The organism is Planococcus glaciei, from assembly GCF_900099655.1.
Lineage (GTDB): Bacteria > Bacillota > Bacilli > Bacillales_A > Planococcaceae > Planococcus > Planococcus glaciei.
In genome coordinates this window covers 281299-338454 of sequence record NZ_FNDC01000002.1, presented here as the reverse complement: position 1 = coordinate 338454, position 57156 = coordinate 281299, and the positions used below count along the sequence as shown (strand labels likewise).

The window sequence follows — 57156 nt, the reverse complement described above, 5'->3', positions numbered from 1 at the left end:
GAGGTCCTGATGAATCGTCAATACCTTTTTGCATTTCTTTTTATTATTTTAGAGAAAGCTTTCCGGAACATCTTCCGCAGCGGTATCTTTCGACATTCATCCGGATCTTCCGGACATAGTTTGCGTTGCAGGCGACGCATTCGTAAACGTAGCGTTTAGCCGGCTTTGCGGTTGTTGCTCGCGGTTCGATGGACGAGCAGAAGCGCGGGGCTCCGCTTTCTTTCAGCAGCGTTCTGAAATCCGCATCCCGGTGTTTATAGCCTTTTCCTTCTATATGTAAATGATAATGGCACAGTTCATGCTTGATGATTCCTTCCAACTCATTGAAACCAAATTTCTCGTATGACTTCGGATTGATTTCGATATTGTGCGATCTCAACAAGTATCTTCCGCCTGTAGTTCTTAAGCGGGCGTTGAAAATTCCTTTGTGGCGAAATGGTTTATGAAATACGGAATGGGAGATTTCTTTTATCAGTTCTGTCAGCTCGTTGTTGGTCATTGTCACTCACCTATTTCTTTTCTTAAATAAAACAGCCGCTTCTATTTTAACAAGAAGTGGCTGTCTGTGCATGGGCATTTTTTAACCCTGTTCGATTTGTTGTTTCGGCGGCAGCATCGTCAAGGCAATGCGCCCTTTGTCTTTTTCGACTTTTTCCACCCATGCCGTGACGATATCGCCAACTGCTACGACTTCCAGCGGGTGTTTCACAAATCCTTTTTTCAATTTCGAAATATGGACGAGCCCGTCCTGCTTTACGCCAATGTCCACAAAGGCACCGAAGTCCACAACATTGCGGACGGTTCCTTGCACTTCCATGCCTGGAAGCAAGTCTTCCATTTTCAAAATATCGCTTTTCAATAAAGGCTGAGGGAATTCGTCGCGCGGATCCCGGTTCGGTTTTTTCAGTGCATCCAGAATATCCTGCAGCGTCACTTCCCCGACGCCCCATTTTTCGCTGAGTTCGTTCAGTGGCAGCTGCCCCAATTTCTCTGCCACTTCCGGCTTGCCGACATCTTTCTTATCCGCGCCGACCAAATTCAGCAGTTTTTCTGCAACGTCATAGCTTTCCGGATGGATGCCCGTTGCGTCCAGCGGATTTTTTCCTTCCGGAATCCGCAGGAACCCGATTGCCTGTTCATAAGTTTTCGCACCAAGGCGCGGAATTTTCTTCAGCTGGGCACGCGTAGTAAAACGGCCATTTTCATCGCGCATTTTGATGACATTCTCTGCTACCGTTTTGCTCAAGCCTGCCACATACTGCAGCAAGGAAGCCGATGCTGAGTTTACGTTGACGCCTACCTGGTTAACCGCTGTCTCGACGACAAACGTCAACTGGTCTGCCAGCTTCTTCTGCGACACATCATGCTGATACTGTCCGACCCCTACCGCTTTTGGATCGATTTTCACGAGTTCCGATAACGGATCCTGCAGACGGCGCGCAATCGAAGCGGCACTCCGCTCTTCCACTTGAAGATCCGGGAACTCAGCGCGAGCGATGTCTGATGCCGAGTACACACTCGCCCCCGCTTCATTGACAATAACATAGGAAATGCCTTTATCGGTTTCCGAGATGAAATCAGCAACAAACTGTTCCGTTTCTCTCGAAGCCGTGCCATTTCCGATGGCCATGATTTCAATCGGGTATTTTGAAACGAGCTGCTTCATTGTTTTTTTCGCGCCCGCTTGATCGTTTCGCGGGGCATGCGGATAAATCACAGCCACTTCCAACAGTTTTCCGGTTTCATCGATGACGGCCAATTTGCAGCCTGTCCGGTAAGCCGGATCTACCCCGAGCACCATTTTGTTTTTCATCGGCGGCTGCAGCAGCAGATTGCGCAAGTTTTCCGAGAAGATATGGATGGCTTGCGTTTCGCCTTTTTCGCTCAGCTCGGTTCTGATTTCGCGCTCGACGGACGGCTGGATCAACCGTTTGTAGCTGTCTTCGATTGCAGCGGCCACAATTTCACCTGCAGCCGAAGATGTTTTAACCCACTTGTTTTTCATAAGCGTCAGAATTCGGTCTACCGGCGGGTTGATGGAGACTTTCAAGACGTCTTCTTTCTCGCCGCGGTTGATGGCTAAAATCCGGTGGGGAACGATTTTTTGAATTGCCTCTTCGTATTCGTAATACATTTCAAACACTTGTTTTTCATCTTCATGGTTCTTTTTGGCAGCAGTGGCAATCGTGCCGTTTTTGCGGGTCATGTACCGGACCTTTTCCCGGATGTCCGGATCATCTGCGAATGATTCCGCCAAAATGTCCTGGGCGCCTTGAACAGCTTCTTCTGCCGATTCGATTCCAGTTTCTTGATTGATAAACTCTTTTGCCTTAGCCGTTGGATTTTCTTTGTGGAATTCCATAAGCCAATCGGCAAAAGGCTGCAACCCTTTTTCTTTGGCAATCGTCGCTTTGGTGCGGCGTTTTTGTTTGTAAGGCCGGTAGAGATCTTCTACGCGCTGCAATACCGTAGCGCCCAAAATTTCCTTTTCAAGCTCGGGCGTCAGTTTTTCTTGCTCGGTGATCGACCGGATGACTTCTACTTTTCGCTGCTCCAGGTTCTGGATGTATGTATAACGGTCATCAATGGCTTTGATCTGCACTTCATCGAGCGACCCTGTCGCTTCTTTGCGGTAACGCGCGATAAACGGAACGGTATTGCCGTCTTCAATCAACGCAATAACTTGCCCTACCTGATTTGGACGCACACCGGTTTCTTTGGCGATCAACGCATGAATTTGCTGCATTTCCATAAAGACACTTCCCTTCATTTCCTCCTTATTTTAACACAGAAAAAAGAAGCCAACTTGTTTAAGCCGGCTCCCCATTTCTTCTTCTCTTAATTAGTTTCGTGTACGCAGCAAGAATATTAAATTGCTGCCGGATTAAATTTCCGGAGTGGCTTTCACCAAAGCCTGTTCTTTGGCCGCCGTTTTTGTTCTCAAAGTTTCGATCAAGCCGAACGAAATCAGGAATGCGACAAAGTAAGAAATCGGAACGACTAGCATCACTGCCGTCAAGCTATAGGCGTCTGCCAAAACTCCGGAGAATCCGATCGAGAAGGCCCCAATCAGTTCACCCACGCCCATGATCAAAGCATTGGCGGAAGCCATGACCAAAGGCGAAACGCTTTCGACCGGGATGATGCTTTGGTAAATCGTATTCATTGCCAAAATGATTCCGCCGAACAGCACCAGAATCACCAGGCTTGCGGCTGAATTCGGGAAAATGAACAAGACGAGCGGCGTAACCATCGCCATCGCCAAGTACCCCGTCATTGCCGGCTTTCTTCCGATTTTATCAGAAGAGTAAGGAATGAAAATTTGCCATACAATCGTCAGCAAACCGAACAGCGAGAAGACAATGCCCATTTGCGTGATTGACAGCTGGCTGATTTGCGTTAAATAAAGCGGCAGGAATGAATTGAATGTCCACATCGCTCCCATGCAGAACACACTGATGAGCGTACAGATCAAGATGTTTCGGTTTTTCAAGCCGCTCAAAATGCTGCTGACCGTAACGGTGTTTGCTTCTGCAGCCAACGGAGACACTTCCACTTCTTTGACGACTTTCAGCATCAACATGGCCGCAATGAAACTAGGGAGGCTGACAAATAAGAACGCATAGCGCCAGTCAAACAGTTCACCCAATTGTGTGACGACCACCGGTCCGATCGCGACGCCGATGACAGCAGCTCCTGCGTATACCAGTCCCATGTTCCGGCCGAGAGTGGTCGGGCGGGAAACGGCCGCCAGCATCGAAATCGAGATGGGAAGAATAATTCCTTCACTGGCGCCGAGCAAAGTCCGTACAATCAGCAAATAGTTGAAAGACCCTGCAAACATAGTAATCAGTGCGAGAATTGACGTGACAAGTGTAGCCCAAAACAGGATTTTCTTTTTATGGCCCAAGCGGTCTGAAAGTATGGCGAAAACCGGTGCGGAAATCGCAAAACCGATTGTTTGCCACATATTGATTTGGCCAATTTTCGTATTATTGAGCGCAATATCTTCAATAATCATCGGCATTAGCATCGATATGGCCTGTCTATCCAAATACAAAAATCCCCAAGCTACAAAAAAGAGCATAACCAATTTGGTTTCGTACTTAATGCCTTTTTTCAATAAAGCCATCTCCATCAATCCTCCTCGATAATTCGATTTGTTTTCCATCTGCCTTGGCATCTCCGTCAATCATGCATATTGGTCCAGCAATCCAAGCCACTGTGCTCTACCTATTCCTCCTTTCAGATAACACTTCTCTGTGTTTTTCAAAGCTTTTTGCAGCTACAAGATCTCTGGACTGCGTATTTTCCATTTCCGCAACCAGAGGCTCTGTGATATATAGAAGTTTATGAGAAAGCGCTTTCAATATATAGAATTAAAACCACTCTATTTTGTCAGAATTTTAAGTAAAATTAATTGGTTTTGGTTTTTGTATATAAAAGAAGGCAAAAAAAGAAGCCCACTCATTTGAGTAGGCTTCCTGCTATAAATGTTGCGTCATCGCCGGTCTGAATCGAACGCAGGATATCGTAATACAGGCGTTCAGGAATTCCAGCTTGGCGCATCATAGCTTTCGGATTTCGCAGTTCCACACCATCGGAATGGATGAGGAACAGATCGTCTTCTACATACGTGTAAAGCTGGGTCCGCAGCTTCTGCGGGCGCCCCGATAAGTAGCCCATAACAGGCAAAGGATAAATCATTTCATCGGTTCCTTTCCGGTACAGATAAAACCGGATATTCCCGACACAGCTGTACTCAAGCGTCTTTTTCTTAAAATCCACTTTAAAGATTGCTACCGCTGCCCCACGTTTTTGGACCATCAGATCATTAAACCGTTTCATCAGTTCATCAATGGTTTCATGGTGAAACTCTTCTAGTATTTTGGGAATAACCTGTGAGGATTCTCGAGCCACAGGACCATTTCCCAGACCATCGGCTATGGAGCAAATGAAATAATCATCCGTTAAAACAGTGTGGTAACTGTCGCCGGATTCATAATTCCCTTTTTTTGCTTCATTGAAAATAAAGGCATCAACAAAACTATGCTGTATTTTCTCCACTACGAAACTCCGCCGGCTGCCAAAATGGCTTCTTGTAGTTTCTTAATCGCTTTGCGCTGCAGACGGGAAACATGCATTTGGGAAATCCCCAGCTTGTCTCCAGTTTCTTTTTGGCTCAGCTGCTCTATGTAGGTATACTGGATGATCTGCTTTTCCCGTTCAGAAAGCACATTCATCGCATTCGCTACAAGCATGCGCTGATCCGCTTTTTCGTAACCATCGTCTTCTTGCCCGACAACGTCAAATAAGGTTACTGTACTGCCATCTGAATCGGCTTCCAAAGAATGATCCATTGAAAGAGCCTGGTAGCTCTTGCCCATTTCCATTGCTTCCAGTACATCGTCTTCATCAACATCTAAATACTCGGCGATTTCCCATACTTGCGGCGAGCGTTGGAGTTCGCGTGTCAGCACTTCAACCGTCGATTTGATGCGCGGCCCTAATTCCTTGATGCGGCGCGGCACATGGATCGCCCACGTTTTGTCCCGCAGGAATCGTTTAATTTCACCGATGATTGTCGGAACTGCAAAGGCTTCAAAACTTCTGCCAAAAGAAGGATCGTAGCGCCGGATGGCACCAAGAAGCCCAAGCATGCCTACTTGTGCAATATCTTCATGGTAAGATTTACCATTGGAATATTTGCGTGCAATCGATTCAACAAGCCGTTTGTAATTCATGACGAGCATTGTTTGGGCTTCTTCGTCTTCGTTTTTCTGGTAAGCCTCAATCCATTCAAGCACTTGCTCTTTGGTCGGCTGATTAGGATGAGATCGTTTCGACATCCTCTTCCACCTGCTCTCCTCCAACATACTTTGTCATGAAGACCGTAACGCCTTCCTGATGATGGACTTTCACTTCATCCATTAAGGTTTCGATTAAGTACAGGCCAAGACCTCCTTCGCGAAGAAAAGCGCCTTCTTCCTGATCGTGATAAGGGCCAACCTTCGCTTTTGTTTCTTCAAAATCAAAGCTTTGTCCATGATCGGCAACCATTATCTCAATTTTGTCTCCATAAAGGGCACAGCCAATAACAACTTCGCCTTCTTCACCTTCTGTATAAGCGTGCTGAACCGCATTTGTCACCGCTTCACTTGAAGCAATTTTCAAATCTTCAATATCGTCAAACGTAAATCCAATACGGCTTGCCAACCCTGAAATGGTCAGACGCGCAACTCCAACGTATTGTGATTTAGCGGGAACCCTCATTTCAACATAATCGAAAGGACGCATATCAATTACCACCTTTTCCAACTGATTCGATATCCATGATATCGCCCAAACCAGTTATGTCGAATAACCGTTTCAAACGGGACGAGAGGCCAGTCAGCTTCACATGCCCGCCTTTGGCATTTACTGATTTGTAGAATGCCACAAAAACGCCTAATCCAGTACTATCCATATAATCAACGTCGGAAAGATCCAACTCTGCATTTACGCCATCTTTGTTTTGGTAAGCTTCTAATTTTTCCCGAAGAACCGGCGCAGTATGCGCATCAATTTCCCCATGTATATAACCTTTTAACTTATTGTCCGTTTCTTCTAGTTCCACTTGAATATTCATCTATTTGACACCCCGTTTTTCTTTAATTCGCTTGAACTTAAAAAAGCCATCGTAAGTTTAAATACCACTTGGAAGTGGTTCTTAAACCTAGGATTAGACTTTTTTATAAATAACTAGTGTAAAGTCGTCCCGAAGCTCTGCATTCTGCATCCGTTCCAGCTCGTCGTAGACGTGTTGGACAATGGTCTGAGCCGGTTCATCTTTTTTCTGTTGGATCAACTCAAAAATAACTTCACGCTCGATAAAGCCTTCATCGGTGCGTCCTTCAGTTACGCCGTCCGTCATCATGATGACCAGATCGTTCTCTTCCAGTTGGACCGTATGTTCCTCGTAAGCCGCAGCCGGAGAAACGCCGAGAAGCAGCCCTTTCGCATACAGTTCATCAAATTCACCCGTTTTTGAACGGTACAAAATAGCCGGTTCATGCCCTGCAGACCCATAAGTCAATGCTGCAGTGCTTGCATCGTAGCGGCCGTAGAACATGGAAACAAACATAGAATCATCAATGCTTTTCTCAACCACCCGGTTGATGACGCCCAACACTTCACTTGGGCTGGCCGGGGAATTATTCAAACTGTCCATGCCAAATTTGACCATGGACATGCAAAGAGCTGCCGGCAGTCCTTTGCCGATTACGTCGGCAACGGCGATTCCGGCATGGCCTTCTTCGTCACTGATAAAGTATATGTAATCTCCGTTCATTTTGCGTGCCGGAATCGACAATAGGCCAATATCCAACCCTTTTAAGGCCGGCAACTTTGTTTTAAGCAAAGTTTCCTGGACATTCGCTGCCAAATCCATCTCCACCCGTATTTCTTCCTGGCGCTGCAGCAAGCTTTGGCGTTCCTGTAGAGCCAAGCCGTAATTAATCATCATTTCAATCAGAAAATCAAAGGAATGCCAGACAACATCCGGCAGCTCCTTGTAAATTTCCTGCATTGCCGCTTTGTGGACACTGATTACTTCTTCTGGAGAGATGTTTTCAGAAATAAGCTGGCGGCTGAAATTTTGACCCACATACAGATTTTGTTCAGACTGTCTTTGCATATACTGATTCAAAATTTCTTTGTATTGATTTTCGATTTTGTGGACCATAGTGTGCTCCCCCTATCGAAGCCATTTTGTAGCTCTAATGTCTGTCCCTTCACCTGGGATCGTCTCAATTTTAAATTCATCCATTAGCCGTTTGACACCGGGCAAACCCGCTCCCAAACCGCCTGAAGTCGAGAACCCATCTTCCATTACTCTTCGTACGTCTGGAATTCCGGGTCCCTGGTCTGCTGCGATAATCAAAATCCCTTTAACGCCATTTTCCGTTAACTGCTGGATTTCAATCCGCCCTTGACCGGCATAAAGGTATATATTTCGGGCAAGCTCGCTGATAGCTGTCGTGATGCGAGCCTGATCTACTGTGCCAAAGCCCAGCTCTTTCGCTACATTGCGCCCGAGCTGCCTTGCGGCGACAATATCCCATTCCGTCAATATTTCCACCGAAGACTGGTTGCTCATATTTAAGCCTCCAATTCCAGTTGAAGTTTATCCAAGCCATTTTCTAAATCCAGTGCTGTCATTACATCTTCAAGTCGAATTCCTAATTCGATTAAAGTGATAGCCACTGCTGGCTGGATACCGGTAATAACCACTCGCGCTCCCATTAGGCTTGACATGCTGATGACGTCTCCCAGGACTTTTGCGATAAATGAATCGATAAAATCGATTGATGTTAAGTCAATGACTACTCCACGCGCACTCGTTTCGTGCAGCTTTGTCAGTAAGTCTTCTTGAAATTGAATGGCCGTTTGATCGTCCAGTTCCCATTGGATGGATACGATAAGCGTATCCCGCAGCTTTAAAATTGGAATTCGAAAGTTCATTATTCTTCAACCTCCACGATTTGGCGATTTGTCCAAGCCAGTGCCTGCTCTACTCCACGCTGCAGCGTGCTCGTAGTTGTAAATTCGTTCAAATTGATGCCCAGCGTTACGATTGTTTGTGCAATTTCCGGACGGATGCCGACCAGCATGCATTTTGCTCCCACTAAACGCACGGCATCTGCCGCCTGGATAATGTGGTGCGCAACCATCGTGTCGACGACCGGAACACCTGTGATATCGAGAAGCACTACTTCCGCCCGGTGTTTTACAACACCTTCAAGCAAATTCTCCATAATAAGTTTCGCTCGCTCTGTGTCGATCGTTCCGACAAGCGGCATAACCGATACTTTGTCAAAGACCGGAATAAGCGACGCAGAAAGTTCCTGAAGCGCAATCTTTTGCAGACTTACTGTCCGTTCCCAAGTTTTTGAATATGTATCAATGGTGCTGTCCCGGATCGGGATGATCCAATTGTTGAACTCTTTATAGAAATCGCTGAAATTGTCTTTTGTGATCAGCCCTTTTTCTTGCATGCCTTCAAATACCACTTCCGAAAAATGATTGATCGCTTTTGTCACAAAAGTGATTGACCAGCCAAGGCGCACGACTTTTTCTGCGAAATCGTTTAACCGATTTTCATACGCCTGATGGCTTTCCAATAAATTCGAGACCATCAAATCAGCGAATTCCTTGCTCGTCTGATTCATTAAATCGGTCGGCATCACTTGGAAAGAGCGTTCATCTTTCTCGTTTTTCATCAATTCCTGCCACTTTGAAATAATCTCCGTAGAATTTTCCTGGATGTATCCAGCCATTTTCTTATTCATCGGTTTCCAGAACCCTCCCTGAACCACTATATAACGCTTGCTTCCTATTGGTTTTTATATACTCTATCCTTTATTGTATCGGAAAACTATTTTTTTCACATCTATTTTGTCAGCTGTCTTTGGAGTTTCTCGTCCAGACAATAAAAATAACACCCGAAGAATGCGTTCTTCGGGTGTTTCAGGAGTATGTATGCTTAGAACTTAACAAGGCCGACACTGATTTCAAGTGCTTCGTCCACTTTTTCCATCAACTCATCGTCAAGCTGGGTAATTTTGTCAGTCAAACGAGATTTATCAATTGTCCGCAATTGCTCAAGCAAGATGACCGAATCACGTTCAAAACCATACTTTTTCGCATTGATTTCAACGTGAGTCGGCAATTTCGCTTTTTGGATCTGCGCAGTAATCGCTGCAATGATAACAGTTGGACTGAACCGATTTCCTATATCATTTTGTATCACCAATACAGGGCGGGTCCCGCCTTGCTCAGACCCGACAACTGGTGAAAGTTCTGCAAAAAAAACGTCACCACGTTTTACAATCAAATTGTCACCCTCCGCTTACAAGTCGCACGGTCGTGTGCTCCGCTTCGTACTCGGCATGAGAACATTCACAAGCGATTGATAAATTGATTTGTGACATCTCCACGTAGCCCTTGATCATTGCTTCTCGAATATGATGTGAATCGTATACATTTTTAATTACCCGTTGCGTGGACACGTAAACATAGTCTCCGCGCTCTTGAATGAGTTCATCTGAATGAGTAGTCAACTCTGATAACAGTTGTTTTGGCAGTTTTACTACCACTTTCTTTGTCTTTGACCTCTCGTACACAGCCGACACCTCCAAAAATACCGTTCTTTCTCTGGCTCACCCTTTCATCTTAACATCGAAGTGCTGCTGTGAAAAGGTTCTTTTGGCAATCGAAGCTTTTAATGGTACATTCGAGGGATTCTTTTCGTCAATATGCACGGGATTTCATAGGGGATGGTCCCAAGCTTCTCTGCCCACTCGTCAATTCGGACCATGCCGTCTAGCTGTTTGCCGATAAGCTGCACTTTTTCCCCAACCGGCACTTGTTCGTTTAAACGGACCATGCATTGATCCATGCAGATGCGGCCGACAATCGGCATCCGTCCTCCCCGAATCAAGACATCCTGCCCTTGAAGCCCGCGCAGCATGCCATCCGCATAGCCGATTGGAAGCGTCGCAATCCATTCGTCTTTTTCACTGCGGTAAGTCGCACCGTAGCTTAAGGTTTCTCCAGCTTTCACTTTTTTCACATGGACCACTTCTGTTTCAAGGCTGAGTGCCGGAAGCAGTTTAAATGGCATCTTCTCCTCTACGTAAGGGGACGGCGCAATGCCGTACATCGAAATGCCAATGCGAACGGCGCCGTAAGCCAGCTCCGGATGCATAATGGCCGCTGCGCTGTTGGACACATGAATCAACACTTGCGGGTCATCCACTTGATCGATGACACTTTTCATCTCACGCACCTGACGTTGGAATAATTCTCCCGACTCCTCGTCGGCCGTAGCAAAATGGGTAAAAATGCCGGCAAACTCAAATGGGTGCTGGTGGATAAATTCGATGGCTGTTGGCGCTTCTTCTGTCAGAACCCCTACCCGCCGCATACCGGTATCGACTTTCAAATGAATTTTCAAAGGGGGAAGGCCGGGTTCCACAGCAACCGCTGCCATTTGGAGCCATTCCAGTGAAATAGCAGCCACCGCAATTTCTTCTTTTTGCGCTACCGGGAGGAATGATGCCGGTGTGGCGCCGAGCACCAGGATTTTTGTTTGGAAGCCGTGGTTCCGGAGGTATACCGCTTCATCCGGTGTTGCCACTGCCAGAAACTGCACGCCGCTCTCTACCGCACGATTGGCCACTTCGATTGCGCCATGCCCGTAAGCATCCGCTTTTACCACCGCAATCAATTCGGCCCCTTGGCTGCGTTCTTTGAAAGCGGCCAGGTTTTTTTCAATTGCACCTAAATCAATGACCGCTTTTGTTGGTCTGTAGTTTTCTGTCATGTCATATCCCCACTTACTTTTTAAGATTGTAAAACAACTTGCGCAGCAGCGTACTCTTTTGTATGGGTAATGGAAACAAAGCCGATTTCCTGCTGCCGGAAATAAATGCTGGGCTTGCCCTTTTCGTCTTTTTGAATTTCGATATCGGCAAATGAACACATTTCCCCAATGCCGGTGCCGTTGGCTTTGGCAAAAGCTTCTTTCGCGGCAAAACGCCCGGCGAGAAATTCCACTTTGCGCCTGTCGGACAACCCGGCATATTCGGCGAGTTCCCGTTCCGTCAAAATGCGTTCCCGGAATTTGGAAGACCTGTCGTCAAGCCGCCGAATCCGGTGGAGTTCTACAATATCCAAACCGATTCCAATAATCATAATTGTTTCTCCTTTCAATCGCAAACGCTAAGAAGGTATAATAACTTGTAATGAAATCGAGGTGACAAAATGTTTATTCGCACAGAAAGTTTCAAACAGTATCTGCGTTTGTATCCAGTTGTGTCGACTTTGATTGCGCTTAATCTGCTGGTGCATGTCCTCACTTGGGTCCCAATACTCGGAGGCCAAATTTTCAATTTTGGTGTCGGCTCCAATTATTGGATTAGCGAAGGTGAATGGTGGAGACTTTTCACGCCGATGTTCCTGCACGGCGGCATCATGCATTTGCTCTTTAATATGTTCTCATTGTTTCTATTTGGGCCTGAGCTGGAAAGGCTGACGGGCAAAGTCCGGTTTATCACCATTTATGCAGTAGCCGGATTCGCCGGAACTTTCGCCACTTACCTGCTGCAGCCACTGGACTACTTGCACGTAGGCGCAAGCGGAGCAATCTTCGGCATTTTCGGTGCTTTCGGAGCCCTTCTGTATTACGGGCGCCGGGCGCTGCCTCAACTCAGACAAATTATACTCCCGATTATCGTCATCAGTATAATCATGACTTTCCTGACGCCAAACGTCAACGCCACTGCGCATATTGCTGGGTTGATTGCCGGTTTCCTGATCGGATTAAGTTATTTCCATCCGAAACGGATTATCAGCTGGAAAAAGAAAAGGTAAGTAACGAAAAGCGGAGAGAGCCGCTTAGCTTCGACAGGCATTGGAGTCTGAAAAAAACGCCTAATCTATCATTTGCCTGCAAGCTAAAAAGTCAGCCGGAAAACAACTCCGGCTGACTTTTTTCTGTATGGGCTGCCCTTTGGCCAGACGGCTCATACCAGGCGAGAATGCGGCTGGCATCATCTTTTTCCATATGCTCGATCCGCGCCGTTGCGCCCATCATTCCGGATTTAATCGTCGATTGGATGGAAGCTAAGCCTTTCCGGCGCTGGAAATAGCTTTGGGTCACGTCAATCGCTTGCACTCTTCTCTTCAACATAAAGAAAGTATGCTTGCCGATTCCCCGGAACTGCATCGTCAGTTGCCGATTTGCTAAAGCGTAGCCGGCCGTCTTGTGCTGCCAGATGCCCAGCAGGACGATAACCGGTACAATCAGCAGAGCGAACAGGCCATACGGATAGAAATAGTAGCCGATTGCCGCAACGAACGGCACCATCCAAAGAAAATCGAGGCGATAATAAAAATGGATGCTTCGTTTGGGCGCTTTTGCCATAGCCGGTTCCCAGTCCATGTCCGGAAACAACTCCTGCAGGACCGGAAGCATCGTCGATTTTTTCGCCAACGGGAACAAGCGGATTTTTTCATCTTTATCTCCGATGGACCCACCGGCGCTTTCTACAGTTACTGTGGCATAGCCGAATAGTTCGCGCAGCGGATTTTGCGAAATCTTAATGCCTTGCACACGTTTGAATGGAACCGAGACTTTCTTTTTCTCAAGCAATCCCCTGGTCAGGTAAATATGGTCTTCATCCGTTTGGATGGTAAATTGGTAGTTTGCAAAAATGGCCAATATGACGGAAATCACCCACGCAATCAACAAGGCGACAAAAATGGTCAGCGCCACAATCAAATAGCCAAAACGGAGAAACAGCATAACTTCCTCATAAATCGCGTCATAAGGAATCAATTCGGAAAACTGAGACAGAAAAACAGCTGCGGCTGACAGCACCACTCCGATTCCGCCGGAAGTGGTCGCAAGCACCAAAAGTTCTTTCATCGTCATCCGGTACAGCGTCTTGGTTGGCTTTTTCTCTTCCACAACCGGCTCTTCCACCGCAGCCAAATCGCTTTCCACTGCCATTTCCCGCTGGACGCCGCGTTTTGCTTCTTCCATTTTCCGCTCAATCCGGTCCGCATCTTCCCGGGAAATGGCGGTCAATTCCGCTTCCGCTTGCCCAACTTTTCCGGATCCGGCTGTTTCTACTTTTACTTTCACCAAACCAAGCGGCCGGTGGAAGATGCCTTCTGTGTAATTCAGGCTTTGAATGCGGTCGAATGGAATATAGCGCTTTTTCTTGACGAACAAGCCGTATTCAATCCGCAGTTCACCATCTTCAAACCAGTACACAAAACGCTTCCATTTAATGATTCCGGCAATCAGGACAAATACCAGCACAACCGATCCGATCAGCACCGGAATCAGCCCTTGCCAGCCTTGATTGAACATTGCACTGATGCCGCCGTCCCGGAAAAGATTGACGCCGAATACGACCAGAAACGGAACGATCAGTTCTTTCAGCCCTTTGACGAAGTTGATCAGCGCCGAGACCGGATGCAATTTATAATAGGTTTCAGACATCGTCTTCCGCCACCCTTGCCAGCACAGAAATTCTCGCTCTCAATTCATCTGCTTCCGCTGTAATTAAAGCCGGAATGGTGTGTGTGGTCGCAGCTGTGGAAATCGAGATTTCGGCCAAATCGTATTTTCTCAAAATCGGCCCTTGCTCAGTATCGACGTGTTGGACTCTTACCATTGGCACGAGGGTCCGCTTCACAATAAATAAGCCGTGCTGCAATTCAATTTCCTGTTCGCGCACTTCATAGCGCCAGCGTTCCCAACGGATTTTTGGAAATAAGTAAATGAATAAGGCTCCATACACAATTATAATTGCTGCATAAACAGCATAAAGCCACTGGGGCCAATCAAAAAAGTAAGTGAGTACTCCGGCTCCAATCATCAGGACTGCGAGGATGGCCGTTTGAATCATTCCGTACAATCGCCAAACCCTTAATCCTTTTCTGGAAATCTGGTTTTTTGGTTGATGCTCCATGCGCTTCTCTCCATTCGCGTATCTTGCTTTACTATACGATGTTAACGGTAATGGGTTTCACTCTTATTGTACCTGAGAACCGCGACGCAAAAAAGGCGGATACGAAAACAGTTTCCTGTTTCGTATCCGCCTTTTATATAGAAGAGCCTTGATAGGTGCTTCCGCTTTTCTTTATGTCTAGCTGCAGCGCCCAGATTCTCGGGTCATAAGCCACTTTGTCTGTGCGGCAAAAAGCGCCGCTTCGCCAAATCGTCTTATGCCTGTCGAATCTTAACGAGCGCTTCCGCTTTTCGTCACTTACCCTTCGTGACGGCGAGTGCGTCCTGGACGGCCTGCACCGCTGCCGCTTTCGCGACGGCGTCCAGCGCCTGAACCTGAACGGCTTGAAGATGGACGGCCTGATCCAGTAGAACGGCTGCCTTTATAACCGCCGCCTCCACTGCTGCGTCCGCCTTTGCCTTTGTAGCCGCCGCCTCCGCGGGATGGCAATGGGCGTTCTTCAGAGATTGAAACCGGTACATCTTCCGGCTCTTTCGTCAATGTTTTAAGAGCTGCTGCAATCAAATCAACTGCATCGAACTTCTCAAGCATTTCTGCCGCAAATGTACGGTAGTCGCCCAAGTTGTTTTTCTCAGTCATTTCTTGCAATTGTTCCATCGCAACGCGTTTTTGGCCTAATACAGCCTCGTCAGCAGTTGGAGGGATCAAAGCTTCCATTTTTTTCTTAGTTGTGCGTTCAACGATGCTCAAGTAGCCCATTTCACGTGGTGTTACAAACGTGACTGCGACTCCTTTTTTGCCTGCACGGCCAGTACGGCCGATACGGTGAACATAGCTTTCAGGATCCTGTGGAATATCAAAGTTGTATACATGTGATACGCCTGAGATATCAAGTCCGCGAGCTGCTACGTCAGTTGCAACTAAGATATCGACTTTGCCTGCTTTGAATTGCTTCAATACAGACATACGTTTTGCTTGGCTAAGGTCGCCATGAATTCCTTCAGCTACATAGCCGCGGATATTCAAAGCTTTTGCTAATTCGTCCACCCGGCGTTTTGTGCGACCAAAAATGATTGCAAGTTCCGGTTGTTGAACGTTGATTAGACGTGAAAGGATGTCGAATTTTTCGCGTTCTACCGATTTAACGTAGAACTGCTCGATGTTTTCAACAGTCATTTCTTTTGATTTGATTTTAACGATTTCTGGCGTCTTCATGAATTTCTCTGCAATGCGGCGGATTGCATCCGGCATAGTTGCTGAGAACAACAAAGTCTGGCGATCTTCTGGAACGCTTGACATGATTGTTTGGATGTCTTCGATGAAGCCCATGTTCAACATTTCGTCCGCTTCGTCAAGGATCAATGTGTTTACATTGTCCAATTTAAGCGTACGGCGGTTGATATGATCCAAAAGACGTCCAGGTGTACCAACGATAATTTGTGGGCGGTTTTTAAGTGCACGGATTTGACGGCTAATTTCTTGGCCACCGTATACTGAAAGGATGCGCACGTTTTTATCTTGGCCCAGTCTGTAAAGTTCTTCAGAAACTTGGATAGCCAATTCGCGTGTCGGTGCGATAACTAAACCTTGGACGTTGCCATCTTTAGTGTCGATTTTTTCAATCAACGGAATACCGAAAGCAGTTGTTTTACCAGTACCAGTCTGTGCTTGCCCGATAATGTCCTTGCCTTCCATGCCAAGACGGATCGTACCTTCCTGGATTGGTGTTGCTTCTTCAAACCCCATGCGTCGTACGGACTTTAAAGTTGTTTCGCTAATATTTAACTCTGAAAATTTTACCAAATTTTTTCAATCTCCTTTTGTCTTCATCTTATTTACAAATGGTGTACATTTTAGATGAAATCGTGACAAAGTCGAGCCTTTATGAGGAAGTTTCACGTCGAAAATCATACTCTGTAGTTTTAAGTCAGAGGGGATGTGTGAACAGAAAAAGCTCGGGCGTTGCCGAGCGGTCTGATCGGCGGGTTTTTTCATGCCCAATAAGTAGAACAAACCGTTTTGCTCAAAAAAATACTCTTCACAGGGAAGAGTGTCTCAAAAATGTATCCATTGCTTTCATTAGAATAGCACGATTTCCAAGTACTTGCAATCAATACGCAAAGGTTCTAATAATCAGTTTACTCCGCGCCCTTTTTCATGAATCCGAGGACCTGCATAAACCAATCGTCGCAATCATCGCTGTAGCAGATCAAGTGCTTGCCGGAGTCGGAATGGATGATGTGCTTTTCTTGAGAACCGATGTTGTCGTAAATATGCTCAGCAGCAGACACTGGGACAATGCCGTCTTTTCTTCCTTGCACAATGATGACCGGCACTTTGATTTGCTGGTAATGCGGTTCCACCATTTTGACCACTTTCAGGAACTCCGCCGTCGACCCCGGAGGCGTGTGCGTCAATTTGTATTTGTATTGCTGGAAAAACTCATTGTCCTTCAAATTCCCTTTTACGGCATCGGCCATTGTTTCTCTCATCTCTGCCAAGAGCTGGGCCGCACTAATATACTTGGCCGCTGCGCTCAACAGCACCAGCCGTTCCACTTTATAGCGCAATGCCAGATACATGGCGATCAAGCCGCCCATCGAAAAGCCCACGATAATGACGCGGTCCGTTTCCCTTTTCAATTCCCGAAGTGCAATCTCCGCCGCCATCATCCAATGCACGGCTTTTGTCCCGCGCATGTTCAGCGTTCTGCCGTGGCCCGGAAGCGTCGGCACTTTCACTACCCAATCCGTATGCTTTTCAATAAACTCGGCAAACGGCTCGACCTCGTAAGGCCCGCCTGTATACCCGTGAATGCACAAAACCCCTGTCTTCAAGCGGCTCTCCTCCCTTCTTTCAAGATCATCCCTCTGCCTTTCGAAGCTTTATCTTCTATATGAAATCCCACTTCTTGAATATGGCAAAAGTGATTTTCCGCATAATTTAAAACAGCGGAGGCAAAGCCCCCCGCTGTTTGTTAGTTCTCGATAAAAGGTTCAACAACCCGTTCAAGTGCCATGCCGCGGGATCCTTTAACCAGAATCAATGAATCCGCTGTGATGCGCTCTTCCAAAAATTGAACGATCGGCGCATAATCACTTTCGCTCCAGACCAATTGACCTTGGTAGGTGTCTTTCATTTTTTCATAAAGCCATTTCATGCGCGGCCCGTATAAGCAAACACCGTGGATATCTTCTGAAATGGAAGCTTGAATGGCTTCGTGGTATTCCTGTTCATCGTCGCCAAGTTCCAGCATATCGCCAAGCACAAGCCATTTGTCTTCTTTCATGGTCGTTTCCCGCATAAAATTCAACGCCGCTTTCATTGAAGAAGGTGCTGCGTTGTAAGCATCGTTGATAAACGTTGCACCGTTTTTCGCAGGAATAATCTGCATGCGCATATCGGTCAAAGCCGCATTCTTCAACGACTTGCGGATGTCTTCTTCCGACAAACCAGCTTCCAGCGCAATCAAAATGGCGGACAATGTGTTCTTCACCTGGTGTTCACCGAGAACCGGAATGGCGAACGGCGCATCAATAATTCCGCTGACCTGGAAACTGCTGCCGTTTTCAGTTGCCTTAATATCGGTAACCGCCAGTTCGTTATTATTATCAAATCCGAACGATACAGCTTGAGGAAAATCTTCGACGAAAGGCTGAAGCAAAGGCTCATCGCCGTCGTAGAATAATTTTCCGTGGCTTTCCAATCCAGCCGTAATCTCAAATTTTGCTTTGGCAATGCCTTCGCGGGAACCAAGGTCCTGCATATGGGCTTCACCAATGTTCGTGATGACTGCATAATCCGGACGGGCAAGCAGGGATAAAAATTCGATCTCGCCAAAACCGCTCATGCCCATTTCCAAAACCGCAAACTTGGTATCTTCATCCAACGACAAAATCGTCAGAGGCAAGCCGATTTCGTTATTGTAATTGCCTTGTGTTTTCTGCACTTTAAAATACGGCTTTAATACACTTGCCACCAAATCTTTTGTTGAAGTCTTGCCGTTTGAACCGGTAATGCCGATGACCACAGTCGACAGTTCATCGCGATACGCTCTCGCCATTTGCTGAAGCGCTGTTTTCGGATCTTCGACAATTAAGAGCGGCACATCCTTCGGCGGGTTTGGCTCATCCTGCTGCCAAAGCGCAGCGGCAGCCCCTGCTTCAAATGCCTGCTGGACGTATTTGTGCCCATTGGTCTTTTCTCCGCGGAACGGAATGAATAAATCGCCAGGCTGAAGTGTTCGGGTGTTGATCGACACGCCTGTAATTTCAATTCCTTTAAAATTTGTTTTTATATCAAGCCATTTGGCCAGTTCTTCAATCTTCTTTTTCATCGGGTATCTCCACTCAATCCATTTTTACTTGCAATAATTGCTTATCTTCATAGCGTTCAATGGCTAAGGCAATCAGGCGTTCAATCAATTCCGGGTAAGGCAGCCCCGTGTTTTCCCATAACAGCGGGAACATGCTAAATGGCGTAAAGCCCGGCAAGGTGTTTACTTCGTTGATCAGGATCTCGTTTGAAGCCGTCACAAAGAAATCGGCGCGGACAAGGCCCGAACAATCCAGTACTTTAAATGCCTTTTTCGCTGAAGCCACAAGTTCTGCGTAAACGTCTTCGTCCAGTTCTGCAGGAATAATCATCGCTGTATTGCCGTCTTTGTATTTCGCCTGGTAATCGTAAAACGCTTTGAGCGGCTTGATTTCTCCGGCAACCGAGCATTCCGGCACATCGTTCCCAAGCACCCCGACTTCGATTTCACGAGCTACCACGCCTTGTTCAACCACAATTTTGCGGTCGAATTTCAAAGCTTCTTCTACAGCTGCAACCAGTTCCTGTTCGTTTTCCGCTTTGCTGATGCCGACGCTTGAACCTAAATTAGCAGGTTTGACAAAAACCGGCCACTTCAGTTCACTTGCCACTTTGTTAACCCAGAAATTTTGGTCATTCTGCCATTCCCGGCGAATAAAGTACACATAAGGTGTTTGGTTTAAACCGGCTATTTCAAACAGCTGCTTCATTACAACCTTGTCCATGCCGGCAGAAGATGCCAGCACCCCGTTGCCCACATACGGCAAATTCATCACTTCCAACAAGCCTTGGACCGTGCCGTCTTCTCCATTAGGTCCATGCAGCAATGGAATAATGACTTCCAGACTTTTTTCAGCTTCTTCAGGCAAGAAACCGGAAATGTCGTGTGGATGAGACGATCCTTCCGCCAATTGAAGCTGTTCAATTGTCTGGGCCGGCCCTTCCAGCATCGTCCCCTTCACCCATTCCCCTTCCTGGGTAATGTAAATCGGATATATTTCATACTTATCAAAGTTTAAAGCATTTGTAACTGCCAGCGCAGTGGAAAGCGACACTTCGTGTTCTGCCGATTTGCCTCCATATAATAAACCAATCCGTTTTTTCATTCGTTAAACCTCCGCTTATGTCCAGTTCCGAGTTCTTCGGCGCTTTTCATGTTCTTAATTTCGTTTTGCATATTGCTTAGTTTATCACGAACAGCGAAAGACGAAAAATTTTTTCCGGGCAGCAGCCCAAAAAGTTCCGATTTTCCGCTTCATATCTTAAGTTATCCAGACAAAAAAATAATACCCGTTTCCGGGTATTATCTCCATTGCTTCGTTTTTCTGTCGAAAATGATTTTGCGGGTGACTTCCTGTTTTGTGTAATCCCGGATATCTGACCAAAATTCGTCCAGAAACGAAATCTCTTCGACTGACCGAATATGCAATTCAATCGTGTTCTTTGTTTTTTCAGGATCCGCAAGTGAAATCAAAGCCCCTTCACGGAAATCGTTTTTCAACGAAGCTAAAATTTCCCTGGGCACTTCCGGCACCAGGTCTTTCGGTTTACGGCGCCAGAAATTCTGCCCGCTCGTTTCTTTGCGGATCAGCTGGATAAAGTAATTGCCGACTAGCTCATTCAATCGTTCCATGTAGCGGAAATAAATTTTAGTTGTCTGCTCTTCTTCGCTCGATAAATAAACAAACTCATTTTGTAAATCTGCGTAAAAAGGAGGGCGCACTGTTTCTTTTTTATGGCCAATATACAACAGTTCGGCCTGCTCTTGGGGAGTCAAAGAATTTAATTGCTTCTCGTTTTTAAAATCAATCCAGCAAAATTCACTTTTTTTATGAGCCAGCGCTTTTCGAAGCTGTACAAAATCTTCTTGGCCAACAAATTCCATGTAAGTATGCATATTGAATGAAGCATCTTCATATGGGTGTTTGAGCAACAGGAGATTTTTGGGCATCTTCACAGCGTCCAAAAATTGGGCAAAGGTTAAGCCGCTAAAAAGAGCAAACTGATCGGCTTCATTTAGATAAATGTATAAATGCTGTATGTAATAATCCGCGTTTAACGGTTTTTTGACCATATCCCCCACTCCAATCTCCTTTTTACATTATACGACCATTCCAATGAAATATGAAACATCCTAGCTCTATTTGCGTCATTACTTTTGGTATAGGCACATTCGCTGAGAATACGCTATAATGTAAACCGACTCTCAATCCTAAAAAAGTACAGGTGAACGCAAATGCATACTAACAAGAGCTTTTCCGATCGCATTGATTGGCCGCTCGCTTTTATATTGTTTCTCTTTTTTGCTGTTTCTTTGATTGCCATTTCTTCCGCACAAACATCGGGCCAATATTTGACGAACTTCGTGCCAAGGCAAGCTCTTTTTTATTTTATTTCCATCTGTATGATTGGTGTGCTGATGTACTTCGATCCTGAACAGTATAAAAAGATGGCTTACTACCTTTACGGGCTGGGCATCTTTCTTCTGATTGTGCTAATGGTCTCGCCCGATGGCCCTGGCCAGATTGCGGAACCTGTCAACGGCGCAAAAGCCTGGTTCCATACGCCGTTTGTCAATATCCAGCCGGCGGAATTTATGAAAACTTTCTATATTTTGGCTTTGGCAAAAATGATTTCTTCCCATCATGAAAAAAATCTGTTAAAGACGATGAAGACCGATTTGATCCTGCTCGGAAAGATTCTTTTCTGTTTGATGATTCCGCTCGGCTTTATCCTGCTTCAGCCCGATTTGGGTACCGCACTTGTCTTTATCGCCATCACGCTTGCGTTGACGGTTGTCTCGGGCATCACCTGGAAAATTATTGCTCCGAGTTTCGGCGGTGTGGCAATAATTGGCGCACTCCTTTTATGGATGACCCTTTATATGCAGGATTTTCTGTCCAGTGCATTCGGTTTGAAACCGTATATGTTCGAACGGATATACACGTGGCTCGATCCGTATTCCTACGCGGAATCAGGCGGCTATAACTTGATCGCTGCAATGAATGCCATCGGTTCAGGCGAAGTGTTCGGCAAAGGCTATCAAGGCCGGCAAGTGTATGTTCCGGAAAACCACACCGACTTTATCTTTACCGTCATTTCGGAGGATTTCGGATTTGTCGGAGCCAGCGCCGTCATCATCCTGTTCTTTATGCTGATTTACCATTTAACAAGAATCACGCTTCAGTTTAAAGATACGTTCAGCACGTACGTCTGCGCCGGCATTATTGCCATGATTACGTTCCACGTTTTCCAAAATATCGGCATGACAATTCAGCTGCTCCCGATTACCGGCATTCCTCTTCCGTTCATCAGCTACGGGGGAAGTTCTCTAATCGGGAATATGCTGGCCATCGGCATCGTGTTCAGTATGAAGTTTCATCACCGCAATTATATGTTCGGCAACGATAAAGAACTTGACTAAAAAACTCCGACGCTCGGCGTCGGAGTTTTTTTGCATTCATTATTGAATTTGCGGTGCTTGCGGCAAAGCCAGGGCTTTCAATAATTCTACACGAGATTTTGTGATGTTTACTTGGATTCCCAGTTTCGATAAATTTGAAACGATTTTGCGAACTTCAACGTCTTTCGCCATCCAGATCACCTCTTTATATTTTCATACTGTTATTGACGTTTAAAATGACAGTCAGTTTCGTATGTATGGGTTAATAGTTGACTTTTTTGTGTCTATGCATATAATACCATCTTTTCAGAACTTTAAACTTTTCATTTTGATGACAAAGTAAAAAACATGTAAATGCTTTGTGTGGAAAGGAGACGGCTTTAAATATTTTTTTGCAGCCGCTCTGTTGCCCTCCTTCGCCTGGTTCCTCACTTCTTGATTTTTACTGGATTGTTGTTCTTATTGAACAAAGGTAAAATAGAAGCAGAGCCTTTTAGAAAGCAGGAGTTTCACATGAAAAAAACCATTTTGTTGTTGATGTCTGTCCAATTTTTCGTTTATCTGGGTTTCGGCATTATTATTCCGGTTTTGCCGGAGGTTGTGGTCCAGCAGGGATATGCAGATATCCACGTAGGCGGCTTGATTACCATCTATGCCCTCGCATCGTTTTTCACCGCACCGCTTTGGGGCCGGCTGTCTGATAACGTCGGACGCAAAAAATTGATTTTAACCGGTTTAGCCGGTTTCAGCCTGAGCTTCTTTTTATTTTCCTTATTCCTCGACCATTTGGTTTTATTGTACGCATCGCGCATCATTGGCGGATTGTTCTCGGGTGCCCTTTACACAGCCGTAACCGGGTATGTTGCGGATATCACCACTTCGGAAGAGCGCAATAAATACATGGGGCTGCTTGGCATGTCCATCGGCCTTGGCTTTATATTCGGTCCGGCAATCGGCGGGCTGCTCGGTGCCGTATCCCTTTCATTGCCGTTTACTGCATCTGCCGTCCTGGTGCTCGCACTGATGGTATATGCCGGAATCGTTTTAAAAGAACCGGATCGTTCAGGGGAAGCGGTTAAACGGAAGCTGCTGCCGCAAGGTGCCGCCATGCTTTGGAACTACCGCATCCGTTACTTGTTCCTGTTCTCGTTTACGGTAACTTTCCTGCTGGCTGGATTGGAATCGACGTTCCAGCTGTTCCAAATCGACCAGATCGAAATTACGCCGCTGCAGCTCGGCTACCTCTTTATGGCCAGCGGGCTTGTTGATGCCGCCATCCAGGGAGGCGTTGTCCGCCGGGTCAAAGACGGTACAGAAACCAAATGGATCATCGGTGCCCAAATCGTGACCGCGGCAGGACTGTTTTTGCTGCCCTTCACTTCAAATCTGGTTTTCGCGGGTATTGCCCTCAGTATTTTTACGGCCGGCAACGCACTTGCCCGGACCGTACTCGTATCACTTACATCCAAAGAATCCGGCGGGAAATACGGAACCGCAGCCGGCATGACTTATTCCATGGATAATATGGGGCGCATCATCGGGCCGTTGTTTTTCACTTGGCTGTTGACGCTCCAATCCGGTTCAATTTACTATTTATCGGGTCTGTTGGCCTTGCTCAGCATCGGGTTGATCATCGCCTACAGAAGCTCCGCCAAAACATTGCAGACAAACGAAAAAGCAAGCACCTCTTCATGAGGCGCTTGCTTTTTTCTATTTCTTATACTGGTGTACCGCCATTGATGTTCAACACTTGCCCGGTTACGTAAGACGAATCATCTGACGCCAGGTACACATAGCCCGGAGCTAGTTCATCCGGCTGGCCGGCACGCCCAAGCGGTGTATTCTTGCCGAAACTCTCTACCTGTTCCGCAGGGAACGAGGCTGGAATGAGCGGCGTCCAAATTGGCCCAGGCGCCACGGCATTGACGCGGATTCCTTGTTCTGCAAGGGATCCGGACAAGGCGCGTGTGAACGATAGAATGGCCCCTTTTGTAGAAGAATAGTCGATCAATGTCGGCATTCCTTGGAAAGCCGTGATCGAAGTGGTGTTGATAATCGAACTGCCCGGTTTTAAATGGTCGAGCGCTGCTTTGGTGACGTGGAACATGCCGAATACATTTGTTCGGAACGTCCGCTCCAATTGCTCCGCCGTTATGTCTTTCAACGAATCCTGCAGATGCTGCTCGGCGGCATTGTTGACGAGAATATCCAATTTGCCGAATTCATCGATCACTTTTTGCACGGCTTCCTGGCAGAATGCTTCATCGCCGATATCGCCGGCAATCAGGAGGCAGCGCTTCCCTTCTTTTTCAACATACTTCTTTGTTTCTTCTGCATCTTCATGTTCATCCAGATAAGCAATGGCGACGTCTGCCCCTTCTTTTGCAAAAGCTACGGCAACTGCGCGTCCGATGCCGCTGTCCCCACCGGTAATCAATGCCGTTTTCCCTGGCAAACGCTGTGCTTTCCCAGCGAGATTGCCGGTAAAATCAGGCTCTGGCGTCATTTCGGATTCAAAGCCCGGTTGGCGTTCCTGTTCTTGCGGCGGCAAGTTTTCTGGTTTGTCTTTATCCATTTTGCTTCATCCTCTCTGATTTTTCATGTCTTTGGCATTTTTCCCTTTGAATCCTCACCTAAACCTGAAAACACGAAAAACAGCCGGACCCAAGGCTGGAGTCCGGCTGGCAACATGTTTTATTGTTTTTGCAGAATCACGCTGTCGGAAGAATTGCCAAGTGCAGGGTATGCTTCTTTGATCACGCTTGTCCGGATCATATATGCGGTTAAAACGATTAGGCACAGGCTGCTTCCCAAAACCACGTATTCGGCCGGAACCTTATCATACAGCAAGCCGAATAACAGATATCCAAGCGGCATCATCGCCATTGCCATCGATTCCAGGATTCCGAAGACGCGTCCGCGGTATTCCTCATCGACGTCTTTTTGCATCATGATGCCAATCGGTGTATTCACACACACATTCGACGCACCGAAAGCGAGCATCAGAATGATCAAGTAGCCGACGTTCAGGTTATAAGAAAATTCTAAGATGAGCGGCAAACCAAGGGCAGCAAGAAGCACGGACATCACCAGAATGGCTCGCTTGGAGAATAGCAGCGGAAACTTCACTTCTTTTCGGACAGAGAAGTAAATGGATCCCGCCAGCATGCCGACCGCAATCATCGCTTCGATTACACCAAAATGAGCCGACTCCACTTTTAATTGCTGAACCGCGATAAACGGCAAGCCGATCATCAATGCAGAGAAAAAGAAATTCAGCCCGATAGCGGTCGTCACAATGACCATGATCACCCGGTTGGTTCTTAAATAAGCGACGCCTTCTTTCATGCCTTGAATGACCGATGGTTTCGGCTGTTCTTCCGACTTCGCTTCAACAGTGGTAAACAATTTGAAGTTCATCGTCGCTTCCAGGGAAAGTGCAATGAAGTACGCGGCAATTTCAATGACGAGAAAAACATTCATGGAAACAAACCCGAACAAAGCACCCCCAATGACAGGTCCCCCAATCGCAGCAAGGGAAACCGCCGATTGGTTAAATCCCATCGCTTTTTGGATGCGGTCTGAATCGATTAAATTCGCGATGGATGCCGAAAACGTGATGCCGTTGAACATGGAGAAAATCGATACCAAGGCCGTTGCTGCGTAAATGGCCGGGAGCGACAATCCTGCAATCATGCTGTACCCCAGCAATCCGCCGACTGAAAGAATACCGCCGAGCTGCGATGCGATAATCAGCTTCTTCTTCGAATAATTATCAGCGGCATAACCGGCAAGCGGTGCCAAAATTGTCCGCGGCAAAATGCTGCTGATGAGATTGATGGCAAAACTCGCAGCCGATCCCGTTAAAGCTAACACGTATAAGCTAATCCCGAATGCGTAAACACTGCTGCCGAAAGTCGAAATCAATTTACTGATTGTGAATGTGTACAAATGGTAACTTGCCCGTTTAAGCTTTGCCGCTTCTGGCATTTTCCAAGCTCCCTTTGCATAAGTTTAATTTAATTAAACAAAATATAACATGCCAAAACTGGTATTGCAAGCTAAAGTTTAATATAATTAAACCACTATCCAAAAGAGGTGATGAAGTGGAAACATTGGGCGAACGCATCAAGAAATTACGCAAAGAAAAAGGCCTTACATTGCAGACCCTCGCAGGCGAAGTTCTGACAAAAGGCATGCTCAGCTTGATTGAAAACAACAAAGCCAAACCTTCCATGGAAAGCTTGGCTTATATAGCAGGACAACTCGGTGTCCATCCGAATGAATTGCTTGAGGAAGTCCCGACAACCGAACTGCGCGAACTGCTTCAGGAAGTTGAAACGCTTTATAAAGCAGATCTGTATCAGCCGGATGATTTCAATCCGATTGTCGATAAGATCGAACCGTACGCTGAAAAACTTCCTTACCGATATGAGTCAGCCCGACTTTTGGAAATTTATAGCCGCAGTCTGTACTATGCAAAACTTCCGGACTGGCAGCCTGTATTGGAACGGGCAGAAACGATGTATGAAGGACTGCACTTGGTCAATAACAGCGCGGATGTCCATATGTTCCGGGCCATGGTAACGTTTCAGCAACATGAATATGCGGAAGCTTTGAAAATGCTGCAGGACTCACGGCGCTCTTTTGAAGAACGGGATGCCGTTATTGACTCACTGAAAAAGCTCGACTTCGATTTCCTCGAAGCCATTCTGTACTTTGCCATCGGAGAAGATGCCGAAGCGCTCCGGCTTTTAAAAGAAGGCATTGATTATTCACGAGAGCACCAGATTTACTACAAGATCAACGACCTTTACCGGGTGATGAGTTTCCATGCCATTCTTACAAATGACATCGAACGTAAGGACTACTATGTCCGCAAATTGCGGTTATTCGCTGAGTTCTCGGAAGATGAAAAAATTGAAACGACTCTCGATTTACTGGAAGCACATTATTTAATTTCCTTTGCGCATGAATATGACAAAGCTGAGAAAATCATTGATAGCAAGCTGGAAAAATACAAAGATGAAGAAGGCTATGATGCATTTTATCTGGAAAAAGGAAAAGTCCTTTATCATAAAGATAACTTGGATGAAGCGTTAAAGTGGCTGCAGCAGCATAAAATTTCAGATTACCTTCACCACCCTTATGACTTGTCAATGAATTACGAAAAAGATGCATACTTGGCGTTGATTTATGAACAGCAAGGCCGACATGATTTAGCAGTGAAGCACGCGGCCATCGCCAAAGAAAATATCGAACCGATGCTGGACTTGCCTTATAAAAAGTTCATCCTGGATGTATACCGGCAGATTGCCCAATAGAAAAAACCCGCCAATTGGCGGGTTTTTATAGTTGGTGGTATTCCGTGTACACTTTATGAAATTTCATGAGCGATTCCCAATCCGCTTCAAAGTTTGGCTGGATGCAGGAAATTTGAAATAAATTACGGTTTTTCAAATAGCCGCTCTTGGCATGCAGTTCAAATCCAGACAGATGGGCATCAAGCGGAAACTGTTTGAAGTCCGCTTCTGCTTTGAACGTAAGCAGTATGGGATAGCCTTCCGCTAAAGCGGGCCAATTGCCGGTTTCCGTTTTCATCGTTTCAAAGCGCTTCTGCAACAGCGAATACCTTTCAGGATAGGCAGCCAGCGCCTGCTTGAAACTTTTCAACAGCGGATAAGACAAAGTGAACGGCACTTTGTTGCCATACAAGCCGATATCGAGATAAGCAGGCAAGTACGGATCCGGTTCAATTTTGTGGTGAGAAAAAACGATGGCTAATCCGCTTACGGTGCCAACCGCTTTTCCGCTTACTGCTGTGGCAAGCCAGACCTTCTTCAAAGAAAATGGAAGTGCACCGAATGTACTGACAGCATCCACGCATAGTTTCACTCCAAGGCCGGCACATAACTTCCCTATGGCATCCAAATCGTTCAGCATGCCGACAGATGTTTCTCCGTGCACCATCAACAGCCAGCCGTATTTTCCGCCAGCCAGTTCCCCCCTGATTTGATCCAGCGAAAAAACTTGGCCCCAGTCGGCATCCATTGCATCAAAAGAAAGCTGCCATCTGGCGGCTTGTTCTTTTAGCCGCTTGCCGAATTCCCCGTTCACGAGAATCAGCCCTTTTGTTTGTTCTTTTTTCAACTGGGCGATCATCGCTTCATTGGCAAGCGTGCCGCTTCCGGCCAGCAGATGCGGCTCCGCTTCCGCCAATAGATGCAGCCGGTTTCTTACTTCCCCGCAAAGCGCCTCGAATGCCGAAGAGCGATGGGATAAGGGGAAATCTTGAAAAGGCGACGCAAGTTCCTTGGTCAACTGGACAGGCCCAGGATGAAACAGTTTTCTTTTGGTCTGCAGCCTGGCTGCTACGGATTCTGCGTATTGCTGGCGCGTCGTCACCATTGGAATAAACACCGCTTCTCCTTTGCCCACAGGCTCCGCAAACGCTTGAAAGCCGATTTGGTCGTAGAGCCTTAATTGCCGCGTCGTTCCTGAAATGACAGCCGCATCGTATCCTTGTTCATAACAGTAATCCGACAACGCCCGGGCCAACAGGAAAAACACACGGCCATTGCGATGGGGTTTTCGTACTGCCATCAGGCGGATCTCACAGATTTTTTCAAAATGTGGAAGAAAATTTTCCACCTTCCCAATTTTCTTATCAAGTGAAAACGGACGCTCGTCGCGAAGCGCAATCATGCCGACAATGGCTGTATCCGCCAACACAATCAAATAAGTGTTTTGCTCATGGAAAGGGTCAACGCGCGTACCGGAAGAATCCGGTTCGTGCTGTGGGATTTCTTCTACGAAGGTTTCATAATTCAATTTGGCGATTTCGTCAAATTCAGATTGGGTCCGAGCAACTTTGCACCAATACAAGCGATTCCCGCCTTCCTATTTTTCCCGGAATACTTCTTCTACTTTATAAAGACTCAAATCGATGTCGATAGGTTTCCCGAGCGCCAGTTTCGCCAACTCTTTGCCGAGATAAGGGCCGGCTGTTAAGCCCGAAGAGCCGAGTCCATTGGCCATATACAAATTTTGCTGGCCAGGGACACGCCCAATCACTGGAAGTGCACTTTGGGTGGATGGCCTGAATCCGGTGCCAGCTCCCGTCACTTCTGCAGCCGCGAGCCCCGGAGCAGCGTCCAATGTTTTATCCAGAATGTGATGGATACCGCCGGCGGTAAGCTTTGTATCAAACCCCGCATCGTTTTCATGTGTTGCACCAGCCATGATGCGGCCGCCTGAAAAAGGAACAACATACAAGCCGTACGGCACCATTGCCACCGGCCAGTCAACCACGGAATCTTCTTCTGCATGCATGTGAAGAATTTGAGCTTTTTGCGGAACAATGTCCAAAGCCAATCCAAGCGGTTCAAACAATTCAGCTGCCCACGCGCCGCCTACCGAGATGATGCTGTCTGCAAAAAATTCTTCTGTTTCCGTCCGGACTCCTGTCACTTTTGAATCTTCCACCATTAGTTTGGCGTTGCCACTAACTTTTCTGGCACCAAGTTTTATAGCCGCCCGGATCAAAGCATCTCTGATCGCATGGCCTTCCACGCGCGCCGCGCCGCTGACAAACAGAGACCCATATTCATCTGAGGCAAAAGGAAACAGCTCTTTCGTTTGAAGAGGAGACAAACGGTTGATTTCCCCCATTTCCGGAGCTTCTTCCCGCCGCTCATATGCTTTCGCTTCCATTTTATCCAATTTGCTTTCCTCGTGAATGCTAACAATCCCGACTTGCTTATAGCCGGTATCTGATTCACCCAATTGTTCCAGTTCCGTTATTAACTTTGGATAATAAGCGGCTCCACTTTTTGCCAGGCCATACCATGCCTTGTTTCTGCGCTGCGATATCCAGGGGCAGACGATACCTGCCGCTGCACCGGTCGCTTGTCCGGCGTCTTCACGGTCGATCAAGGTGACAGCTGAACCTAATTTTGCCGCATGGTAAGCAGCAGAGGCACCCAGAATGCCAGAGCCGATAATGATGACTGATTTCATGTACAACACCTAGTTCCTATTTTTTTATTCCACTTTATTTCAAGTTTCTATATGCATTCATTTTACTGGAGATGCCGTCTTTACTCAAACAGCTCCCCTTTTAAGCCCCTTCGGGTGATTCGAAATCCAGTTTTGGGGTAAAGCAATATATAGAAATGAGTATGGGGAACCTAGAAGGAGGAATTTGAATGGAAAGAAGTTCATCAACTGAAAAAATCTTGCCGGTCACGTCCATCCGAGACGGCTCAGGTACGGAAGTAGTGCCTGGAGTTTATTGTTACACCATCCAAATAGCAAACGTCTTTTTTATCGGCAATCCTGAAATCAGCAACGAATGGGTACTGGTTGATGCCGGAATGCCAGGTTCGGGGCACCGCATCCTATCTAAAGCCGCTGACCTTTTCGGACCCGACCACCGGTTAAAAGCCATTATCCTGACCCACGGCCATTTTGACCATGTGGGCGGCTTGATTGATATCCTCGAAGAACACCGGGTTCCGGTCTATGCCCACCCTCTTGAATTTTCATACTTAAAAGGAGCTTCCGACTACCCGGCACCGGACCACGAAGTGGACGGCGGAACGGTAGCCAAAATGTCTTGGGAGTTCCCGTACAAAGCAATTGATATTTCCGCCCATCTCCACGAGCTGCCAGCAAACGGTTCGATTCCTGAAATGCCGGGCTGGAAATGGATTCATACACCCGGACACACCGAAGGCCATGTCTCCCTATTCCGGAATCATGGACGGGTATTGCTTGCCGGCGATGCCTTTGTCACTGTCAAACAAGATTCCCTTTACAAAGTGCTGACGCAAAAACGGGAAGTGCACGGCCCGCCGGTATATTTAACGCCTGATTGGCGTTCGGCCTGGGAATCTGTTGTTAAGATTGTCGAACTTCGGCCTTCAGTCGCAGCAACCGGACACGGAAAACCGATGCGCGGTGCAGCTCTTGCAAAAGGCTTAGTGAATTTAGCCAATAATTTCCAAGAAGTTGCTATACCCAAATACGGGAAATTTGTAGAACAGCCAAAAGCCCAGTAACAGACACTCCCCTTGAAAGCATGGCTTTCAGGGGGCTTTTTCCGGCAATTTCCTCTCAATTCTTAGAGACACGAAAAGAAATGAAAATTTAATGTTTAGATATTTCGAAAAAGGGAATACAAATAGTCCAGTCTCGTTTTCTTTAGAAACTGCACTATTAGGAATGGAGATGAGCACGATGACGAAAAAGGCGCTATTTGTTTCTGACCACGGAGATCCGCTGGCAAAATTAGGCGGCAAGCAAGCCGGTGGCCAAAATAACTACGTAAAACAATTAGCTCTTGCCCTTGAAAAAAATGGCTGGCAAATAGATGTCGTCACACATTGGTGCGACGCTTCAGCACCGCAAATAGAAAAATTCGGGACTGCCTGCCGCGTAATCCGCATTGAAGCAGGGCATAAAGGTTTCGTATCAAAAGATGAAATGTATACAATGCTTCCGGCATTTTATAAAGAAATGAAAAGCACGCTGCTGCTTTCTTCATATGATCTCGTTCACACGCATTACTGGCTGTCCGGCTTGATCGGAAAACGGTTAAAAGAAGAATTCGGGCTTCCGCTTGTCCATACTTCCCATTCATTGGGCTGGGCAAAAGCAAAAGCGACAGGAATCCGAGACGCCCGCCGCATAAAAGCCGAAAGAGCGATTTTACAGGCTGCAGATGAAGTGCTGGCAACAACCAACAATGAAAAACAGTTGATTCAACATAATGTCAACTCGCCTTCTCCTATAAAAGTCATCCCCATTGGAGTTGACCAAGCATTCAAAGTGCGTGGAATCCGTACACATCTTAGAAAAAAGGCCGGCCATGACGCCCCCCTCTTTGTTTTTGCCGGCAGATTGGAAGAAACAAAAGGCATCTTCACTTTGCTGGAAGCATTCCAATTGCTCATCCAAAAAGGTGATGAAAGTTTAAGACCACGGCTCCTGATTGCCGGCGGCGAAGAAGACGCCATTGATCCGGAAACGCGTTTGCCGCTTGATGAAAAATTGCGCAATGCCGTCAAAGGAATCGAAGAGCACGTGGAATTTTTAGGGCCGCAATCGCAAGAGCAGCTTTCACTGTTGTTTAATATTGCGACTGCAACCATTGTGCCAAGTTATTACGAATCGTTCGGCATGGTGGCGGCTGAAGCGCAAGCTTGCGGAAGCCCAGTGATCGCTTCAGATGTCGGCGGATTGAAGAATGTTGTGCAAAATGGCATCACCGGACTTTTGGTTGATCCGAAAAACGAAATAGATTTGGCTATTGCAATGGAAGTATTGTCAAAAAACACATTGTTGGTTGAACGCTTAAGCCGCCAGGCAGTGCGTATTGCTAACCGTGATTTTGACTGGACATCTATTTCAAATCGTGTCAATTCAATGTATGAGGTGATTACAAGTGCAAAAAACAAAACATATACTGGCAACCGACCTGGATGGAACACTGGTGGGTGATCCAGACGGCCTTCAGCAATTGCTGGAGTTTTACGAAGAACAGGTTTACGACGTTTCGTTGATTTACATCACCGGCCGGTACTTTGATTCCGCCTTGTCGCTGATCAAAGAAGAAAATCTTCCGGTTCCGGATATCTTGGTTACCGATGTCGGCTCAAGCATTTATATCGGCAACTCATTCGACAAAGACCTGGAATGGCAAAAACGGATCAAGGCTAATTGGATGCCGGATGAAATTCACGCCATTGCTGCGACCGTTCCCGGCCTTACCAAGCAGCCGATGTTTCTGGAAAACCGCTGTTCATACTATGTTGCAGATGAAAAGCCTGTTGAAGAGTTCAGGAACAAGCTGGCTTCGTCGGGCATACCGCATAAATTGATTTTCAGCGGCGGCAAAGACGTGGACATTGTACCTGAGGAAAGCGGCAAAGGCCGCGCCCTTCAATACCTTCTGGATAAATACAAAGTGGAAGATGCCAAACTGCTTGTTGCAGGTGATTCGGGCAATGATCTGGAAATGCTGACGCTCGGCTTCCCTTCCGTCATTGTGGGCAATGCCCAGCCTGAACTATTGGAAAGTGATGAGCATCCCCGTATTTTCCGGGCGAAAAAAGGCTTTGCCGGAGGCATACATGAGGCATGGACACACTTTCATTCCGAATAACCTTTTCCAGCCCTCGACGACGGCTGGAAAAGGTTTTTTACGTATTCCGGCCTTTGTGATTCCGAGTAAATATTTGTTTTTTTAGCTATTTGGTTTATATTTAGTAGAAAGGCAGTTTCGTGATTCAAAGCAGTGCCGCTATATCACACTATCTGTACATAGCTTATATCTTGCCTACGAACAGGAGGAATTGAGATGAGTAAAGTCGCGAATTTGCAAAAAGAGTCCATGGTCATGTTGAAAGAAACGAGCCGGACTTTTTTCATCCCAATCAATTTTTTAGAACCGACATTGAAAAAGACCGTTGCTTCTGCATATCTTTGTATGCGCGCAATCGACGAAATTGAAGACCATCCCGAAATGGATGACGACATCAAACGGCATTTGCTGCTGGCTATCAGTGAAATGCTTCAAACTGACTTCGACCGTGATCGTTATCAGGAACTAATCCGTCCATATGTACATATTCTGCCTCCTGTAACTCAGCGCCTTGCTGACTGGATCAGCGTTTGCCCTGAGGAGATTGTCGGCAAAGTCAACGAATCTACCGCTATCATGGCCGGCGGAATGGCCAAGTGGGTAGAGAAAAAATGGGTCATTACCACAAAAGAAGAGCTGGATGACTACACTTATTACGTCGCCGGGCTTGTCGGTACGATGCTGTCCGATTTGTGGAAATGGCATGACGGCACGGAAACCGATCCGGACCTCGCCATTGCTTTTGGACGTGGATTGCAAGCGGTCAATATGCTTCGCAACTACGATGAAGATCTTGAACGCGGTGTTACGTTTGTGCCGGACGGCTGGAACCGTGATGACATGTTCAACTACGCTAATGATAATTTGGCCCAAGCAGACTTGTATGTTAAGTCCATTAAAAATAAACGTATTTTGATGTTCTGCAAAGTTCCGCTTGCACTTGCCCATAGCACATTAAAAGCGTTGAAATCCGGCAAGGAAAAAATCACCCGCAAAGAAGTCGAAGGCATTGTCGAGCAGTTGAAACAAGAAGAAAAAATCGATTAAGCTGGGAAAACATTCAACTCATTGTTGAATGTTTTTATTTTCCATATTTTTAAGTTGTATTCACTTAATGGAACGCTCTCTTTCCTTCTTCCTTTCGGCCAAATAGTCTATACTGGTTATACAGATCTTTTAAACGAATGAGGGAAAAACATGACCGCATCAATCTTAAGTATCCTCACTGCTGCAACGCTTATACTTAATATTTTTCTCGCCGCAGCGCTTGTTTTTCTCGAGCGCCGGGACGCGACTTCTACTTGGGCCTGGATTCTGGTCTTATTTTTCATTCCCATTTTCGGATTCTTTATCTATCTGCTGTTAGGAAGACGGCTTCGAAAAAAAACGCTCTTCAAATGGGAAGGCCGGGAACGTGTCGGAATTGAAAATTTAATCGCCCACCAGATGAACGACCTTCATGACAACGAATTTCCGTTTAAAGATCCCCAAGTCCAAAATTATCAAGACTTGGTGTATTTGCATTTAAGAAACAATGGGGCTGTCTTGACACAGGATAACGCTGTCCAGGTATTCAATGACGGCCGGGCAAAATTTGATGCGTTGGTCCAGGATATCGAACAAGCAAAACACCACATACATATCCAATACTACATTTTCCGGCTGGACCAGCTTGGCAATCGGATTATGGATGCTTTGACCGCCAAAGCGAAAGAAGGCGTTAAAGTGCGCTTGTTGTACGATGATATGGGTTCCCGCCGAATCAGCAAAAGACATTTCAAAGAATTTATCCGCGCAGGCGGAGAAGTGGAAACTTTTTTCCCTTCTATTTTGCCTATCATCAACCCACGCCTGAACTACCGGAACCACCGGAAAATTGTCGTCATTGATGGCCGGGTGGGCTATATCGGCGGCTTCAATGTTGGAGACGAATACTTGGGCCTCAGCCGGAAATTCGGTTACTGGCGGGACACGCATCTGCGCTTGGAAGGAAGTGCCTTGCACCCGCTGCAAACGCGCTTCATCCTGGACTGGAACCAGGCATCGGCAAGAAATGACATTGAATACGACGAAGCCTTCTTTCCGGCACTCCCTAAAAAAGGAGATACGGCTATGCAAATCGTTTCAAGCGGGCCTGACGAAGAGTGGGAACAGATAAAAGACGGCTATATAAAAATGATTAATATGGCGGAGGAATACATCTATATCCAGACGCCCTACTTTATCCCGGATCCCAGCTTTTATGACGCAGTGCGGATTGCGGCATTGTCGGGAATCGATGTGCGCATCATGATTCCGAACAAACCGGATCATCCTTTCGTCTACTGGGCAACTTATTCGTATGCCGGCCAAATGCTGCGGGCGGGTGCCCGTGTATTTATCTACGACAATGGTTTTCTTCACACGAAAATGATTGTGGTGGATGACAAAGTTTCGACGGTCGGCACGGCCAACATTGATGTGCGCAGCTTTAAGCTGAATTTTGAAGTGAATGCTTTTATTTATGACCATAAGGTTTCCAGTGAACTTGCTGATTTGTTTTATCAGGACATGGAGCTTTCGGAAGAGCTGACACTTGGTCTGTACTATGCGCGAACCCGAATGATCAAAACAAAAGAATCGATTGCCCGACTGCTGTCGCCGATTCTCTAACCCATAAAAAAAGATCGTCTCCCGGAGGAGACGATCTGAGCTTGTGGACAAAAGAATTTTACGCATGAGAAATGAATTAACATCCAACAGGGAATACCGGATCCTCCGTTACAGCCGGACGCGTTCCGCGGGCTTGCGCCGAACTAACTCGGAACTTGCGTCCCGAGTGGATTTCGGCACTTCGCTATCCCGCAGGAGTCGCCGGCTTTCACTGCGGATCCTCAGAGTGGCGGTTACTCAAAGGTGTCGCTTTTCTTTTTTTACTAGATAGTTGGTTCGATCCGATCACCGTTCACTTTCAAATCAAAGAGAGATACACCAACCGGTCCGGCCACGGAGACTCCTGTGGGACAGCGAAAGCTGAAGACCCCGCAGGTGCGAAGCGGCGAGGAGGCTGAAGCTGAGCCCACGGAAAGCGAAGTGGCCGATCCGGTTGGTTTTATGCATTTCTATTCATTTAAGTTATACTTTGTCTACAGTCTGAGATCGTCTCCCGGGGGAGACGATCTTTTTAATGTACCCCCAAATACTCTTCCAAGGTGATTCCCTTGGACTGAATATCAGCGGCCACTTTTTTTCCAACATAACGGTAATGCCAGGATTCGTGCATATAGCCTGTAATTTTTTCTGCGCCTTTTGGATAACGGAGGATGAATCCGTAATTATGCGCATTGTCCTTCAGCCATTCCCCGCCTTTGGTATCGCCAAACGAAGACGAAGCCCAATGCTGTTCCTGCCCGGATTCGCCGATATCGAAAGCGAGTCCCGTTTGATGCTCAGAATAGCCCGGCCGCGCACTGTAACGGTCAGCAGCTTGCTGTCCGTCTTTTGCTACATAACCTGCATACAGTTCTTTTTGGCGGCCAAAATCACGGTATGTGCTGAAAGCCGTTAAATCGATGCCTGCCTTTAATGCATCCGCCCGCATGGATTCAAATGCACTTCTTGCCTCTTTCACTTCACCGGGTGCATAAGTCGCAGGCAACGGATGCTGCTTGTTGGCCAATAAAACACCGGATATAATCGTAGGCTTTGAAGGCAGCGCCAAATCTTCCGGATATTGGGTGGCATCCAGCTTGTTGCCAGAAGCCGGCTTCTGTTCTGCAGCTTTTTCTTCAGCCGCTTTCTTTTCCGCTGCCTCTTTCGCTGCCTGTTCTTCGGCGGCTTTCTTATCTGCTGCCTCTTTCGCTGCTTGTTCTTTTGCCGCTTGTTCTTCTGCAGCTTTCTCTTTCGCTGCCTGTTCTTCTGCCGCTTTCTCTTTTGCCGCTTGTTCATCCGCAGCCTTCTCTTTCGCCGCTTGTTCTTCCGCCGCTTTCTCTTTCGCTGCCTGTTCTTCGGCAGCTTTCTCTTCCGGTTTTTCTTCCGAAGTCGCCGCTTGCTGGCTTTGGGAAGGAGCTGTTGCGCTATTCACCGGATCGGTGTTTTTTTCCTGATTATAGAGCCAGAATACTGCAACTAACACGATTAAAGCTGCTGCCGCGACTGATGCCCACTTTATATAGGTTTTTTTGTTTTTTTGATTGATCGGAGAGCGTGATTTCATCATGTGCCTTCTTTCTGTCTAATTCCTTCTTATTCTACCATTTCTTCCGCCGGATTTCTCCCCTAACCATTGGACATTCGATATACTGAAATTAGAAGTTTAATGAAATATGAGGTTATCGATTATGAACAATCAAAAATGGCTTTCACTTAACTTTTTTGCTTTCTTTTTCACTTGGGGGGTATTCCTGCCGTACTGGACTGGCTGGCTCACCAACGAAAAAGGATTGAGCGTTTCAGCTGCAAGCATCATTCTAGGCGCCGGCATGGTTGCACGGGCCGTTTCCACTTTTTTGTTTTTCCCTTTGCTGACACGTATCTTATCACTAGGGAAACTTATGCAGCTGCTGGCTTTCGCTTCTGTAATCATCATGGCTCTATACATACCCGCAAATTCCTATGTACTGCTCTTTGCCATTACATTCTTATTTAATATGGTTTATCCGAACATTCTTCCGGGAATGGAAAGCGGAGCTACCGTATTAATGCAGACAGAGCGGATCCATTACGGCAAAAGCCGTTCATATGGCTCGCTCGGATACACGATTGCCCTATTGATCGTAGGAGGGGCTACGGCACTTTGGCAGGAAGGGGCCATCTTATGGGTAATGCTGGCCGGCCTTATCTTTATGGCTGTGACTTTATCTGCGACTTCCCCTGACCAATTGCAAATCAAGCCACAACGAAAAAGCCTCGACAGCAAACAAGCAGCCAGACAATTGCTGAAATCCAAATCGTTTATGACGCTGCTGTTGGTGGCAACGCTGCTCCAAGGGGCGCATGCTGCATATTACAATTTCGGATTTCTGTATCTTCAGGATACTGGCGTCAGCAGCTTTTATATCGGGTTCATCCTGAATATCGCCATCTTGTTTGAAATCCTCTTTTTTGCAAAAGCGGATCATGTTTTCAGGAACTGGACGGTATCCTCCATGTTTTTGCTGGCCGGTGCCGGTTCTACGTTGCGCTGGATTCTGGTTTTTCTCTTCCCATCCGTTTGGGTATTCATCTTATCGCAGGCGCTTCATGCTTTGTCGTTCGGCGTAGCTCATTTTGCCTTTATTCAATACATTTCCCAAAAACTTGCGCCTAGCCAGATGCCGGCAGCGCAGGGCATGTATGCTGCATTTGCCATGAGCCTAAGCGTTGCTCTTTTGACGATCCCCGGCGGCTTCCTATACGAAATTTCCCCCGGCCTTTCGTTCCTTGGTATGGTCAGCTTTTCAGTTCCGGCCATCATGGTTGTGTTAGCGACCCGAAAAAAGTTTCGTTATTAATATTCCGACCCCCAAAAGTCCTGCAAAATGTACGAATAGCTATGTATATACCAATACAAGGAGCTGGGCAATTTGAAACAAATCTCAGAAAAAGACATCCTAATTCTCATGCGCCAATTGGATGTTTTGCTGGAAGAGCGCCAAAAAGAAAAATTCAAATATACCAAACAAACATCCGCTGTGTGAAAACAGCATTAAACTAATAAAAAACAGCACAAGCCTATGGCCTGTGCTGTTTTTTCGCGCTTTATATAAGAACCATTGCCAACACCACTACAAATAATACCGCAAAGATAATGGCCATTCCGAGCATCCATTTTGCTTCCCGGTCCATTCCCCGTTCCTTCATCTGGCGGTAACGGAAACTATTGGTGCACACAAAAAGCAAGGTCATAAACAAGACAGCGACCTCAAGATTCCCCATGACCAGAAAAACAAGTGACGCCACACTCAGTGCTGCAATCGCCAATCCTTGGATTAGTTTGTTGTTCAATAAATTCATCTCCAAAAAAAGAAAGCCGGCAGATTTGCCGGCCATTCTTTGTTATTTTTTCTCTTCTACAGATTCCAACGCCACTTCCGGGTGGTTCGAGTAGAATTTCCGGCCAATGAACGTTTGGATGATCAATAAGATACCGCCGACTGCCCAGTAAACAGGCAAAGCTGCCATCGAACTGAACGATACAAACATAATCATGATCGGTGAAATGTAGATGAACAGCTTCATTTGTTTCTGCTGCTGTTCAGGCATTGTCCACAATGACACACGTGCCTGGAAGAAATAAACCGCTCCGGCAATAAGTGTCATCAAGATATCCGGTGAACCAAGAGTAAACCACAGGAATTCATGGTCTTTTACATAATCCGGTGCATACAGAATGGCGAAGTACAGCCCCATAATGATCGGCATTTGGATGACAACTGGCAAACAGCCCATGTTCAACGGGTTTACATCATGCTTTTTGTAAAGCCCCATCATTTCCTGCTGGATTTTCATCTGCTCTTCTTTGTCTTTTGTTTCTTTTAAGCGCTTTTGAATGTCTTCCATTTCCGGGCGCAATTTATCCATTTTCACTTTCATGCCTTGTTGGCGCTTGTACGTGCGCAGCATAAACGGCATCAAGATAAGACGGATCACTACTGTAATCGCTACAATCGCTAAACCATAGCTTCCTCCGAACAAGTCCCCTAAATAAATCAACGAGCTGGCAAATGGCCTTACAAAAATACTATAGAAAAACCCTTCTTGGTTCTCTACTGACGAACAGCCGCTCAATACAAGAACTGCAACTGTCAGCAAGGACAGCAATATCATTTTCTTTTTCACTTTAGTCACCTTCACCTTTTTCAACTATAAAGAAGTATACCTATAAGACGCATAAAATTCAATCAGACACTCCAGAAGCATCTATTTTCTTGCCAGTTGTGACAAAAATACGGCTGCAACTGGACTCCCGCCTGCCAAAAGGCAAGAAAAAAAGGAGAATTGCTTCTCCTTATTTCGCGTTCGGCAAATTATAGCGGAAGTAAGGAATATGCTGGCTGTCCCGGAATTGTTTCGGCGTGACAGTCGTATATTTCTTGAAAATCCGTGTGAAATAACTTTGGTTGCAGAAATGAAATTGCTTGGAAATATCTGAAATCCCTTTGTCCGAATGGCGCAAATAATACTGGGATTCTTCCACTCGCCGAACATTCAAATATTCTACAAGCGTTATACCGGCATGTTCTCTGAAGATGCGGGACAAATGGCTTGTGGAAATATTGAAATGTTTTGCGATATCTTCCACTGATAGGTCGCGTTCCACCTCATCATTAATATACATCACAACTTTGTTGACCGTCTGGTGGCCAAAAGAAGGCTGTTTGCGCTCCGAAATAATCGATGTAAAGAACTCGATCAGTTCATCGGCTACGTAGAGAAACTCTGAATCGTTCATGTGTTTTTCCACTAATTCCACACAAGCTACGTTAAAAGCGAACGCTTTCTTTGGCGGAACCCGCATTTCAAATAATTTACGCGCCATCACTGACGACAACACAATATAGTAGTTGCGTACTTGCCGGATGGTTTCTTTTCCAGAACGAACAGCAATCAAATCAATCAAGACTCTCAGTGTCTGTTTTGCACGTTCTTTTTCCAAATGATTGATTTCATAAATCAATTGAGTTTCGATTTCGTAAAACTTTTCTACCCCTTCGAATTGGCTCAACGTCTCGCTTTCATTCATGAAAATCTTGGAAATGGTTTCTTGAATCGTAGGCACTGCGATAATATTCATGTTTTCCCCGTCTTTCTTTGTACAGATTTTGCAGCCGTTAGTTTTACTATATACTGAAATTGATTAGAATAACATAGTTTTTACCATATATTTTAAATTTTTTTGTCATAAACAGTAAGAATTTTTTACCTTGGTCCTTACAAAAAGGAAATAAATTCCCTAAAACTATACTATATATAACGTATTACTGTTAAAAAGGTTTCACAAAAACTATGTAATTGCCATTTTTTATAAAACAAATTTAAAGCCGGCCATCTGAAAATGGCCGGCCATTTTACTTTTTCATTTTATAGTAAACAGTGGAAGCTAAGCGGCGCTTGTGTTTTTTAGGCTTCTAACTCTTTTTTGTCCGGTGGAACTAAGGCACGGATATGGCGGGGCAGTACTTCAATCTCAAATGGAGTAGCACAGCCTTCGTCCCCATCAATATTACAGAACATTGGTTCATTTGTCCCGATTGAAACCTTTGTCGTGTGAATTACTTCCACTGCCGGATCTTTTTCAAGCTTCCCGATCAGCATCGCTCCAGCAATTCGGACAAAAGCGGGCAAAGCCGCATTTTTCACAATGTAGACATGAAGCAACCCATCATCGGTCAATGCTTCAGGAGCCAGCTTTTCAAAACCGCCCACTGAATTGGTCAATGCTACCAATACAAGCTTGGCATCGCCTTCCCAATATCCGTGGTCATGTTCCACGGTGAAATATTCTTCGGCATCTGATGTAATCGCTTTAACGCCCTCGATAAAATAAGCCAAAGCTCCAAGCCGTGTTTTCTGTTCCGGAGATACTTCATAAGTGGACTCTGCAATTTGGCCAAGCGCCAAAATGTTCATAAAATACTGCTTGCCGACTTTGGCGATATCCACCCATTTCTCTGTCCCTTTTTTTAACGCTTCGATGGCTTCAGGCGGATCCAGCGAAATACCGAGTGCCCGTGCAAAGTCATTCACCGTTCCAAGCGGGATGAGGGAAAAGAGCGGCTGATGCGGCTGCTCAGCGAGGCCGGACACCGCTTCATTGATTGTGCCATCCCCTCCCATGGCTACCACAAAGTCATACTGCTGTTCCGCTGCTTCCCGCGCAAAGTGGGTAGCATCGCCTTGCTTTTCGGTGGCTCTTGTATCGACGGTATATCCCATGGATTCCAGCGTAAAGATGACTTGCTCCCGATAATCGGAAGCTTTCTCTTTTCCTGAAGACGGGTTTAAAATGAACATGGCTTTTTTCATGTAGGTACCTCCGGTGCTATAATGTGGTCATACTTCCTTTTACCCTTCTTTAGGGGGATACTAATCCATGAAGATTTTATTTTTGAAAGTGGGGGCCTTTTGTGCGTTTTTTTATATTGATCATCATTTTCTTCACTTTCTTTGACCTCTTTGCTCAATTGCCGATCATGAGCCCATTTGCGGTTTCACTCGGTGCAACGCCTTTCTTGGCAGGCCTGGCAGTAGGGATGTACTCTTTATCGAATATCATCGGGAATATCTTATCCGGCATTTTTTCCGATAAAAAAGGGCCTTATGCTATTTTGGTGACTGGTCTGCTTGCCAGCGGCATTTTGCTGTTTGCCTATGCGTGGGCAGACGGCCCGTATAGCCTTCTGGCAGTTCGATTTGTGCATGGACTGGCAGCAGGATTGACAGTCCCCGCCGCCTTTACCTATATGGCCAACTCGGCCAATAAGCAAAGGCGCGGCAAAAGCACAGCGGTATCCGGCGCGTTCGTCGGGCTTGCGGCCATTATCGGCCCGGCATTCGGAGCCATTTACGCAAGCCGTACGAGCACACCGGAAATGATGGCTTTGACGGGAACGCTTCTATTGGCATTGGGAATCGTCGCTTTTTTCCTTCTAAAAAAACAAAAGGTCTCTGCCAAAACAGCTGCTGCAGAATCCAGGTCTTCTGTTGAATGGAACCGCGGTTTGCTCATTGCTTTTTCAGGAGCTTTTTTCCTGATGTTTTCCCAAGGCGTACTGGCATACATGCTGCCTTTAAAAGTGGAAGGATTGAACTACCCTTCTGAAATGAGCGGCTTGCTGCTGAGCACTTTCGGCATTTCGGCAATCTTGGTATTCCTGCTGCCGATCAATCGGATTTTCGATAAAATCGCCCCGATCCGAACGCTCATTTTCGGATTTTCCGTAATGGGCGCTTCCCTGTTTCTATTGAGCGCCGTTTCTGGCGTTCCTTGGATGTATACCACTATGTGCCTTTACGGAATCGGATTTGCTTTTTTATTTCCTTCCATCAATTCGCTGTTGATCGATTCAACCCAAAGCCATTTCCGCGGAAAAGCCTACGGTTACTTTTATGCGTTTTTTTCATTGGGAGTTGTGGGGGGATCCAGTTTTACAGGTGCCCTCGAGTTAAATCCAAATGAAGGGTTTATGGTGAGTGGAGGATTATTGCTTACTGCCGCGGCGCTGATTTTGCTGATAAAAGAAAAATAATGGGCAGCAAAAAGGATGGTTCGAAAACCATCCTTTTTTTATAGATTATCTGTATTGATCCGTTGTTCTGGTGCAAGCGAATCGGTGTTCTCCGCTTTTTCCCAGCTTGTATCGTTCGAGGACAATTTGGTATTTGAGTCTTTGTCTTGTGCATTTTCGTTGTAGTACTGGGCACCCGGCTTTGTCGCCTCGGTTACTTTTTCATCTTCACGTGAGTCGGTTGTGTTTAATACTGCCTCTGATTTATTAAGTTTGTCCAGGTTTTGCGATTCCATAAATGAATTCACCTTCGTCTTCGCATTGTTAAAAGCGACGGTCGCTTTTTCACGATTTTCCGGTTTCTTGAAATACGAGTAAGCTCCAGCTGCCAATCCTGCAATCAGTAATCCTCTGCCTCTTGCCATCCTATTCACTCCTTTGTATTTTCTACCTTTTTTGTATATACCCGCTTTCCCATAAAATAGACACAAAAAGGGCTTACATTTTATTTTTTGTGAATTTCATGTCGACATGCGGAATGCCATCTTCATCATAGGCATCGGAAATTGGCAGAAAACCAAATGATTCATAGAAATTTTGGAGGTATACCTGGCCTTGAAGTTGAATTTCATTTGCCTGCCACTCTGCCACAATGTAATCCATCGCTTTTGTGATTAATTCCTTCGCTAAACCGCGGCTTCTGGCGGAAGGATGGACAATCACCCGGCCGATTGAGGGCAGTTCATATTTAATCCCTGCCGGAACAAGTCTCGCATACGCCAATGTCTGGCCGTTTTCGGTGTACGCCAAGTGGATGGATTCCTGGTCCAGTCCATCCAGTTCCGGATACGGACAGTTTTGTTCCACGACAAACACATCCACGCGCAACTTTAAAAAATCGTACAACTTACTCGCTGTCAGCTCATCAAAATGATAGGTCTCCCAGTTCAAAGCAGATCTCCTCCTTTTTCTTTCATTATTCCACATCATTGGCTATTCGGGTGATTTTTTGTTATCATTACGTAAAGAATTTTAGAGGTGATCACATTGATTCGCGCAGGCACGATTGAAGATATAGCATCTGTCCAGGAAATAGCTTATGTCAGCTGGCATGATACGTACGAAGGCATTATCCCCTCCCCCGTCCAAAAAAGTTTTTTAGATAAATCCTACTCAACTTCCATGATGGAAATGCGAATAAACAGGACCATTGTGCTTTTGGCCATGCACGAAGATGAACCGATCGGTTTTGCCAATTTCACTAAACTGGATGAGGACGGCGATGCGGAATTGATCGCCATTTATTTGAAGCCTCAATACCAGCGCAATGGATATGGCAAGCAGCTGTTGAACAGCGGCCTTTCCTACCTTATTGAAGGGTCTCAGTTATTTGTCTATGTGGAAAGCGAAAATACAAAAGGCCGGAACTTTTATGAGGCAAACGGCTTTGAGTTTGTTGAGGAATTCGAAGAATTATTTGAAGGACATCCTTTGCGGACCGCCAAATATGTATACGACTTAAAAACACCTGCTTTGTAAAAAGCAGGTGTTTTTTGATGCCTATAAAGGTCTGCGCGGTATGTCATCGCCGTCTTTACGCAGGCGTTCGTCTGCACGGCGCTTTAAATCTTCGCGCTGGACCAGATCTTCTTTTGAAAGCTGTTCTTCTGTCTGGCGTACTTGGCGTTCTCTTTGAAGCTGTTCTTCTTTTTCGCGCAGCTCGTTCTCTTTTTCACGAAGGCGCTGTTCTTCACGGTGAAGCGCCTGGTTGTCATCACGCAGCCGCTCGTTTTCGTGGCGCGTTGCACTGTTTCTGTCGTCGTCCCGAAGCCCTCTGTTATCATCGCGGATGTCTCTGCCGTTGTTGCGCGGTTTGCGGACAAAGCACATAATTGCGGCAATATAGAACAAAATTGAAGTCAGAGACAAAATCCCAGCAAACAGTCCGGCGATGATGAAGAAAATGCCGGCCAACTTCGGATTGCGGTTTCTTCCAAGGCGGGCAACTGCCAGCAATGCAAAGATTGTACTGATCGCCAGAAGTGCAACAATGACCCAGCCTACCACTCCAAAGCTTGCCATTACTCCGTCAACAATCATCTCAACTTGTTCTGGGCTGGAAGACATGGTCGGATCATTCATCATCTCATCTTCCAGGTATTGGCGGAATTCTGCACTATTCTGTACGCTGCCAAAGCTCAAAATGGAAAAGATAAGTAGTGCAATCGTTAAAAGGTTAAAAATAATTCCAATAATGCCCAGCGCTTTTTCTGCGCCTCTGCTTACATCGCGTTGACTGTCCATCCAAATCACCTCTTTCAAAAATTTCTCCTCCTGAAATGCCTTGTTTGCAAAGGAGATTTTGTTTTCATCTATTCAATTCCCTTAAAAAGATGAACAAAACCTGTTTAATACCATGAGCAGCGGGTAATTTATTAATATCAAACATTTGAAAGGGGTTCTACAAAATGGAAAATAAGTTAATATTTAACCAAGCAGACTTTTTGTATGGCGTTGGCGGAGCTTCAATTTTAACAGCAATTGTGTTCTTTATGACAGCCCTATGATGCGGAGGAAAAAAATGAACAGTTACATACTCTCAACATAGAAAAGCAATCCACTATCAGAAAATAGAGGATTGCTTTTTTTGTTGCTTTTATTTTTATACTTTTACATCGTCGTATTCTTTGTAGCGATCGAAAGCCACAACTGCGTAGGAACAGACCGGCTCCATTTTGTATTGGTTTTCCCGCGCATAATCAGCAGCTTTATCCAATAATTTCTTGGCAATCCCCTGATTTCTCATCGATTCATCCACAAAAGTGTGTTCAATAATCATCACGTTCGCCATTTGCGTCCATGTAATTTCCGCTTTTAAGGTTCCGCCTTCTTCCAGACGGTAAGCAAACTCATCCTGCCCAAGTTCAATTAAATCAAAATTCATATCCGTTCCTCCTCCTCATTGCTTGTTAATGGAAAGCGGCCGCAGCGACGCCTCAATTTGCTCGCGTTTCGGTTCTAAAAAAGGCGGCAAAGCCAATTTTTCGCCTAGGCTGTCCATTGGTTCATCTGTTGCAAAGCCCGGCTCATCAGTAGACAGTTCGAACAAAATGCCATTCGGTTCGCGGAAATAGATGGCTTTAAAGTAGTAACGGTCCACTTCTCCGGACGTCATAAAGCCGTTCGAACGCAAGTATTCGTTCCATTTGCTGTACTCTTCGTAAGTTTTAACGCGGAAAGCGACGTGGTGGACGCTGCCTCTTCCCGGACGTTCCGGCGGCAGGTCTGTGCGCTCCTCTAAATGTACTTCGCCAGCAGGACCGCCTTTTCCTGTCGAAAACACCAAAATATCTGGCATGCCTTCAATTTTTGATGGATAGGAACCGATTTGTTCAAATCCCATGATGTCTGTCAACACTCTGGCCGTCTTGTCATTTTTGCGTACAGTCAGTCTCACATGCCCCAGCCCAACAATTGCAAACTCTTCCGGTACGCCTGCTTTTGTCCAGGGAATGCCAGGTTCAATGCCTGAGCCGTCGTCTACTACAAGCATCAGCCGTGAGCCTTCAAAGTCCTGGAAAGTTAAAGCCAGACGACCAAAGATTTCCTCGGGCTCGCCATGCGGAACTCCGAATTCTTCAAAGCGCTCGATCCAATACGGTATCGCTTCTTTGCTTTGTACTCGAAATGCGGTATTGCTGATGCTGGAAACTCCCGGGTATGTCCGGCCAGCCATTGGAATATCGAAATACGTCATATCTGTCCCCGGTGTGCCAACTGCATCTGCATAAAATAAGTGATACGACGAAGTCGAATCCTGATTGACACTTTTCTTTACAAGCCGCATGCCTAAAATCCGGGTGAAAAAATCATGGTTTTTGTCTGCGTTGGCGGTAATCGCCGAGACGTGGTGGATGCCTTCTAGTTTCATTTTGGTGCCTCCCTTTAAATTATCTTGAATTCGAGATATTAACCTTATCATAGCATGTTCTTTTTTGGTGCGCAAGAAACTGAAACCGAAAGAATAAGAGGAATTCCCTTCCTTATGTATTGGCATAAAAAAACAGGTGAACCCACATTCCTGGGTTCACCTGTTTTTGCCATCAGCTCACTAAGCCGCGGATTCCGTCGATCAGTTTGTTGAAAAAGTTTTTAACGCTTTGCCAAAAACCTTCGTCGTTAACGACTGTGCCGATTTTGTCTTCGATTGTTTTGCTTAAGTCTTCAAGCTGTGTCGACCATTTTGAAAAATCAATATCAAGCTTGCGGATGCGGTCCATTAAGTCGATCAATAATTGACGGTCTTCCGGGCTCAATTCAATTTGCAGTTTGGTCAATTGTTCTTCCACAATTTTTTGGACTTCTTCTTTGGTTGCCGGATCTTGTTCAGCGATCTGTTTTTTGATTTCCGTTAACAATTCGCTTACTTTCGCATCTTCTACACCGCTGTCCGCAATTTCAGTGGCAACTGCCAATTCGTCATTGGCTACATCCGTGCGTTCTGGATCCAGCTGTTCTCCGTTCACTTCATAAGCTTTGTAAATGCCGACCAGCGCCGAATGGCCCGTTACCGGTTTCGGTGCTGCCACTTCCACTGTCGCGTCTTCGATTCCCGCTGTCAGCATGGCATTGGCGTACATTTCGTTTGTTACTTGCGTAATATTGTCAGGCGTCACAATTTCAATGACCAGCCCTGCCCCTGCATCTTTGCGGGTGATTTTTGCAGAAGAATACATGCGGGCTCTTGAATCGCCGTCTTTAATATAAGTAATCAAGTCCTGGCCCGTCACTTCGATTTCTTCGACTTCAGCTTCTCCGGCTACATCCAGCTCTTTCGCGACGCTTTCTTTTTCAGCATCGGATAAGTTGCCTCCATAAACCACGATTGGCAAGCCAAATTTCTCATTTATCCCTACATTTGCTGAACCGGCTTGCGGCAGCATAAATGCCAATGCGAAAGTTAAAGTAATTCCTGTAATCAATTTTTTCATAATTTATTGCTCCCTTCCTCAAATTAGTACGCTTTTAATTTGAAAAGGTTGCATTAACCGATCAGTTTTGTCCAGCCTTCTTCTTGGACGATGCGGCGTTCTTTGTACAAACGGCCAAGCGCACGTTTAAATGCCGCTTTGCTCATGCCGAAAATCTCCTGGATTTCGTCCGGTGTGGATTTGTCCGTAAACGGCATTTGGCCGCCTGATTCATTCAAATAGCTTAAAATCATTTCGGCGTCGTCTGATAAGCGCTCCTGTTTCCGCGGCAACAAAGACCCATTTAATGTGCGGTCTTCTTTCACGCCGATAATGCGGACCGTTTTTTCTTCCCCAAGGCGCGGTTCTTCTATACGTTCTGTTTCGTGTACGAAAATCCGGTACATTTCCGGAACTGACAGCATAAACGAGCCGACCGGCAGCAATCGGTAAGCACGTGCTTTCAAGTCTTTGTTGAACACTTCTTCCGGTGCAGGCATGCTGAGTTCCTGTACTTTTTCTTCAGTTGCCAAACGCCCGTATAAATCGCCGTAGCGGTCTGTGCGCAGCGTCATGAAAATATGGTCACCCTGTTTCGGCCACAATTCTTCAAATTGCGGAAGATCCGCTGGAAGGACGTATACTTCTCTTGTGGTGCCGATATCAACGACCAAGCCTTCTCGCGACGATACTTTCAGCACTTTCGCCCAGCCGTATACACTTGGTAAAATATGTGGAATCATCGGAGTTGCCGATATTCCGCCTTGGCGGTTGCGGTATAAAAAGACTTCTATAACTTCACCGACTTCTTGTCCTTCTTCCAATTCAGATGCGTTCATCAATACTTCGTCACCTGAACCGTCCGATAAAACCCATTGTGAACTTGACCGGTCTAAAATGCGTAATGTTGTTTTTACTCCTGGGTGCAATGCCATCATGCAGCCTCCTTCAATTAACTCTCTTTTTGTTCGTTCTTTAATTTTTCCAGTTTCATTAGTAAATCCGGGTTTTCTTCCAGCATTTGAACCAAATCCGCGATGCGGTTAATGGAATTCCAGCTTAAATGATGCTCGATGCCTTCCACGTCTTTGTAGATGAGGTCTTCATCAACGCCAATCAATCGAAGAAACTGCTCCAGTAAATCATGCCGTTTCAACAAACGCTTCCCCAGCTTTTGCCCACGCGGTGTCAGGACAAGCCCCCGGTAACGCTCGTAAATCAAATACCCGTCTTTATCCAGTTTTTGCACCATCTTCGTAACTGAAGAAGGGAGCACGGATAAAGCTTCCGCAATATCTGATACACGTGCATATCCTTTTTGCTCAATTAATGAATAAATGATTTCAATATGGTCTTCCATACTTGGAGTAGGCAAAGTCGGTTCCTCCCTAACGTAACTCTTTTAAGTTTACTATACCCCAACCTCTGAAACAACTTGCCTTCAAGCCCCTCAAGACAATTCCAATATTCTGGATGTTTGACGAAAATTAAATAGGGGTACTTATTACTATCTGAACGGAAAGGATAGGTGAGGAACATGGGACGTATACTTTGGATTATTTTAGCAGTCATTATTGTTATTTGGTTAGTTGGATTTTTAATGGACGTCGCCGGCGGATTGATTCACATCCTTCTGATCATCGCGGCTATCATCTTAGTTATTAACTTAATTTCTGGCAGAAAAGGCGTATAGCCAATGACCAATAAATAAGCCGGGGACACTTTGTCCCCGGCCTTTTTATTGTCTTATTTTTGCATAGACACAGGTGTCGCGCAATTTGTTGTCAATTCGTGAAATCGAATCATTGCGCAGAATGCCTTCCAGTTCAAAATTCAGGCGTTCAGCAACTGCACGGCTCCGCACATTCTCCGGATCACACCGGATTTCCACACGGTTCGCCCCCAGCTCTTCAAAAGCAAAGCGGCTAATGCGTTCTACCGCCTCTGTCACATACCCTTTCCCTTCGAAACGATGGTCCACCCAATACCCAATTTCAAACTTCCGCACTTCCCAATCGATGCGATGCAAACCGGAAGATCCGATGAACTCCCCCGTTTCTTTTGAAAAGAAATGCAGCCGTAAATCTTTGCGCAGCTTGAAATCCGCTTCCGATTCCACCAAATTGGATTCAATTTCCGCAAGCACCGGTTTTTTTTGGGCAAACGGCATCCACGGACGCAGTGACTCCATTGAACGCAGGATCGCTTCGTAAATGTGGCCGGCATCTTCTCTTCTCGGGGAGCGGATCAATAAGCGTTTGGAGTCGAATTCATCCGGAAAATCAAAAAGCACCGGGTTGAAATTCGACTTTTTCTCATTTAGGAATTCATCGTCCCAATGGACAGGCGTAATTACGCCCGCTTCCCAGTCTTCCCGTGTCATGCCGTAAGTCACCGCATCGTAATAGCGGTTTTCCCTTGGCGAAAACCACGTCTGGCGGATATGGGCTTCTTTGACGAATCCTGTGCGCTCAAATGCTTTGCGCATCGCAAAATTGTCGTGGCGTGTATTGCCTTCCAGCCGGATTTTCTTCTCTGGCAGCGAAAAGACGAAGTCCGCAATCATTTTCAATGCTTTTGGCCCGTATCCTTTGCCTCGGTACGGATCGGCAATCCGCAAATCGAAAAGCGGAATATCGTCCTGCAGATCAAAAATCTTCACGACTCCTACTTGTTCACCTTCATCATTTTCAATCCAAAACGTTCGGACTTGATCCGATTTATAGCCGCCTTCTTCGATCGTCTTTTCAATCAAAGCACGGACCGGATGTTCCTGGCCATGGAATGGCCAGGAATTGTTTGTCATAAATTCAATGAGCTGTTCCTGTTCTTCCATCGTCCACTCTGTCAACTTCAATCCCATATCCCCCAAGCTATTGCTTACTTTTGTATTTTCACAAGCCGCAAGGCATTCATGATGACCAACAGCGTAGCGCCCATGTCTGCGAATATGGCAATCCACAGCGTCAACCAGCCTGGAATAATCAAAAGCAACGCGATAATTTTTAAGCCTAACGCGAAAACAATGTTTTCCTTTATTATACGCAAAGTTTTTCGGCTGAGTCGAATTGTATAAGGAAGTTTTTCCAAATCATCGGCCATTAAGGCGATATCGGCTGTTTCAAGCGCTGCATCGGTTCCCGCTCCGCCCATGGCAATACCGATGGAGGAAGCTGCAAGCGCCGGCGCATCGTTGACGCCGTCCCCAACCATCGCGACACGGCCATACTCTTTTTGAAGGTCTTTGATGGCAGTCAGTTTGTCTTCCGGCATGAGCCCGGCGCGCACATCTTTCACGCCGATTTGCGACGCAATGGCACGGGCCGTCACGGGATGGTCTCCGGTCAGCATAACGGTTTCTTCGATGCCCATCGCTTTCAGCTTGCGAATGATTTCCGGGCTTTCGGTCCGGATGGCATCCGCCACGGCAACCGCTCCGATCAATTCCATTTCTGAAAAGACGGACATGACCGATTTGCCGCTTTCCTGCAATTTGCGATAAGCTTCCGGAACCGAAAAGCCAAACTCTTCCGCCCAGCTCAGGCTTCCTACATGGATGCGCAGGCCGTTAATGGCGGCATGAGCTCCCTTGCCGGTTACCGAACTGAAATCGGCATATGGGTAAACCGACTTTGCTTCAAGCGTAATGGCACGGGCTAAGGGATGCTGCGACATTACTTCGACTGAAGCAGCGATTTTCAGCACTTCTTCGTTTGTGTAGCCGGATTCTGCATAGACGTCCGTCACTTCTGGATAGCCTTTTGTCAGCGTTCCGGTTTTATCAAAAGCGATGGCGTTGATGCGCCCCGTTTCTTCCAAGTGGATGCCGCCTTTAATCAAAACGCCTTGGCGCGCCGCATTGCCGATGGCGGTAACAATGGCCACCGGTGTTGATACGACCAATGCGCACGGACAACCCACGACTAGCACTGCAAGGCCTTGATAAACCCACAGTTCCCAGTTGCCGGTTACAAAACCGGGCACTAAGGCTACCAGGAAGGCTATGGCAATGATGGCCGGGGTGTAATATTTCGCGAACCGGTCGACAAACTTTTGCGACGGTGCCTTCTCAGCCTGAGCTTCTTCAACGAGGTGAATAATTTTTGCGATTGTGGTGTCTTCCACCCGTTTGGTAACGGTGACTTCAAGTGCGCCTTCTTCGTTGAGCGTTCCGGCAAATACTTCGTCGCCCGCTTCTTTTGAGGCCGGAATCGACTCGCCGGTAATCGCCGCCTGATTAACAGAACTTGCCCCTCTCAAAACCGTACCGTCCATAGCGATTTTCTGACCCGGTTTTACGATCAGGATATCCCCAATGCGGATTTCTTCTGTATCCAGCTCCATCAATTCCCCTTGGCGCTGAATCAGCGCGCGTGCCGGCGCCAAATCCATCAAGCCGCGGATGGACTGGCGGGCTTTGTTCATCGAAAAAGATTCCAGCGCTTCACTGACAGCAAACAAGAACACGACGACAGCGCCTTCCCGCCACTCCCCGATGATAACTGCGCCGATAATCGCGATGGTCATCAAAGTTTTCATATCAAATTGCAGCTTCGTTAAGTTTTGTAGCCCTGTCCAGAACATTCCGTAGCCGCCGACCAAAATCGAACCGCCGAACAAGGCAATCGCCAACGGATCGTTTTCTGCGGTCTGAAAAGACACAAGTACCCCTGCGATCAGCAACAGAAGCGAAATCATCGTTTCGATCGATTGGCGCCGTTTATAAAACGGCACATATTCCACTTTTTCCTTTTCTGGAAACACGCGGATATGGTCAAACGCACCGGCTTTTTCCAATTCAGCAATGGATACATTGCCATCGATTGTCAGTTTGGATGCGCCAAAATTCAAATTCACATGGTTGATGTCCGGCAGTTCCCGCACATTCTTTTCGAATTTGGCCGCACAGCTCGTGCACGACAAATTTTCAAGACGGTATGTCTTTTGCATCCCGTTCACCCTCTTTCGCATGTTCATGGGCAATGGTCACCAGCTGGTAGACATGGCTGTCGGACAGCGAATAATAAACTTGCTTGCCTTTGCGCACCGATTTAGCGAGCCCCCGCTCTTTCAAATAACGCAGATGATGGGAAGCCGTCGCCGTGGAAGAACCAATAACCGCTGCAATGTCGCATACGCACATTTCTTCTTCAATCGTCAACGCATACGCGATGTTCAAGCGGGTTTCGTCCGCAAGCGCTTTAAACAAACTTGCCACTTCCATTAAATCCGCCATATGGTGTTGAACATTCTCCACCACATCCGGATGTACTTTTGTCACTTCACAAAGTTCTCTCATAACCGTCCCCACTTTCATTCAAACAGGCATTTGATTGTTAGCTTCAGTATAAATGTTCAGATAATTATAGTCAAACGCAGATTTGAATGTTCACCGTATTTACACCGTTCTTATTAAATGCTAAAGTTTTAGCTATTGTTAACGCCGCGGGACTTCTCTGAGAGTGGGAAGTCAAAAGAAAAGCGCAGGCGGCCATGTAGCCCCGACAAGCGCTGGAGGTCTTGAGGAAATGGTGCTCTCTGCCATTTCCCGAAAGACCGAAGCGACCTCGAGGGGCTGGCCGCCGGAGCTGGACAAGAAGAAAAGCGAAAGTCTGACACTAAAAAAAACAGAAGGAAGTGGAATTTTTTGAACACCTTGTCATACAAAGAGCAGTGGTTCGGCAATATCCGCGGGGATATACTCTCCGGCATTGTCGTGGCACTGGCATTAATACCGGAAGCGATTGCGTTTTCCATTATCGCGGGAGTCGATCCGATGGTCGGCTTATACGCTTCCTTTTCCATCGCGGTCATTATTGCTTTTGTCGGAGGGCGTCCTGCCATGATTTCAGCGGCAACCGGCGCTATGGCACTTGCCATGGTGACGCTTGTCCGTGATCACGGGCTCGATTACCTTCTGGCAGCTACAATCTTGACGGGCGTTTTGCAAGTCCTCTTCGGCGTCTTGAAAATCGCCCGTTTTATGAAATTCATTCCAAATGCGGTCATGATCGGCTTTGTCAATTCGCTGGCCATCCTGATTTTCATAGCGCAGGTCCCGTTCATTTTCGGCGTAAACGCCATGACCTATGTATTTGTTGGGGTGACGCTTGCCATTGTTTACATTCTCCCACGGTTCTTTACGGCCATTCCGGCGCCGCTGATTGCCATTTTGGTGTTATCCGGCGTGGTCATGTATACCGGCATCGACATGCAGAATGTCGGGAGCCTCGGCACGATTTCCCAAACCTTGCCCAGCTTTTTCATCCCGGATGTGCCGTTCAATTTCGAGACTTTGCAAATCATTTTCCCAACGGCTCTCGCCTTGTCGATCATCGGTTTGCTGGAGTCGCTGTTAACGGCTTCCATTTTGGACGACGCCACTCAAACGGATTCCGATAAAAATCAGGAAGCCCGCGGCCAAGGCATCGCCAATTTTGTTACTGGATTTTTCGGCGGCATGGCGGGCTGTGCGATGATCGGCCAGTCCGGCATCAATGTCCGTTCCGGCGGACGCGGACGTTTGTCGACTTTTGTGGCGGGTGCGGTGCTGATGTTTTTGATCATCGTCCTCGGCGAATGGGTCGTCCAGATTCCGATGCCTGTTCTCGCCGGCATCATGGTGATGGTCTGCATCGGCACATTCGATTGGGGTTCGTTCAAGTATTTGGTGGCCGCTCCGAAATCCGATGCCATCGTTATGCTTTTGACCGTCGTTGTCGTCGTCTATACCCATGATTTATCAAAAGGCGTATTTGCCGGCGTGATTTTAAGCGCTGTCCTGTTTGCCGCTAAAATTTCCAAAGTGGAAGTCCGCAAAAAAGGAATGGATGCGGGCGCGTCGAATATTTATACCATACACGGCCAATTATTCTTTGCATCCACACAGGATTTTGTTTCTGCTTTCGACCGCGTCGAACCGGCGGACCACATTGTCCTTGATTTCTCGGATGCCAACGTTTGGGATGAGTCAGGCGTCGGCGCCATCGACCGCGTAATGGGCCGGCTGCAGGCAAAAGCGCACACCGTCGAAATTACCGGCCTCAACGCATCGAGCCGAAAACTCGTCAATACACTTGCCACATATAGAAGCAACGGCGGAAATTCAAGCCAACATTAAGGGGGAACCTAGAATGTATCAAAAGATTCTAGTTGCAGCGGACGGATCGGACCACTCAAAACGCGCAGCACAGGAAGCCGTAAAAATGGCCAGGGCAAACCCGGATGCTGTCGTGACGCTGCTGTACGTCATTGATTACGAAAAAGGACGCACGGAAGTCCTCCACGGGCAAAGCAGCGAAGAAGTCCATTTGGAACGCCGCAAGCATTTAGTGCCGCTTGAAGAAATTTTCCGTTCCGCCGGAGTGGCTTTTGAAACCAAAACCTTGCACGGGATACCGGGGCCAACGATTGTAAAGCACGCCAACGAAGCCGGCTACGACGTTGTTTTTATTGGCAGCCGCGGGTTGAACTCACTGCAGGAAATGGTGCTCGGCAGCGTCAGCCATAAGGTGGCTAAACGCGTTCAGGCACCCGTGATCATCGTGAAATAAGAAAAGCGGAAGCGCTCGTTTAGCGCTGGATTTAAGAAAATTAGAAAGAGCGGTTCCCGAAAGCATTTTTGGGAACCGCTCTTTTTGGTATAATCAAACAAAAAGAAAATGGTGAGGCCAGTGGAACAAGGGAAATTGAATTCAATCGCAGATGTCGAAGGCGTGGCTGTCGGCCATGTCACGCTGGAAGAAGACCTATCGGAAACAGAAGCCGTCCGTACCGGCGTTACCGCCATCTTGCCGCATGCAGGCAACTGGTTTGAAGAAAAAGTGCCAGCGGCGAGTTTTGTCTTAAACGGCTTCGGCAAGACGGTTGGCCTCGTCCAAATCGATGAGCTCGGCCTTTTGGAATCACCGATCATGCTGACGAATACATTCAGTGTAGCCGCTGTATTGCAAGGGACAATGAACTGGATGCTGCGGGAAAATCCGGCAATCGGCGACTCCACCAGTTCACTTAATTTAGTCGTCGGCGAATGCAACGACAGCTATTTGAATTCAATGCGCCGCATGGCTGTCACGCCTCTTCATGCCGAAGAGGCCATTGGCAGCGCGCGCACAGACTTTGCGCAAGGCGCAGTCGGCGCGGGAAAAGGCATGATTTGCTACGGCGTTAAAGGCGGCATCGGTTCGGCGTCCCGCCTCGCCCGATCCGGAGAAGACTATTTTACAGTCGGCGTCCTGGCATTGACCAATTTCGGCCGCAAAGAAGACATCATTCTTACCAACTGGCTAGCCGATGAACCGGCTCCCGATAAGCCGGATGGTTCAGTCATTATCGTCGTTGCCACCGATGCACCGCTCGACAGCCGGCAGTTGAAGCGTCTGGCTAAACGTGCGGCTATTGGCCTTGGGCGGACCGGCACCTCCATCAGCAACGGCAGCGGCGACATTATCATCGCTTTCTCCAATGCCCGCCGCACTCCCCATCAAGCCAATGAGGCATTTGAAGCAACCAGAATCTTGAGGGATGACCATCCGCTGATGAATGAATTGTTCCAGGCAAGCGTGGAAGCGACGGAAGAAGCGATTTACCAGTCGCTGTTCCATGCAGAAAC

Annotated in this window: 59 protein-coding genes (1 of these 59 only partly in view); 16 read left to right on the top strand and 43 right to left on the bottom strand. The window is 46.7% G+C overall.

The window, feature by feature from the left end:
- Positions 1-43: 43 nt before the first annotated feature.
- The 15 genes from BLQ32_RS05030 to acpS all read right to left on the bottom strand — a co-directional run bounded on the left by BLQ32_RS05030 (position 44) and on the right by acpS (position 11736).
- Positions 44-499 carry a SprT family protein gene (locus tag BLQ32_RS05030; protein ID WP_074509346.1) on the bottom strand — a complete coding sequence of 152 codons (456 nt, stop codon included), beginning with the start codon at positions 497-499 and terminating at the stop codon, positions 44-46.
- 81 nt (positions 500-580) lie between these two features.
- The gene (locus tag BLQ32_RS05025; protein ID WP_074509365.1) at positions 581-2752 is read right to left on the bottom strand and encodes a Tex family protein; all 2172 of its coding nucleotides are present in this window, start codon (positions 2750-2752) and stop codon (positions 581-583) included.
- A gap of 132 nt (positions 2753-2884) precedes the next feature.
- Positions 2885-4132: an MFS transporter gene (locus BLQ32_RS05020; protein WP_074509345.1), complete on the bottom strand. Its 1248-nt coding sequence runs from the start codon at positions 4130-4132 to the stop codon at positions 2885-2887.
- 335 nt (positions 4133-4467) lie between these two features.
- A complete protein-coding gene (locus BLQ32_RS05015; RefSeq protein ID WP_036807350.1) occupies positions 4468-5067 on the bottom strand; it encodes a PP2C family serine/threonine-protein phosphatase in 600 nt (199 codons plus the stop codon).
- Positions 5067-5849, bottom strand: coding sequence for an RNA polymerase sigma factor SigB (gene sigB / locus BLQ32_RS05010; protein ID WP_036807353.1), 783 nt, complete (start codon positions 5847-5849; stop codon positions 5067-5069). Before sigB ends, BLQ32_RS05015 begins: the two co-directional genes overlap by 1 nt.
- Positions 5827-6297, bottom strand: coding sequence for an anti-sigma B factor RsbW (gene rsbW, locus BLQ32_RS05005; RefSeq protein WP_036807356.1), 471 nt, complete (start codon positions 6295-6297; stop codon positions 5827-5829). Before rsbW ends, sigB begins: the two co-directional genes overlap by 23 nt.
- Position 6298: 1 nt before the next feature.
- Positions 6299-6628 (bottom strand): anti-sigma factor antagonist, encoded by a 330-nt coding sequence (locus BLQ32_RS05000; RefSeq protein WP_074509344.1) that lies wholly within the window; start codon positions 6626-6628, stop codon positions 6299-6301.
- A 93-nt stretch (positions 6629-6721) separates the two neighbouring features.
- Positions 6722-7723, bottom strand: coding sequence for a PP2C family protein-serine/threonine phosphatase (locus BLQ32_RS04995; protein ID WP_036807361.1), 1002 nt, complete (start codon positions 7721-7723; stop codon positions 6722-6724).
- Positions 7724-7735: 12 nt separating this feature from the next.
- Positions 7736-8137, bottom strand: a complete 402-nt coding sequence (locus tag BLQ32_RS04990; protein WP_036807363.1) for an anti-sigma regulatory factor — start codon at positions 8135-8137, stop codon at positions 7736-7738.
- A gap of 2 nt (positions 8138-8139) precedes the next feature.
- Positions 8140-8502 carry an STAS domain-containing protein gene (locus BLQ32_RS04985; protein WP_036807366.1) on the bottom strand — a complete coding sequence of 121 codons (363 nt, stop codon included), beginning with the start codon at positions 8500-8502 and terminating at the stop codon, positions 8140-8142.
- Positions 8502-9329: an RsbT co-antagonist protein RsbRA gene (locus BLQ32_RS04980; RefSeq protein ID WP_036807370.1), complete on the bottom strand. Its 828-nt coding sequence runs from the start codon at positions 9327-9329 to the stop codon at positions 8502-8504. Before BLQ32_RS04980 ends, BLQ32_RS04985 begins: the two co-directional genes overlap by 1 nt.
- Before the next feature lie 194 nt (positions 9330-9523).
- On the bottom strand, positions 9524-9874 hold the full coding sequence (locus BLQ32_RS04975; RefSeq protein WP_036807373.1) for a type II toxin-antitoxin system PemK/MazF family toxin: 351 nt from the start codon (positions 9872-9874) through the stop codon (positions 9524-9526).
- A 4-nt stretch (positions 9875-9878) separates the two neighbouring features.
- Positions 9879-10163: a transcriptional regulator gene (locus BLQ32_RS20195; RefSeq protein WP_036807376.1), complete on the bottom strand. Its 285-nt coding sequence runs from the start codon at positions 10161-10163 to the stop codon at positions 9879-9881.
- A gap of 98 nt (positions 10164-10261) precedes the next feature.
- Entirely contained in the window at positions 10262-11365 is a 1104-nt protein-coding gene (gene alr / locus BLQ32_RS04965; protein ID WP_074509343.1) for an alanine racemase, read from the bottom strand.
- A 20-nt stretch (positions 11366-11385) separates the two neighbouring features.
- The gene (gene acpS / locus BLQ32_RS04960) at positions 11386-11736 is read right to left on the bottom strand and encodes a holo-ACP synthase (RefSeq protein WP_036807383.1); all 351 of its coding nucleotides are present in this window, start codon (positions 11734-11736) and stop codon (positions 11386-11388) included.
- Between the two features lie 69 nt (positions 11737-11805).
- Between acpS and BLQ32_RS04955 the strand changes: the two genes are divergently transcribed.
- Positions 11806-12414, top strand: coding sequence for a rhomboid family intramembrane serine protease (locus BLQ32_RS04955; protein ID WP_074509342.1), 609 nt, complete (start codon positions 11806-11808; stop codon positions 12412-12414).
- Positions 12415-12505: 91 nt separating this feature from the next.
- Here the strand turns inward: BLQ32_RS04955 and BLQ32_RS04950 are convergent, their stop codons facing one another.
- The 7 genes from BLQ32_RS04950 to BLQ32_RS04920 form a co-directional block, all read right to left on the bottom strand.
- Entirely contained in the window at positions 12506-14053 is a 1548-nt protein-coding gene (locus tag BLQ32_RS04950; protein WP_074509341.1) for a PH domain-containing protein, read from the bottom strand.
- Positions 14046-14525, bottom strand: a complete 480-nt coding sequence (locus BLQ32_RS04945) for a PH domain-containing protein (RefSeq protein WP_074509340.1) — start codon at positions 14523-14525, stop codon at positions 14046-14048. The genes BLQ32_RS04950 and BLQ32_RS04945 overlap by 8 nt, the downstream gene beginning before the upstream one ends.
- A 297-nt stretch (positions 14526-14822) precedes the next feature.
- On the bottom strand, positions 14823-16328 hold the full coding sequence (gene cshA, locus BLQ32_RS04940) for a degradosome RNA helicase CshA (RefSeq protein WP_036807393.1): 1506 nt from the start codon (positions 16326-16328) through the stop codon (positions 14823-14825).
- Positions 16329-16663: 335 nt separating this feature from the next.
- Positions 16664-17362: an alpha/beta hydrolase gene (locus tag BLQ32_RS04935; protein WP_074509339.1), complete on the bottom strand. Its 699-nt coding sequence runs from the start codon at positions 17360-17362 to the stop codon at positions 16664-16666.
- A gap of 140 nt (positions 17363-17502) precedes the next feature.
- Positions 17503-18861, bottom strand: coding sequence for a UDP-N-acetylmuramoyl-tripeptide--D-alanyl-D-alanine ligase (locus tag BLQ32_RS04930; RefSeq protein ID WP_074509338.1), 1359 nt, complete (start codon positions 18859-18861; stop codon positions 17503-17505).
- A gap of 13 nt (positions 18862-18874) precedes the next feature.
- On the bottom strand, positions 18875-19945 hold the full coding sequence (locus BLQ32_RS04925) for a D-alanine--D-alanine ligase (protein ID WP_036807403.1): 1071 nt from the start codon (positions 19943-19945) through the stop codon (positions 18875-18877).
- Positions 19946-20142: 197 nt separating this feature from the next.
- The gene (locus BLQ32_RS04920) at positions 20143-20913 is read right to left on the bottom strand and encodes a hypothetical protein (protein WP_036807406.1); all 771 of its coding nucleotides are present in this window, start codon (positions 20911-20913) and stop codon (positions 20143-20145) included.
- 162 nt (positions 20914-21075) lie between these two features.
- On the opposite strand from BLQ32_RS04920, the gene BLQ32_RS04915 reads away from it, so the two are divergent.
- Positions 21076-22263, top strand: coding sequence for an FtsW/RodA/SpoVE family cell cycle protein (locus BLQ32_RS04915; protein ID WP_074509337.1), 1188 nt, complete (start codon positions 21076-21078; stop codon positions 22261-22263).
- A 39-nt stretch (positions 22264-22302) separates the two neighbouring features.
- Here BLQ32_RS04915 and BLQ32_RS20110 read toward each other — a convergent pair whose 3' ends face one another.
- A complete protein-coding gene (locus BLQ32_RS20110; RefSeq protein WP_268794757.1) occupies positions 22303-22434 on the bottom strand; it encodes an Lmo0850 family protein in 132 nt (43 codons plus the stop codon).
- A 321-nt stretch (positions 22435-22755) separates the two neighbouring features.
- On the opposite strand from BLQ32_RS20110, the gene BLQ32_RS04910 reads away from it, so the two are divergent.
- On the top strand, positions 22756-23937 hold the full coding sequence (locus BLQ32_RS04910; RefSeq protein WP_074509336.1) for an MFS transporter: 1182 nt from the start codon (positions 22756-22758) through the stop codon (positions 23935-23937).
- Between the two features lie 22 nt (positions 23938-23959).
- Here BLQ32_RS04910 and BLQ32_RS04905 read toward each other — a convergent pair whose 3' ends face one another.
- Positions 23960-24817, bottom strand: coding sequence for an SDR family oxidoreductase (locus BLQ32_RS04905; RefSeq protein ID WP_074509335.1), 858 nt, complete (start codon positions 24815-24817; stop codon positions 23960-23962).
- A gap of 119 nt (positions 24818-24936) precedes the next feature.
- A complete protein-coding gene (locus tag BLQ32_RS04900) occupies positions 24937-26232 on the bottom strand; it encodes an MFS transporter (protein WP_074509334.1) in 1296 nt (431 codons plus the stop codon).
- 116 nt (positions 26233-26348) lie between these two features.
- Here BLQ32_RS04900 and BLQ32_RS04895 point away from each other — a divergent pair, with 116 nt between their 5' ends.
- Entirely contained in the window at positions 26349-27566 is a 1218-nt protein-coding gene (locus BLQ32_RS04895; protein WP_074509333.1) for a helix-turn-helix domain-containing protein, read from the top strand.
- A gap of 25 nt (positions 27567-27591) precedes the next feature.
- Here the strand turns inward: BLQ32_RS04895 and BLQ32_RS04890 are convergent, their stop codons facing one another.
- Positions 27592-29127, bottom strand: coding sequence for a GNAT family N-acetyltransferase (locus BLQ32_RS04890; protein WP_074509332.1), 1536 nt, complete (start codon positions 29125-29127; stop codon positions 27592-27594).
- Between the two features lie 15 nt (positions 29128-29142).
- On the bottom strand, positions 29143-30261 hold the full coding sequence (locus tag BLQ32_RS04885) for an NAD(P)/FAD-dependent oxidoreductase (RefSeq protein ID WP_074509331.1): 1119 nt from the start codon (positions 30259-30261) through the stop codon (positions 29143-29145).
- A 188-nt stretch (positions 30262-30449) separates the two neighbouring features.
- On the opposite strand from BLQ32_RS04885, the gene BLQ32_RS04880 reads away from it, so the two are divergent.
- The 5 genes from BLQ32_RS04880 (at position 30450) to cls (ending at position 36040) form a co-directional block, all read left to right on the top strand.
- Positions 30450-31304 (top strand): MBL fold metallo-hydrolase, encoded by an 855-nt coding sequence (locus tag BLQ32_RS04880; protein ID WP_074509330.1) that lies wholly within the window; start codon positions 30450-30452, stop codon positions 31302-31304.
- 178 nt (positions 31305-31482) lie between these two features.
- Positions 31483-32745, top strand: a complete 1263-nt coding sequence (locus BLQ32_RS04875; RefSeq protein WP_053166009.1) for a glycosyltransferase — start codon at positions 31483-31485, stop codon at positions 32743-32745.
- Complete coding sequence (locus BLQ32_RS04870) at positions 32690-33409, top strand: HAD-IIB family hydrolase (protein ID WP_244890317.1); 720 nt, start codon at positions 32690-32692, stop codon at positions 33407-33409. The genes BLQ32_RS04875 and BLQ32_RS04870 overlap by 56 nt, the downstream gene beginning before the upstream one ends.
- Before the next feature lie 195 nt (positions 33410-33604).
- Positions 33605-34435 carry a squalene/phytoene synthase family protein gene (locus BLQ32_RS04865; protein WP_074509328.1) on the top strand — a complete coding sequence of 277 codons (831 nt, stop codon included), beginning with the start codon at positions 33605-33607 and terminating at the stop codon, positions 34433-34435.
- 150 nt (positions 34436-34585) lie between these two features.
- On the top strand, positions 34586-36040 hold the full coding sequence (gene cls, locus BLQ32_RS04860; protein ID WP_074509327.1) for a cardiolipin synthase: 1455 nt from the start codon (positions 34586-34588) through the stop codon (positions 36038-36040).
- A gap of 511 nt (positions 36041-36551) precedes the next feature.
- On the opposite strand, the gene BLQ32_RS19575 is transcribed toward cls, so the two are convergent.
- The gene (locus BLQ32_RS19575) at positions 36552-37586 is read right to left on the bottom strand and encodes a M15 family metallopeptidase (protein WP_244890316.1); all 1035 of its coding nucleotides are present in this window, start codon (positions 37584-37586) and stop codon (positions 36552-36554) included.
- A gap of 121 nt (positions 37587-37707) precedes the next feature.
- Here BLQ32_RS19575 and BLQ32_RS04850 point away from each other — a divergent pair, with 121 nt between their 5' ends.
- Positions 37708-38859: a 3-phenylpropionate MFS transporter gene (locus BLQ32_RS04850; protein ID WP_074509326.1), complete on the top strand. Its 1152-nt coding sequence runs from the start codon at positions 37708-37710 to the stop codon at positions 38857-38859.
- A gap of 247 nt (positions 38860-39106) precedes the next feature.
- On the opposite strand, the gene BLQ32_RS04845 is transcribed toward BLQ32_RS04850, so the two are convergent.
- The 4 genes from BLQ32_RS04845 to BLQ32_RS04830 all read right to left on the bottom strand — a co-directional run bounded on the left by BLQ32_RS04845 (position 39107) and on the right by BLQ32_RS04830 (position 42373).
- Positions 39107-39361: a hypothetical protein gene (locus BLQ32_RS04845; RefSeq protein ID WP_244890321.1), complete on the bottom strand. Its 255-nt coding sequence runs from the start codon at positions 39359-39361 to the stop codon at positions 39107-39109.
- A gap of 42 nt (positions 39362-39403) precedes the next feature.
- The gene (gene yidC / locus BLQ32_RS04840) at positions 39404-40186 is read right to left on the bottom strand and encodes a membrane protein insertase YidC (protein WP_036807466.1); all 783 of its coding nucleotides are present in this window, start codon (positions 40184-40186) and stop codon (positions 39404-39406) included.
- Positions 40187-40355: 169 nt separating this feature from the next.
- Positions 40356-41141, bottom strand: coding sequence for a helix-turn-helix domain-containing protein (locus BLQ32_RS04835; protein ID WP_036807471.1), 786 nt, complete (start codon positions 41139-41141; stop codon positions 40356-40358).
- A 326-nt stretch (positions 41142-41467) separates the two neighbouring features.
- Positions 41468-42373, bottom strand: coding sequence for a diacylglycerol/lipid kinase family protein (locus BLQ32_RS04830; protein WP_036807476.1), 906 nt, complete (start codon positions 42371-42373; stop codon positions 41468-41470).
- A gap of 101 nt (positions 42374-42474) precedes the next feature.
- On the opposite strand from BLQ32_RS04830, the gene BLQ32_RS04825 reads away from it, so the two are divergent.
- Positions 42475-43596 carry an MFS transporter gene (locus BLQ32_RS04825; RefSeq protein WP_074509325.1) on the top strand — a complete coding sequence of 374 codons (1122 nt, stop codon included), beginning with the start codon at positions 42475-42477 and terminating at the stop codon, positions 43594-43596.
- A gap of 38 nt (positions 43597-43634) precedes the next feature.
- On the opposite strand, the gene BLQ32_RS04820 is transcribed toward BLQ32_RS04825, so the two are convergent.
- Positions 43635-44000 carry a hypothetical protein gene (locus BLQ32_RS04820; RefSeq protein ID WP_074509324.1) on the bottom strand — a complete coding sequence of 122 codons (366 nt, stop codon included), beginning with the start codon at positions 43998-44000 and terminating at the stop codon, positions 43635-43637.
- A 73-nt stretch (positions 44001-44073) separates the two neighbouring features.
- Positions 44074-44526: a GNAT family N-acetyltransferase gene (locus BLQ32_RS04815; RefSeq protein ID WP_053166014.1), complete on the bottom strand. Its 453-nt coding sequence runs from the start codon at positions 44524-44526 to the stop codon at positions 44074-44076.
- Positions 44527-44622: 96 nt separating this feature from the next.
- On the opposite strand from BLQ32_RS04815, the gene BLQ32_RS04810 reads away from it, so the two are divergent.
- Positions 44623-45114: a GNAT family N-acetyltransferase gene (locus BLQ32_RS04810; RefSeq protein WP_036807488.1), complete on the top strand. Its 492-nt coding sequence runs from the start codon at positions 44623-44625 to the stop codon at positions 45112-45114.
- A gap of 21 nt (positions 45115-45135) precedes the next feature.
- On the opposite strand, the gene BLQ32_RS04805 is transcribed toward BLQ32_RS04810, so the two are convergent.
- From BLQ32_RS04805 to mntR, 6 genes are all read right to left on the bottom strand, one after another.
- A complete protein-coding gene (locus BLQ32_RS04805; RefSeq protein WP_139150504.1) occupies positions 45136-45879 on the bottom strand; it encodes a DUF4064 domain-containing protein in 744 nt (247 codons plus the stop codon).
- A gap of 358 nt (positions 45880-46237) precedes the next feature.
- Positions 46238-46519: a GNAT family N-acetyltransferase gene (locus BLQ32_RS04800; RefSeq protein ID WP_036807491.1), complete on the bottom strand. Its 282-nt coding sequence runs from the start codon at positions 46517-46519 to the stop codon at positions 46238-46240.
- A 15-nt stretch (positions 46520-46534) separates the two neighbouring features.
- On the bottom strand, positions 46535-47506 hold the full coding sequence (locus BLQ32_RS04795; protein WP_074509321.1) for a ring-cleaving dioxygenase: 972 nt from the start codon (positions 47504-47506) through the stop codon (positions 46535-46537).
- 172 nt (positions 47507-47678) lie between these two features.
- Complete coding sequence (locus BLQ32_RS04790) at positions 47679-48566, bottom strand: DUF1002 domain-containing protein (protein ID WP_036807495.1); 888 nt, start codon at positions 48564-48566, stop codon at positions 47679-47681.
- A 53-nt stretch (positions 48567-48619) separates the two neighbouring features.
- The gene (locus BLQ32_RS04785; RefSeq protein WP_074509320.1) at positions 48620-49480 is read right to left on the bottom strand and encodes a CvfB family protein; all 861 of its coding nucleotides are present in this window, start codon (positions 49478-49480) and stop codon (positions 48620-48622) included.
- A gap of 17 nt (positions 49481-49497) precedes the next feature.
- Positions 49498-49920, bottom strand: coding sequence for a transcriptional regulator MntR (gene mntR / locus BLQ32_RS04780; protein ID WP_036807501.1), 423 nt, complete (start codon positions 49918-49920; stop codon positions 49498-49500).
- A 162-nt stretch (positions 49921-50082) separates the two neighbouring features.
- Here mntR and BLQ32_RS19670 point away from each other — a divergent pair, with 162 nt between their 5' ends.
- Positions 50083-50238, top strand: coding sequence for a lmo0937 family membrane protein (locus BLQ32_RS19670; RefSeq protein WP_115650567.1), 156 nt, complete (start codon positions 50083-50085; stop codon positions 50236-50238).
- Between the two features lie 45 nt (positions 50239-50283).
- On the opposite strand, the gene BLQ32_RS04775 is transcribed toward BLQ32_RS19670, so the two are convergent.
- Genes BLQ32_RS04775 through BLQ32_RS04765 form a run of 3 tightly spaced genes read right to left on the bottom strand, consistent with a single transcriptional unit; the run spans position 50284 to position 53844 of the window.
- Positions 50284-51402 (bottom strand): GNAT family N-acetyltransferase, encoded by a 1119-nt coding sequence (locus BLQ32_RS04775; protein ID WP_074509319.1) that lies wholly within the window; start codon positions 51400-51402, stop codon positions 50284-50286.
- Positions 51403-51425: 23 nt separating this feature from the next.
- Positions 51426-53495 carry a heavy metal translocating P-type ATPase gene (locus BLQ32_RS04770; RefSeq protein WP_074509318.1) on the bottom strand — a complete coding sequence of 690 codons (2070 nt, stop codon included), beginning with the start codon at positions 53493-53495 and terminating at the stop codon, positions 51426-51428.
- Positions 53473-53844 carry an ArsR/SmtB family transcription factor gene (locus tag BLQ32_RS04765; protein WP_074509317.1) on the bottom strand — a complete coding sequence of 124 codons (372 nt, stop codon included), beginning with the start codon at positions 53842-53844 and terminating at the stop codon, positions 53473-53475. Before BLQ32_RS04765 ends, BLQ32_RS04770 begins: the two co-directional genes overlap by 23 nt.
- Before the next feature lie 348 nt (positions 53845-54192).
- Between BLQ32_RS04765 and BLQ32_RS04760 the strand changes: the two genes are divergently transcribed.
- From BLQ32_RS04760 to BLQ32_RS04750, 3 genes are all read left to right on the top strand, one after another.
- On the top strand, positions 54193-55665 hold the full coding sequence (locus tag BLQ32_RS04760) for a SulP family inorganic anion transporter (RefSeq protein WP_074509316.1): 1473 nt from the start codon (positions 54193-54195) through the stop codon (positions 55663-55665).
- Positions 55666-55678: 13 nt separating this feature from the next.
- Positions 55679-56098, top strand: a complete 420-nt coding sequence (locus BLQ32_RS04755) for a universal stress protein (RefSeq protein WP_074509315.1) — start codon at positions 55679-55681, stop codon at positions 56096-56098.
- Positions 56099-56218: 120 nt separating this feature from the next.
- Positions 56219-57156, top strand: partial view of a DmpA family aminopeptidase gene (locus tag BLQ32_RS04750; protein WP_244890314.1) — the 5' portion only. The gene runs 49 nt beyond the window's last position; 938 of the gene's 987 nt are visible here — the first part of the coding sequence; its start codon is at positions 56219-56221; the stop codon falls past the right edge of the window.

What these genes read in the sequence shown, in the direction of transcription:
- rsbW (WP_036807356.1), bottom strand. Translation starts at nt 6,297, where the DNA reads ATGCGTCCTTTCGATTATGTTGAAATGAGGGTTCCCGCTAAATCACAA.
- BLQ32_RS04755 (WP_074509315.1), top strand. Translation starts at nt 55,679, where the DNA reads ATGTATCAAAAGATTCTAGTTGCAGCGGACGGATCGGACCACTCAAAA.
- cls (WP_074509327.1), top strand. Translation starts at nt 34,586, where the DNA reads ATGACCGCATCAATCTTAAGTATCCTCACTGCTGCAACGCTTATACTT.
- BLQ32_RS04930 (WP_074509338.1), bottom strand. Translation starts at nt 18,861, where the DNA reads ATGAAAAAGAAGATTGAAGAACTGGCCAAATGGCTTGATATAAAAACA.
- BLQ32_RS04845 (WP_244890321.1), bottom strand. Translation starts at nt 39,361, where the DNA reads ATGAATTTATTGAACAACAAACTAATCCAAGGATTGGCGATTGCAGCA.
- BLQ32_RS04830 (WP_036807476.1), bottom strand. Translation starts at nt 42,373, where the DNA reads ATGAAAAAAGCCATGTTCATTTTAAACCCGTCTTCAGGAAAAGAGAAA.
- BLQ32_RS04835 (WP_036807471.1), bottom strand. Translation starts at nt 41,141, where the DNA reads ATGAATATTATCGCAGTGCCTACGATTCAAGAAACCATTTCCAAGATT.
- BLQ32_RS04900 (WP_074509334.1), bottom strand. Translation starts at nt 26,232, where the DNA reads ATGCCAGAAGCGGCAAAGCTTAAACGGGCAAGTTACCATTTGTACACA.
- BLQ32_RS04920 (WP_036807406.1), bottom strand. Translation starts at nt 20,913, where the DNA reads ATGGTCAAAAAACCGTTAAACGCGGATTATTACATACAGCATTTATAC.
- BLQ32_RS19575 (WP_244890316.1), bottom strand. Translation starts at nt 37,586, where the DNA reads ATGATGAAATCACGCTCTCCGATCAATCAAAAAAACAAAAAAACCTAT.
- BLQ32_RS04800 (WP_036807491.1), bottom strand. Translation starts at nt 46,519, where the DNA reads ATGAATTTTGATTTAATTGAACTTGGGCAGGATGAGTTTGCTTACCGT.
- BLQ32_RS19670 (WP_115650567.1), top strand. Translation starts at nt 50,083, where the DNA reads ATGGGACGTATACTTTGGATTATTTTAGCAGTCATTATTGTTATTTGG.
- BLQ32_RS04805 (WP_139150504.1), bottom strand. Translation starts at nt 45,879, where the DNA reads ATGGACAGTCAACGCGATGTAAGCAGAGGCGCAGAAAAAGCGCTGGGC.
- BLQ32_RS20110 (WP_268794757.1), bottom strand. Translation starts at nt 22,434, where the DNA reads ATGGCGAAAGACGTTGAAGTTCGCAAAATCGTTTCAAATTTATCGAAA.
- BLQ32_RS05020 (WP_074509345.1), bottom strand. Translation starts at nt 4,132, where the DNA reads ATGGCTTTATTGAAAAAAGGCATTAAGTACGAAACCAAATTGGTTATG.
- alr (WP_074509343.1), bottom strand. Translation starts at nt 11,365, where the DNA reads ATGACAGAAAACTACAGACCAACAAAAGCGGTCATTGATTTAGGTGCA.
- BLQ32_RS04980 (WP_036807370.1), bottom strand. Translation starts at nt 9,329, where the DNA reads ATGAATAAGAAAATGGCTGGATACATCCAGGAAAATTCTACGGAGATT.
- BLQ32_RS05025 (WP_074509365.1), bottom strand. Translation starts at nt 2,752, where the DNA reads ATGGAAATGCAGCAAATTCATGCGTTGATCGCCAAAGAAACCGGTGTG.
- BLQ32_RS04765 (WP_074509317.1), bottom strand. Translation starts at nt 53,844, where the DNA reads ATGAGAGAACTTTGTGAAGTGACAAAAGTACATCCGGATGTGGTGGAG.
- BLQ32_RS04905 (WP_074509335.1), bottom strand. Translation starts at nt 24,817, where the DNA reads ATGGATAAAGACAAACCAGAAAACTTGCCGCCGCAAGAACAGGAACGC.
- BLQ32_RS04990 (WP_036807363.1), bottom strand. Translation starts at nt 8,137, where the DNA reads ATGAGCAACCAGTCTTCGGTGGAAATATTGACGGAATGGGATATTGTC.
- BLQ32_RS04785 (WP_074509320.1), bottom strand. Translation starts at nt 49,480, where the DNA reads ATGGCATTGCACCCAGGAGTAAAAACAACATTACGCATTTTAGACCGG.
- BLQ32_RS04865 (WP_074509328.1), top strand. Translation starts at nt 33,605, where the DNA reads ATGAGTAAAGTCGCGAATTTGCAAAAAGAGTCCATGGTCATGTTGAAA.
- BLQ32_RS04995 (WP_036807361.1), bottom strand. Translation starts at nt 7,723, where the DNA reads ATGGTCCACAAAATCGAAAATCAATACAAAGAAATTTTGAATCAGTAT.
- BLQ32_RS04925 (WP_036807403.1), bottom strand. Translation starts at nt 19,945, where the DNA reads ATGAAAAAACGGATTGGTTTATTATATGGAGGCAAATCGGCAGAACAC.
- BLQ32_RS04770 (WP_074509318.1), bottom strand. Translation starts at nt 53,495, where the DNA reads ATGCAAAAGACATACCGTCTTGAAAATTTGTCGTGCACGAGCTGTGCG.
- BLQ32_RS04790 (WP_036807495.1), bottom strand. Translation starts at nt 48,566, where the DNA reads ATGAAAAAATTGATTACAGGAATTACTTTAACTTTCGCATTGGCATTT.
- BLQ32_RS04985 (WP_036807366.1), bottom strand. Translation starts at nt 8,502, where the DNA reads ATGAACTTTCGAATTCCAATTTTAAAGCTGCGGGATACGCTTATCGTA.
- BLQ32_RS04875 (WP_053166009.1), top strand. Translation starts at nt 31,483, where the DNA reads ATGACGAAAAAGGCGCTATTTGTTTCTGACCACGGAGATCCGCTGGCA.
- BLQ32_RS05000 (WP_074509344.1), bottom strand. Translation starts at nt 6,628, where the DNA reads ATGAATATTCAAGTGGAACTAGAAGAAACGGACAATAAGTTAAAAGGT.
- BLQ32_RS04885 (WP_074509331.1), bottom strand. Translation starts at nt 30,261, where the DNA reads ATGAAATCAGTCATCATTATCGGCTCTGGCATTCTGGGTGCCTCTGCT.
- BLQ32_RS04850 (WP_074509326.1), top strand. Translation starts at nt 37,708, where the DNA reads ATGAACAATCAAAAATGGCTTTCACTTAACTTTTTTGCTTTCTTTTTC.
- BLQ32_RS04795 (WP_074509321.1), bottom strand. Translation starts at nt 47,506, where the DNA reads ATGAAACTAGAAGGCATCCACCACGTCTCGGCGATTACCGCCAACGCA.
- BLQ32_RS04945 (WP_074509340.1), bottom strand. Translation starts at nt 14,525, where the DNA reads ATGGAGCATCAACCAAAAAACCAGATTTCCAGAAAAGGATTAAGGGTT.
- BLQ32_RS04880 (WP_074509330.1), top strand. Translation starts at nt 30,450, where the DNA reads ATGGAAAGAAGTTCATCAACTGAAAAAATCTTGCCGGTCACGTCCATC.
- BLQ32_RS04915 (WP_074509337.1), top strand. Translation starts at nt 21,076, where the DNA reads ATGCATACTAACAAGAGCTTTTCCGATCGCATTGATTGGCCGCTCGCT.
- BLQ32_RS04950 (WP_074509341.1), bottom strand. Translation starts at nt 14,053, where the DNA reads ATGTCTGAAACCTATTATAAATTGCATCCGGTCTCGGCGCTGATCAAC.
- BLQ32_RS04955 (WP_074509342.1), top strand. Translation starts at nt 11,806, where the DNA reads ATGTTTATTCGCACAGAAAGTTTCAAACAGTATCTGCGTTTGTATCCA.
- BLQ32_RS05030 (WP_074509346.1), bottom strand. Translation starts at nt 499, where the DNA reads ATGACCAACAACGAGCTGACAGAACTGATAAAAGAAATCTCCCATTCC.
- sigB (WP_036807353.1), bottom strand. Translation starts at nt 5,849, where the DNA reads ATGTCGAAACGATCTCATCCTAATCAGCCGACCAAAGAGCAAGTGCTT.
- acpS (WP_036807383.1), bottom strand. Translation starts at nt 11,736, where the DNA reads ATGATTATTGGAATCGGTTTGGATATTGTAGAACTCCACCGGATTCGG.
- BLQ32_RS04820 (WP_074509324.1), bottom strand. Translation starts at nt 44,000, where the DNA reads ATGGCAAGAGGCAGAGGATTACTGATTGCAGGATTGGCAGCTGGAGCT.
- BLQ32_RS04910 (WP_074509336.1), top strand. Translation starts at nt 22,756, where the DNA reads ATGAAAAAAACCATTTTGTTGTTGATGTCTGTCCAATTTTTCGTTTAT.